Here is a 57,212-nt window from a genome sequence, read left to right on the forward strand (position 1 = left end):
ACCATGGTCCGCCGACTGACACGCGGCCGACCCACCACCCGAACCGGACCACGGCCCCTGGAATACGAATGAGATCAACTTCTCAAACACTCACTGAGGGACGCCTAGTCGGCGAGGCGCGCCAGCGGCCTCGGCTGACCTGGGTTGCCCGGCCGGTATCGGCGAGGATACGGAGCCTCGCGTAGATCCACGGGCGGCTCTTGCCTGTCGCGGTCATCAGGTGGGGTACGGAGATGCCCTCAGCGGGAGCGCCGCTGAGAAGTTCCCAGAGACGCGCTTGAGGGCCGTCTTCGAGCTCCTCTGCTTGAAAAGGCGCTGGCCGACCAGGGGTTCAAGATCACCGTCGTCGCCCACGGCGCCGATCTGGGGATCACAGAACGCCCTCTCAGATGCACATCGGGCTTGCCGGTCATGTGGGGCTCGACGGCTCAGAGGTTCTTGGTGCGCTCGTCGAGTGCTTCGATCTTCGCGCGTAGGTGCCCGATGGCGCTGCGCATCTCCTGAAGCTGACCGAAGATGATCTGAAACTCTTCGCTGCGCTCCTCGTGGTCGGCTTCCGCCTCGGCCGGTGCGTCCGGCCTGGCCACGACAACCGTTCGGCTCCCCTGCCTGGTCTGGATGAGTCCCTCATCCCGTAGCACAGCGATCGCGTTGCTAACGGTCATCTTCGCGACGCCATACCTCTCAGCGATCTCCCCGGCGGGAGGTAGCGCCTCACCGACCGGATACCGGCCGGACGCGATGCCCGCGCGCAAGTCGTCAGCAATGCGGACGTAAGGCTTGCGGCGATCGACCGAACCGGGATTTCCCATGTCAGAGAGTGTACAGCCGTCGCCTAGGCCCCTAGGTGCATAGGAAAATTCCGGCCAACGGCTTGACTTGTCCGCCTACCTAGGTACATTTGATCGAGACAGCTACCTAGGTAGCTAGGTAGACAGTTCTCTTCTCAGGAGTGTCATGCAGAACATCGGTATCCCGGTCGACACCCGCGCCCTGACCTTCGTATGCGTCGCGCCGCCGGCGCCGAAGCTGGTCAACCGCGAGACCGGAGAGGTCAAGGTGGACAACCAGGGCCGCACCGTCTTCCAGGTCGGCCTGTCAGTGGCAACCGAGGCCGGCCGGATCGACCTGGTGACGGTCAACGTCCCCGGTGACCCGGAGGTCCAGGTGGGCCAGATCGTCACTGTCCCCGACCTGATCGCCCGGCCGTGGAAGCAGGTCATCAACGGCGAGGAACGGCACGGGATCTCCTTCGGAGCCTCGGCCGTCGTTCCGGCGTCCGCCGCCTGGGCTGCCTGAGCAGGGGCCGTGATGTTCGACAAGGCAACGCTGTGTGCAGCGGTCGCGGGTCTTGTCGCCGTGGTCGCCGGGGGCCTGGCGTGGCGGCGGTTTCACCCGCTGTCGTTCTGGCTGTGCGTCGGGTTCCCGGCCCGCGCGGTGTGGCTGTACGCCACCTGGCAGCACGTCGCCTCGGCCTGCAAGCTCACGCACAAGCGGCGGCGCTGGCGCGTCACCCTCGACTCCGTCCCCGTCCTGGGGGCCGCCTCCCGTGAGGCCACGGCGATCGTGGAGCGTCGACACCTGCGGCGGGTGGAGATCGAAAAGGCTCCCCGCCTCGGGCTGATCCGCCCCTCCCGGCTGGGCTGGCGGCTGCGGATCACGCTGAACGACGGGCAGATCCCCGACGACTTCGCCAAGGTCGCCGAACGGCTGGCGCATGCCTGGCGGGCGCATGCGGTGCGGGTGCTGGAGTCCAAGCCGGGCAAGGTCGTGCTGATCGCCACCCGCAAAGACCCCCTCATCACGGTCCCGCCCCTGCCGCCTGAGCCGGGTGACCTGCTGAGGGTGCGGCCCGGGGTGTTGGAGAACGGGCGGCCGTGGGTGATCGACTTCAAGACCGTCCCGCACTGGCTGTTCGCCGGCGCGACTCAATCGGGCAAGTCGACGCTGCTGAACGCCATCATCGCCGGGCTGGCTCCGCAACCGGTCGCCCTGGTCGGGTTCGACCTGAAAGGCGGGGTCGAACTGACCCCGTACGCGGCCCGCATGTCCGCGCTGGCGACCACGCGGGTCGGGTGTGTGCGGCTGCTGGATGGGCTGGTCTCTGAGCTGACGCATCGGATGGCCGACTGCCGCGAGGCGGGCGTACGCAACGTCTGGCGGCTCCCGGACCACCTGCGGCCGACTCCGATCGTGGTCGTGGTCGACGAGGTCGCCGAACTGTTCCTGATCGCGGACAAGGCCGAGAAGGACGAGGTCGCTAAGACCTCGGTCGCGCTGTTGCGCATCGCCCAACTGGGGCGGGCGTTCGGGGTGTACCTGATCGTCTGCGGCCAGCGCATCGGCTCTGACCTCGGCCCCGGTGTCACCGCGCTGCGCTCGCAACTGTCCGGCCGTGTCTGCCACCGGGTCAACGATCCGGAGACGGCGACGATGACGCTCGGCGACATGGACCCGGCCGCGCTGGAAGCCGCCCGCGCGATCGCTGCCGAGACGCCCGGCGTGGCGATCGTGGCGGGCAGTGACGGGTCCTGGAATCGGGCTCGGTCCGCGCTGACGACCGAGGCTGAGGCCGAAGCCGCCGCCGACGCTCACCGCCACCTCGCCACCCCCTGGGCGCACCTCGTCCGCACCGGTCCCCGCGCCGTCTCCGACGACCAAGCCGCCTAACCCCCTCGACTTCTCGGAGGCTCCCCATGACCAACGTGATTCCCCTGCACCGTCCCGCCGCCGGTGTCCCGTCCGCCCGTCCTCGTCGCGGGGACGGCCGCTCGTCCTCGTCCCGCCGTACCGTCCTGGACTCCGTCCGGCTCGCCTTCGACGACACGCGTGGTGTCCACGTCGCCGTGTGCGCCCGGTGCGCGGGGACGGAGTCGGCCTACCCGGATGCGCTGGGCTGGCTGCTCGGCTGGGCCGACGCTCACCGCTGTGATCCCGAGTTGGCCGCACTGCTGGCCTTCTGCGAGCGGGGGGCGGCGTGATGCCCCGCCTCGGTGGGCTGCTGGCCGACTCCGGGCCGGTCGTCGTCCTGGCCGGAATCGCTGCCGCTGGGTCGTTCACCCACATCCGCGACACCGCCCGCCAGCACGGACAACACGGCTGGATGGCCTGGGCCATCGCGGTCTGCATCGACCTGACCTGTGTCATGGCCGCCCGCGAACGTCAGCGTGACCGCCGCACCGGACGCCGTACCGGGCCGATCTCCTGGCCGTCGCTGGTGCTGGCCGGCGGGGTGGTCCTGTCGCTGGCTGCCAACCTCGCCCAAGCCGAACCCACCCCGTGGGGCTGGCTGACCGCCGCGACTCCGGCGGGCGCGTTCCTGGTGGCGGTGTCCATGCTCGAACGACGCTCGACCGACCGGCGACCGGCTGACACTCCGGCGTCCTCGTCCTCTGCGGTCACGGTGGACTCGTCCCCGGTTCCGCCGTCGTTCGGACGGCCGTCCTCTGACCTCGTCCTCGTCCGGGACGACCAGGACGGCGCGGACGAGCAGGACACGACTCGGGACGAGTCCGCTTCGCCGGACGCTCCTGCGGCCGAACTGCTCTCCTTCGCCCGCCGTGTCGCCACCGAACACGAGGAACGGCACGGACGCCCGATCACCCGCGACACACTGCGCGCCCGGCTGGGCGTGTCCAACCAGCTCGCCTCTGACCTGCTCCGCCAGATCCGCACCGCCTGAAACGGAGAACACCCCCGATGACCGCACAGCCGACTGTCCCCGGTGACCTGCTCGCCCGTACCCAGACCATCACCGGACTCCGCGCGCTGGCCGACTTCTTGGAGGCCAACCCCGCCGTTCCGGTCGAGGAATACGGCTGGCAAGTCAGCTACCACACCCGTGGCACCGACGAGCAGCAGGCGACCGAGGTCGACCGGATCGCCGTCCTCCTCGACGCCGTCCCCGTCGACGATCGGAGCGACGGCGGCCACTACACCGTGGCCAAGACCTTCGGCCACATCACCTACAGGGCCGTACACATCCCCGCCCGGCGCATGGACGCCCACTACGCGCTGATGAGCTACGCCCCGGCCTTCCGCCCCGAGACGGACGAGGAAGCCGCCTGATGGACCTTCACGAATACGACTTCGAAACCGCGTGCACGCAGATGCACGAACACGACCCCGACACATGCGCCCCGGCCCACGCCGACCCCCCGGCGCTAATCCCGCCGGTTCAACGCTGGCGGTGCTGCCACTGCACCGGCGGCCTGACCTCCGACGGCCAGACCTGCAAGCACTGCGAGGGCCTCGGATTCTCCTGACGCCCTGCGCCCCCGGCGTGGCCGCACAACCGCCAAGTCATCCGCCACGTCGGGGGCCATCCCCAACCGTCTGTACGACAGGAGACCCCTTCATCTTGCCTGCTTCCGCTCCCTCCCCGCTGGTCCTCCGCGACATCGCCCGCCGGGCCTCCTCCCCGGACTACCAGCGGTGGGCCGCCCAGATCCGCCGGACCGGCGGCTGCGCCCAACCCATCCACCTGCGCGGGCGGGTCGACTACCGGGACCCCCTCACCGGCGCGCTTCTCCACCGCTACTCCACGGTCCACGAGCCGGACGGGGTGCTGCGGGTGGCGTGCAAGACCCGACGTGCCTCGCGGTGTCCCTCGTGTGCGGAGGTCTACCGGGCCGACACCTACCAACTCGTCCGGGCGGGCCTGGTCGGAGGCAAAGGCGTCCCCGATACCGTCACTGAGCATCCGGCCGCGTTCGTCACCTTGACCGCTCCCTCGTTCGGGCCGGTCCACGCCCGGCGCGAAAAGGCCGGCAAGCTTCGACCGTGCCACCCTCGCCGGGATCTGGGGGACTGCCCGCACGGACGCTCCCAGTCGTGCACCGAACGGCACGGGGCCGACGATCCGCGGTTGGGGGAGCCCCTGTGCCCGGACTGCTACGACTACACCGGCTCGGCCCTGTTCAACGCACTCGCCCCCGAACTATGGCGGCGCTTCACCCTCGCCCTACGGCGGCGCATCGCCAAGGCGGCGGGCCTGACCGTGGCCGAGCTGCGCGGCGCCCTCACCGTGTCGTTCGCCAAGGTCGCCGAATACCAACGCCGGGGCGTCGTCCACTTCCACGCCGTCATCCGCCTCGACGGACCCGACGGCCCCACCACCAACCCGCCCGCCTGGGCAACCGGAGACCTCCTCGACGACGCCGTACGCCACGCCGCCCGCGCCGTCACGGTCACCACCCCCGAGGCAGAGGACCTGCCCGCCCGAGCCTTGGCGTGGGGCTCGCAGGTCGACGTCCGGCCGATCACCACGACCGGCGAACTGAGCGACCAAGCCGTAGCCGGCTACATCGCCAAATACGCCACCAAAGCCGCCGAGTGCGTCGGCACCCTCGACCGGCCGATCCGCCCTACCGACGACCTCGCCCAGCTTGATATCCGCGACCACGCCCGCCGGTTGATCACCGAGTGTCGACGTCTCGGAGCGCTGGAAGAGATGGCCGATCTTCGGCTTGTCGACTGGGCGCACATGCTCGGCTTCCGGGGCCACTTCTCCACCAAGTCCCGCCGATACTCAACCACCCTCGGCGCGCTCCGCCACGCCCGCATGGCTCACAACCAGCGCGAACACGACATCACGACCGGCCGACTGCCCCTCTTCGACGAGGACCAGGTCCTCGTTGTCGCGCACTGGGACTACGTCGGCCAAGGCCACACGCCCGGCGAAGCGTTCCTGACCGCCGCACTGAGCGGCAAGCCTCTGCCCCCTCTCGACGCCACCGGAGCGGGCGGAAGCCTGCCGGAACTCATGGAGGTCATGTGAACCGACGAGATGAGTTGATGACGGTCCCCCAGATCCTCGCTGAGCTGGGCGGCGTCTCCCGCCGCACCTTCTATCGCTGGCGCGAAATCGGCTCGGCTCCGGCCGGTCTCCGACTGCCCAACGGCGAGATCCGCGTATGGCGGAGCGAGTTCACCACCTGGCTTGAGAACCTCCGGGAGGCAGCATGACCACCACGTATGACGTGAAGTTCTGGACGGTCTACCGGAACAAGTCGAGCAAGACGCCGTCGTACGTGGCGCGGTGGCAGGTCGGTGGGCGTCGGAAGACCAAGACCTACCGGACCAAGGCGCTCGCTGAGAGCTTCCTGTCTGACCTTCGGCAGGCAGCCAAGCGCGGGGAAGCCTTCGACATCGAGACCGGTCTTCCCGAGTCGATGCTGAAGGCGAAGAACGCCGCCACGTGGTTCGAGTTCGTTCAGGCGTATTCCGTCACGAAGTGGCCGCATCTCGCTGCCAAGAGCCGGGACAGCATGACAGACGCGCTCGCGACGGTGACCCCGGCGTTGACGAAGGATGATCCGGGCAAGCCGAGCATCGAGACGCTACGGGCCGCGCTGAGGCGTTATGCGCTCCTGCCGGAAGACCGGCGCATCGAGCCAGACAGCGAGGTGAGTGCGGCGCTGCGCTGGCTACAGCGTGCGTCGCTGCCGGTCCGGGCTGTGGAAGACAGCTCTACGGTCCACGCTGCGCTCAACGCCCTTTCTCTCACGATGGACGGCAAGCGGGCGGCGACCACGACCTACCGCCGTAAGCGGGCGGTCTTCTACAACGTCATCGAGTACGCCGTTGAGCTGGAGGAACTCGCAGACAATCCGCTCGACCGGATCAAGTCGAAGCGACGGAGCCTGAAGATCGCTCAAGCGGTCGACCGGCGCGCCGTGGTCAACCCCCAGCAGGCCAGGGAGCTGCTGACGGCCGTGACCTACTGCGGACGCACCAGAGGCGAGCACATGAGAGCGATGTTCGCCTGCATGTACTACGGCGGTCTGCGGCCCGCTGAGGCGCTCGGCCTGCGGGAAGCCGACTGCTTCCTACCTGGGGAGGGATGGGGAAGCCTGACACTTGAGAAGACGCGTCCGCAGGCGGGGAAGCAGTGGACCGACAGCGGTGAGACCCACGACGACCGTGGTCTCAAGCACCGGGCCAACAAGGAGACGCGCCTCGTACCGATCCCTCCGGAGCTGGTCACCATCCTGCGGGCGCACATCGACGCTCACGGCACGTCGGCGGACGGCCGGCTGTTCCGTACCTCGAAGGGCCGGCCATTCGCCTCCTCGGCGATCAACGGCGTGTGGACTCAGGCGCGGGCTCTGGCGTTCACTCCGGCTCAGGTGCTCTCTCCCCTGGCTCAGACTCCGTACGACCTTCGGCATGCGGCGGTCTCGCTCTGGCTGAATGCCGGGGTGTCAGCCCCCGACGTTGCCGAGCGGGCGGGGCACAGTGTCGACGTGCTGCTCAAGGTGTACGCCAAGTGCATCGACGGGCAGCGTGAGATCGCGAATCGGCGTATCGAGGCGGCGCTTGGCATCCACTAGCGTCCGCGTCTGAGAGAGGCCCTCGGCTCGTCCGGGGGCCTCTTCGTCTTTGCGGGGTGACCTCGGCAAACGTGCCGTGCGGCCATTGCACGCATATTGCACGACCACCTACAAGGGGCTGCATCGGGTGGCATACGGCTGCATATGTCCGGATTCGACCGGCGGAGCGTCCTCGCTGGTCGTGGCACGAATTGGCTGGTCAACGCGTGGGGCTGGCAAGCGGCCGAGAATCCAAGATCCGCTTTAGGAAACCGTTGCTCTATCCCCTGAGCTACGAGGGCTTGTCGCTGGTAGAGCCTAGCGGAGCCTGACCGCTGCGCGCGTCTCGATGGTGCCCGTTCCGCGCATGTTCCGGATCTTGGTATCCGCTTGCCTGCCTGCGGCGGGTCAAGCCTAGCCCGTACTCGGTTGCTCCGGCCTCGGCCAGGCTGGGAACTGGTGCGGTCTCCGAGGCTGGGCTTACCGCCTGACCGCATCCTTATCAGTTCGATCTTGGCCAAGGTGATCAAGCCTCCGCCCGACGTCGACCGTCCGCACGAAGCCGTGATCATCCGGTGGCGTCTGCCCGCGTTGCTGTCACCGTTGCTGTCACTTCTATGAAGACACCCGGTTCCGCCATCGCGCTGATGTTGGCTCGACCCGTGCAGTCTCGCCGATGGGATGACAGGCTGGACCAGAGATCGCGTGAAAGGATCGCTTGACCATGCGTGGTGCGCTCGATCGCCTGTTCCGCTGGTTCCTGGTGCGTCTGTGCCTCTACTTGGCCCTAGGACTGTTGGCTACCTGGACCCTGTCGATGGTGGAGGGCTATAGCTGGGTCTCCGAAATGAGGCACGGGATACTTCCGTGGGTCTCGATGGCGGTAATCAACGAGGTGATCTATCGGCTGTCGCCCAGGAAGCGAGCCGACACGCCAAATCCGTGACGGACGAGTGCGGATGTTCGCCATGCCGAACAGACGGTCCACCACCTGGTCATCCCGTTCGCCGTCGTCCCACCCCCCGGGGAGCGGGCCAGGCCCTAGGGGTGCAAGGTGGAGCGCCCCACGGACGAACGTCGGTGATGCTGGACCCGCTAGCGGTCAGGGCTTCGCGGAGGTTGAGGATGCATTGCTTCGCGGCCTGATGTCCCCGACCCCTACGGTCGCCCCGTCCTTATCCAGCGGGCATGCACCAGCGGCGTACACCAGCGAGTCAGGCGAAGCAACGGACGCGTACGCATACGGCGCATCGCAAAGACCGGCGACGCGGATAAGTTCAACACTCATGATCCGAGGATGGCGGGACCTCACGCATACCGTCGAACGGTTTTCAGCCCACGGCGCGCGTCAGTTGATCATGCAGATTAGCCGCGCCTGACGAGCACACCGGAACGGTACATCTGGCCCGCGTATGGCCCGCGAACGGTGGCACACGGCTGCATACGATGATCGTCCATGACACTCGACAGCACAGTGGCGGTAGAGAGCGCCGACGCAGGTCAGAACCGGTTTCAGCTGATCAACTACGGCAACGGCGGACGCCCGACGATCACGGCGTATGTTCCTTAGGAAACCGTTGCTCTATCCCCTGAGCTACGAGGGCTTGACGCTGGTCAGAGCCTAGCGGAGCCGCTGGGCCGTCCGCTGCACGCTGCGATCATTGCACAGATATTGCCCTGCCCTCGATCGCCCGCCTCCGACGTCGTCAACGTCGACGCCAAGGATACGTGGTGTCGTGCGGGCTGTGGGGCCTCCGTGCCCAGGCCGACGACGGCCAGGCACCGCAACCTGACTTCGCCGACCGCGACCGGCATCGACTCGGGCCACCGTGAAGATGCGCCGTCGAGCGGTCGGATTTGGGTGTCAACGCAGCGCCGCTGCGAAGACACGGCAGTTGGTGCTGGTGAAGGTGTGCTCGCGTTTGGACCACTCGATGCTGGAGGCGGCCTACTCGGAACCAGCCGCACTGGGGCCTGGATCGCTCAGGCGCTCGGTCCACCAGCGGGCGTTGCGGGACTGGCGGTCCAGGATCGCGTCCAAGACGTCAACGCGACGGGCAGCGGTGAGTCCGTAGGCGTCGATGAGGATCCGCACCTGGGCGGCCTGAGCGGCGACGGGCGGTGCGCCGGCCTTGGAAGAGATGCACCACGTCCAAGCCATGTATCCGAGGTCTTCGAGCGGTTCGCCGCCGGCGGCGGTGTCGAAGTCGATGAAGGCGACCGGTAGCCCAGCCTGGAAGACGGTGTTGTTGGGGCCGGGGTCGTGGTGGCAGACGACGGAGTGTTTCCCGGTGAGGCCGCTGTCGCGGGTCGCGTCGTGCAGCGAGCGAAGAAGTGCCCCGGCTGCGGTGATCTGGACGTCGTTCCAACGCTGGAACTTGGCCGGCACCCAGCCGGGCAAGTAGCTGAAGATGTCGCGGTCGGCTTCGTCCCGTCCGAGGTAGCGCGGCGCTCCGGCGAACTGGCGTTGGTGCAGGTGTGTGAGGAGTCGGGCGACGAAGGCCGATGAGTCCGTGGTAGGTCGTCGAACCGTATCCGCGACGCGGACGACGCCCGGCGTGATCCGTCCTCCGGTCAGCGGAACTTCAACGGGGATCGGTCGCATGGTGCGGACCTCCTGGTCAAAGCTCACATGGCGGTCGGCGGATGGACGGATCGGTGAAGACTGGCATGGCCCGGTGGGTCTCGTGCAACGCCATTTCACTCCTTCGTCGGTAATGCACAACGACTACCGACCACGCCAGGAAAGCAGCGTGACGCAGCTCGGCGACCGGCCGGAGAAAAACCCGGCCTACAGGCTGACCTCAACGGCGACGGATTTACAGAGGGTCGGCGATCTCCGCCATGCCCGTCCGCTGACGTGGGCTGACGTCGTGCAGAGTGTGGTCGAGATGCCTGCTCATCCCGCGCATATCCCGTGCCTAGGTAGAACGTGCGTGCGTCCGCGCCTCGTTACTCTGTCGGGGTGCGACGCGTGGAAGTCCCCGACATGATCAAGCGGGGAACCAAGCAAGATCTGGTGAGCTTGAGCAGGAAGGCGCGGGACCTGCACCTCACCGGCCGAGGCCGGAAAGCTGAGTGGCTTGCGGACACCTGCCTGACGGCGCACCCGGTGCCCTCCGGGCGGTGCTGTCAGAACCCCATCCGCAACCTTCCTACCGCTGCTTCGTGGTCATTCAGCGAACCCCCGAAACACTCGACCACTTCCCGCTCGACATCCTCCCCAGTGACTTCGGGCGCGGGCGGTGACACCAGGCGGAGCCAGCTCACCCAATGAAGATCCACCATCTTGAAGTGGCTGGTCAGCGTGCTGGTGTGTCAGGGTTCGTGGGTATTCGTACTGGTCGTGGGCGGGTGTCTGTGGTGTAGATCGTCCGTCAGGGCGGTTCGTGGTGGCTCCGGCCCCGACGCGCTCCCGCCGGACTACGAGCTCCTCGGCCGGTCACGGTCCGTCGGGTCGGCGAGATACCCGGCCTTCCTGTCGGCATCCGAGGCAAGCTGGAGCCGCTTCGCGCACAACCGACCAAGCTCGCCGACCGCGGCTGGCTGCGCAAACTCGCCGACGGCCGGTTCACGATCGGGGTTGAGAGGATCGGACAGTGGAATAGCGCTGGACGGGCCGGAGCGCGTGGATCTTCACGAACCGCGCGGCGCGTTTCTCAGGTCGGTTCGTTGAGACAGCGCGCGAACACGCCAGTGAAACAGCGATGAAGCACGTACAAGGCGCTGACCTTGCTGAAGGTTCTTCCTCGGTCCGATCCTCCTCGACCCCGGAAGCGGGCTACCACGCTCTCGACACCCGCACCGGTCCGTGACTTCCTGAACAACCTCGCCCCGGATCCCGCCGCGGCCGGGTGGGTGAGATGGCGCATCTGGCGAACGCGGCGAACTCGTGGTCGGCGATCGTTCTTCTCACCCTGCCCTACCGTCTATGCGGCACGAGTCCGTTCTCGTAGGCGATGATCGCCAGGTGGACGCGGTCCCGGGCCTCGAGTTTGGCGAACAGACGCGCGACATGGGTCTTCGCCGTCGCCGCGCTGATGACCAGCCGCTCGGCTATCTCAGCGTTCGACAGTCCCTGTCCGACCAGTGCCAGCACCTCGCGCTCCCGGTCGGTGATCTCTGCGATGAGACGTGAGTCCTGGGCGGGCTCGGTGTCCGGTTCGGGGGCCGCGGGGGTGGCGGAGGTTCCGGCGAAGTCGGCGATCAGCCGTCGGGTGACGCTCGGCGCGATCAACGCGTCGCCGGCGGCCACCACGCGGATCGCGTCCAGGATCGCGTCCAGGGCCATGCTCTTGAGCAGGAATCCGCTGGCGCCGGCGCGCAGTGCGCCGTAGACGTACTCGTCGTCGTCGAAGGTCGTCAGCACCAGCACCTTGGGCGGGTCCGGCTCGGCGGTCGCCTGCCGGGTCGCCTCGATCCCGTCCATGCCCGGCATCCGGATGTCCATCACCACGACGTCCGGCCGCAGCTCACGTACCAGGCGCACCGCCTCGCGGCCGTCGCCGGCCTCGCCGACCACCTCCAGGTCGGCGGTGCCGCCGATCAGGATCCCGAGCCCGACCAGCATCAGCGGCTGGTCGTCGGCCAGCAGCACCCGCACGCTCATGCCGGAAGCCTCGCCGTCACCCGGAATCCGCCCTCCGGACGCCGGCCGGCGCTGAACTGGCCGGACAGCAACGTCACCCGCTCGCGCATGCCGAGCAGGCCGAAGCCGCTCCCGCCGGGCGCCGCCGAGTGCCTGGGACGGCCGGGCCCGCCGGGACCGTCGTCCCCGTCGTCCACCACCTCGATCGTCACTCCTGTCGGCTCGTATCCGACCGCGACCCGGCACGTCCGCGCACCGGAATGCCGCACCACGTTCGTCACCGACTCCTGGATGATCCGGAACGCCGACAGTTCGATCTCCGGCGGCAGCGGACGCTGCTCGCCCCGCCAGGCCACGTGGACCCGCACCCCGGCGTCGGCCGTGCGCTCGGCGAGCTGCGGGACGTCGGCCAGGCTGCCGGCCGGCGCCAGCGGAGCGGCCCCCGGCATGGCGTCGTCGGGCTCGGCGCGGCGTAGCGCCCCGAGCATGCGCTGCAGCTCGAGCAGCGTCTGGCGGCTGGTGGTCTCGATGCCGGTCAGCGCCTGCCGCGTCTGCTCGGGCTTGGTGTCCACGACCCGCGCCGCCGCTCCCGACAGCACCGTGATGATCCCGATGCTGTGCGCGACGCTGTCGTGCAGTTCGCGGGCGATCCGCAGCCGCTCGGTCACGACGGCGCGGGCCGCCCTCTGCTCGCGCAGGGCTCCGAGGTATTCACGGCGTTTGCGGTTCACCCTTCCGAAGACCCACGCGACCGCGACCCACAACGGGTACTGCCCGGCCCACTGGACCGCGTCGCCGACGGACTGCCCGGGGACGTGCATGTCGTTGACGAACGCGGCCGCGACGGCCGCGACGGAGCCGACGGCGGCGGCCTTCGGACGCCGGACGGCGAGGTACCCGCCCAAGGCGATGATCAGGAAGAACACGATCGAGGGCCGTGCGCCGAAGATGTCGCCGAGGACCGATTCGCCCAGGATCGTCGCGAAGACCGCCGTCGGCAGACGGCGCACCAGCAGAACCGGAAGTGCGAGCACGACGCACAACCCCATCGTCTGGAAGACCCCGAGGCCGGAAAACTGGTACCCGTCGTTGTAGTGCGCAACCATCGACTTGTAGAGCGCCAGCGCGTAGAGGCAGGTGGTGGCCAGCACCACGGCCTGTGACATCAGCCAGATCACGCGCTTCGATGTCGAGAGACGCTGGAGAAGCCCTTCCATACGGAGATCGTATTCAGCGGCGTCGGCTCCGCGCGTCGCCCCGGGGATGTACGCGGGTACGCCCCCGGGCCGATGGCCTGGGGAACGGTGACATCCCCCGGCCGACGCGACGGACAGCGTTCCGTTCTTAGGTTCAGGGCCATGACGAATGCACCAGTGATCGATCTTGTCGACACGACAAAGAAATACGACGACGGCCCACCCGCGCTAGCCGGTGTGACCTTGTCCGTGGTGCCCGGTGAATGCGTGGCGATCCTCGGCCATTCCGGCAGCGGCAAGTCCACCCTGCTGAACCTGATCGCCGGTCTGGACAAGCCCTCCAGCGGCACCGTGACGGTCAACGGCACGCGCGTCGACCAGCTCGGTGAGGCCGGCTCGGCGAAGTACCGCCGGGCCTCGATCGGCATGATCTTCCAGTTCTTCAACCTCCTCGACGACCTGACCGTCTTGGACAACGTCATGGTCCCGGCGCAGCTGGCTGGGATGGGCAAGGGCGAAGCGAAGCGCCGGGCCATCGAGCTGCTCGGCTCGCTGGGCATCGACCGGCATGCCAACGCCTACCCGCAGCGGCTGTCCGGCGGGCAACGGCAGCGGGTGGCGGTGGCCAGGGCCCTGATGAACAAGCCGGCGCTGCTGCTGGCCGACGAGCCCACCGGCGCGCTCGACTCGAGCTCGGCCGCCGACGTGCGCCAACTGCTACTGGACCTGAACAGCGAGGGTCAGACCATCCTGCTGGTGACCCACGACGTGCAGCTGGCCGCGAGCACCGCGCGTCGCACGATCGAGTTGGTGGACGGAGCGGTCGAGCGGGACGTCGTCAACAGCGGCAGGGGTGCCGGCCTGGCCGCCTACTCGTCGCTGACCCGTCCGGCGGGAGCGGTCGAATGACGCTGCGCAAGCCTCCGCTGCCCCGGCGCCTCTTCGAGGTCGGATTCCACGCCATGGCCCGCCTGCTGCCGGCGGTGAGCCGGTGAGTGCCCTTGGCAAGGTCGTACGCTCCGGCGTGGGACGGCGTCGGGTCCAGTCCCTCGTCATGGCCCTGACAACGTTCGCCGCGGTGACGTCGTCAGTACTCTCACTCGGTCTGCTGACCGTCGTGCAGGCCCCGTTCGAGCACGCTTTCAGTGCTCGGAACGGGGCGCACCTGGCGGTCCAGTTCGACGGCTCGAAGGTCACGGACGCGCGGGCCGCCGCCACCGCGCACGCCGCCGGCGTCACCGAGGCGGGCGGTCCGTACCCGATCGCCGCCGCCCTGGACACGACCATCGGAACCGACTGCCCCAAGAAGGCTTGGGCCGGTCACGACAACGGTCCGATCACCGTCACCACCCGGCCCGACCTGGGGAGCACCTCCGGGATGGACCAGTTGGCGCTGACCCGGGGGCGCTGGCCGACCGGCCCAGGCGAGATCGCCCTACCGTGGCAGCACTATGCCATCGACTGCTTCGGCGGTTCGGTGGTGTTCTCCTCCCTGCCGGGCAAGCCGTCGTTCAAGGTCGTCGGCTTCGCCGACTCGGTGACCAACAGCGCGACCGCCTTCGCCACCGCCGACGGCTTCGCGCGGCTCACCGCCGCCGGGGCCAAATCCGACAAGCAGATGCTTTACCGGTTCGCCAAGGCCGGGACCGACGCCGACATCGCCACCGACAAACGGGCGGTGGCCGCCGCCGCGCCACCCGGCACGGTCGAGGCCGGACAGTCGTACCTGACCGCGGAGTGGCAGGTGACCGGCAACGCCAAGGCCTACGTGCCGTTCCTGGTCGCCTTCGGGATCTTCGGGCTGATCCTGTCGGTGCTGATCATCTCGATCGTGGTCAGCGGGGCCGTGGCCGCGGGAATCCGGCGCATCGGGATTCTGAAGTCGTTGGGCTTCACCCCCTCGCAGGTGGTCCGCGCCTACACCGCCCAGGCCATGATCCCGGCGACACTCGGCGTGGTGCTCGGCACGGTCTTCGGCAACCTCCTGGCCGTGCCGATCCTGGACGAGGCCACCAAGCAGTTCGGCGCGGCCAGTGCCACGATTCCGTTGTGGGTCAGCGCCGTGGTGGCGCTGGGCACCCTGCTGGTCGTCGGCGTCACGGCTTCGATCCCGGCACTGCGGGCCGGCCGCATGCCGGCGGTCCAGGCCCTGCTGGTCGGCCGCGCCCCCAAGGCCGGGCGCGGTCGGACGGCGCAACGTCTGGCCTCGCGGCTGCCGCTGCCCCGGGCCATGTCGCTGGGACTGGCACAGCCCTTCGCTAAGCCGGCCCGGGCCGTACTGGTCGGTGCGGCGGTGCTGCTCGGCGCGGTGAGCCTCACCTTCGCGGTGGGGCTGGAGGCCGGGTTCAGCAAGTACCTGGAAGCCACCACCTCAGGCTTCAACCACGCGTCGGCGTACGTGATACCCACAGCCGACGTAGGCAAGCCCTGGGGTCTCTACGGCCCCAACGACCCGCGCCACCAGTACCTGGACGCCCCCAAGGTGGCCGCCGCGCTCGCCAGGACCCCGGGCACGAAGGCCGCGTTCGGCTGGGGCGACAGCGGCGCGACCATGGTCGGCGCGCCGACCGGCGGCGAAACGCCGAAGGTGTTCACGGTCAGCGGCGACTTCTCCTGGACGAACCTGGAGCTGCTGTCCGGCCGCTGGTACTCGGCGCCCGGCGAGGCCGTCGTCGGCGACAAGCTGGCCACGGCGGCGGGGATCCACGTCGGTGACGACGTCACCGTGATGCAGCGGAACAAGCGAACGTCACTGAAGGTCGTCGGCATCGAGTTCGACACCAATTTGGGCGACTATACGGTCATGACGGATGCGGCCACCTTCAGCGCCGCCGGTCTGACCCCGCGCATCGACCAGTTCAACGTCGAGCTGGCCTCGAACGTCAACGGATCGGACTGGTCCGCCTCGGCTGCCGCCGCGCTGACCCCGCTGAACGCCTCGGTCCAGCCGAGCTCGGGCGGGCTCAACAACCTCGTGGTGATCACCATGGGCGCCCTGGTGGCCACGCTCACGCTGATGCTGATCGCGGTCGCCGCGCTCGGGGTGCTGAACACCGTGGTGCAGGAAACCCGGGAGCGGGTCCATGATCTGGGGATCTTCAAGGCCCTCGGGATGACACCCAAGCAGACCATTGCGATGGTTCTGACCTCGGTGACATTCACCGGCCTGATCGCCGGGCTGATCGGGGTACCGATCGGGGTCGCGGTGGAGAAGGCGACACTGACCCCGATGGGGAAGGCGATCGGCCGCCACCTGCCGCCGAGCGTGACCCACACCTACACAGCCGGGCTGCTCCTCCCCCTGCTGGCCGGCGGGATCGTGATCGCCCTACTAGGGGCGCTGCTGCCGGCCAGCTGGGCGGCACGCTCCCGGACCGCCACCGCGCTGCGGACCGAGTAGGAGCCGCCGGTCGCCGCAGCAACAGCGGTGCTGGGCACTGCACGGCGGCAAGAACAGAATGCCGACCTCCCCCGGTTGATCCCCTCGGGAGGTCGGCATTCCGGCGTTTTTCCCTCAGCACAAAGGCGTGAGAGGCACCCAGCATGGCGGTCAGCGTTTTCGACCTGTTCTCGATCGGCATCGGCCCGTAGAGTTCACACACAGTCGGCCCGATACGCGCGGCCCGGATGTTCGTCAAGCGTCTGGACAACGAGGGCCCGCTGCCCCGGGTGACCAGGGTCGGCCAGAACTGCTCGGCTCCCTCGGCGGCACCGGCCACGGCCACGGCACCCCGAAGGCAGTGCTGCTGGGCACCGAGAAGGGCGCCGAGGCCGAGATCGCCTTCATCGAGGACCGCGACCTGGTACCGCACCGGCGCAAGCCGCTGCCGTACCACTCCAATGGCATGAAGTTTTTACTGAGACGCGATGCAGACGCTTACTACCGGACGCCCGCACGAGACAGTTGCCTTAAATACTTAAAGATAGTTACCGTGTTGCGTCACGTTGAGCACTGTCTAGTCCCAGCTGATGCTTGACAGTTGTGTCCCGGCTGATGCTTGACGGGTGGGCTAGTACGGCAGTCCGAGGTCGTGACCTGATCTTGGGGTGGATCGGGCGGCCTCGCTGCGACCTTGCGTCAAGTTGGGATCTTTTCGGCGTCTGGGAAGGCGCCTCGGAGTGCCTGGAGCACACGAGAGTCGGTCGCGTAAACATCCCAGGAAGTACTGTCTACCGCCTGAATGACGATCACATCGGATCGCTCCTCAGCTTGGCGCCCGATGACCCGGCCGTCGATGATCTGGACCTCGGTAGTCACCTTGAGCAGTTGGTCCAGCGTCATCTCGACGTCGTCAACGAGCAGGTCAGCAGCTCTGTGCTCGGACGTCGACCATGCCTCCACGATGGCGAGGCGCCAGGTCAGGACTGGCAACACCGGCCGCAATAGATCGACAAGTTCAGCCAACTCGATGTACTTGGTGCTGTCGCGCCAGGCGTTGAAGGTGATGCCGTCCACCAGTGGATTAAAGCAGCCGATTGCATGACCCTGAGGCGAGAACGTTGCCGAATTTCGCTGTATTAGATCAAGGCGGCGGCGCAAGCGCCGCCGCGGGCCGCCCGCTCCAGCACGCCCTACGGGCGTGCGGCGTGGGCGCCGGTCCCTCCGGCCGTACCGATCGGGCGGCCCACCGGACGAAGAACCAAGCGCGGATTTCCTCCAGCCCACCGGCTCCGGACCGTTCTCGCGGGACTGGCGCAGGGCCGCCGGCAGACTCGCTGCGCTCGCCCTACGGGTGGCCTACGGCCATCAGTCGGCGCCCCGCTCCCCCAGATCAGGGGCAGCTGTTCTCGATGCCTTGCCCAGGGCACTGTGCGGTGCATCAGGTTGATTCGTCCGGGGAGACCGCAGGGTTCTTCGGGCCATGTTCGCTTGATGCCCGTTTATGCGTCAGGAGCATGTCCTCGAACTCGTCAACGCCGATCACAACGTTGTCGAACTGCCTATACCTATCTTGCAATTCGACCTCTTCATCACTGATTCTCTCGACTGCGCCGCCTTCCGTGCCCGTCCGGAAGCCGATCCCAAAGCGCTCGCAACCGTCCCGCCATACGTTCAGGAGTTCCTCTATCGACTCCGGGTCGTCAGCTACGGGGAGAAAAAACGTTTCGACCGCTCGCACCGTATTGGCATCCGCCTCCGGAGTCCGTCGTGCAATCCACCAAGGCTCCTCGTACGTGAACGTCCATCGACCGCTGCTCATGTCCAACCTCCGAGGGCAAGTATCCAGACACGCAGTTGGGTTGATCGAGCGCACCCCTGGGGGCTCCGCCGCCCCCAGACCCCCGCGAGCCGGAGCACCCGCCCGCGCGAATAGGTCTGTCACCGCATCCCGCCATTCGCGCGGACGAGCACTCCGGACCGGCGAACCTGGCCCGCGTATGGCCCGCGAACGGTGGCATGCGGCTGCATACGATGATCACCTGCGGCACTTGGCGGCGCAACCGGATTTGAGAGAGTCAGCCGAGGTCAGTAGCGCTTTTTGCTGATCAACTACGGCAACGACGGACGCCTGGGCTCCCATCCCGGAGCCGGAAGCTCCCCCGGCTCGGGGATGGAGTTGGGCCGTACGCGACGCAAGGTCTGTCAGTGGTTGAGGTGGAAGCCGGGTCAGGCATGCGCGACGCGCAGACCAAGGGACAATGCGGCCATGGCGCAACAGTCCGGCTCACCCACCCCAGAAGAAGTTGAGCGGCGAATCCGGTGGTTCGAGGAGTACACCGACGCGGCGATCAACAACAGCGTGCACCGTCCACCACGAGACGAACCATACGCCTGTCCATGTTGTGGATACCTAACCCTGAGCGAGCGCGGCAACTACGAGATCTGCGACGTCTGCTTCTGGGAAGACGACGGCCAGGACGAGCACGACGCGGATGCCGTTCGTGGCGGCCCCAACGGCAACCTGAGCCTCAGCCAGGCACGCCGTAATTTCGCCGCTTTCGGCGCAAACCGCGAAGGCGATCTGCCCCACGTACGAGATCCCCACCCAACCGAGCACCCTCCCAACGAAGATCATTAAGGATGCCCGTTAGGCCGGACCACTGGCCCGCATATGGCCCGCGAACAGTGACACACGGCTGCATACGGCGATCATCTACGGCACTCGACAGCACAACGGTGCTGGAGGAAGGCAACGCGGGCGACAGCCGGTTTTCGCTGATCAACTACGGCAACGGCAGACGCCGGATGACGGGCACGGGGACAGGCGCTCGGCCCCGGTGTCAGGCAGACCGGTGCATCTCATCGAGCGTGTGATACCCGCAGCATGGGCACGGATATGGCCGGCCTCGCGGCGGACGTCTGATGTTGATAAACACCGCTCAATTGTCTTAGCGATGCTGCCGGCTTGGGAAGTCGGTGCCGCTGATTTGATCACCTGCGACGCTGCTGACCTGTGCCTTCCCGGCGCTCTCCCCGTGAGCGACCGTAGGCGACCGTGATCGTCGGCTCTAACGGGCACGCAACGGGCACGCCTCGGCGACACCCGCCGCAGTTCACCCGGTTTCCACCCCAGCCACTGACCACCGTGCGCATCGTGCGGGCCAACTCCATCCCCGAGCCTGAGTCCCCCGCCGGAGGCTTTGTCGAACGGTTTAGCTGACGCGTGGACCGGATGTCTGCCGCCTAATGTGGCACTTGACGTGCCCTTCACAGCCGAGGAGCCCTGTGATCGCTACGCCGCGCCTGTTCGCCGTCACCATTGACTGCCCGGACCCGGCTGGACTCGTACGGTTCTACCAGGCGTTCTTGGGCGGTGAGTTGTCCTTCTCGTCCAACGAGGACTTCGCCGCGCTCGTCATCGACGGCAGTGTTCGCCTCGATTTCCAGCGGGTCTCGAACCCTGCGCCGGCCCGGTGGCCTGATCCCGACGCCGCGCGACGGCTCCATCTGGATTTCGCGGTCGACGACCTCGACCAGGCCGAGAAGCAACTCCTCGGCATTGGCGCTATGTTGGCCGACTTCCAACCTGGGGGCGAGAGGTTCCGGGTGCTGCTCGATCCGGCTGGGCATCCGTTCTGTATCGCGACGAGATCCGCTGCGTCGATCAGCGAGCACGCGTAGGAGGCGGTGGCGATCGAAGGCTGTGTTGGGCCGCCCGATCGGCACGGCCGGAGGGACCGGCGCCCACGCCGCACGCCCGTAGGGCGTGCCGGAGCGGCGGCCTGCGGCGGCGCTTGCGCCGCCGCCTTGATCATTGATGGGAAGGCTCGTCAGTGGTCAGAGGCGGCGAGTGATCGTTGGTGGGTGCTCCGGTTTGCCAGTTGTGCCAGATGGCGGCGTTGAGGGCCAGGATGCGCTGGCTGATGCGGGCCCAGAGCCCGTCGGTGGTGCGGACGTTGTGGCGTTCCAGGCCCAGTTGGTTCGTCAACGTCCAGATGATCGCTTCGATGCGCTGACGCACGCCACTTGGTGAGGCGGCGGGCGCTGTGAGCTGGTGGGGATCTGCTGTTGGGGCGGGCGGTGTGGTTCACATGATTCCGATGACGAGGCCCTGGACCGCAGTCGATCGTTTAACTCGTGGGCTTAAACGATCGCACCCCCCTTGGCTGCTGCGCATAATGGCTACACGTATCGGTCGAGAAAAACTGCGGGCGATAAAGTCACTATCAGACAAGAAGAAGCACACAACAACTGGCGGCCAGGCAAGGACCCTCCGCTACATTGCGCGATGGCTCACACCACTGGCCGGCTGTCGGCGGAACTCGTCCCCTGCCACTGGCTCCTTCCTCAAGGAAAGGAGTGGAGCCGATGGTGCGCGGTATCCCACCGATCCGATCCCGGCGCGGCCCACGCCGCCGCAGGCCCGCCAAGCTGCACGCCGACAAGGGCTACGACTTCAACCACCTGCGGCGCCGGCCGGGCAGCCGCGGCATCACCCACCGCATCGCCCGACGTGGCATCGAATCCTCCCAGCCATGAGCAGTGCTTCATCCAGCAAGGCCCGCATCTACCAGGAGGTTTGCATGAAGACCATGATGAGGCGCGCCCTCGCGACGACCGCCCTGGCGACCGTCGCCTTCGCGGGCGCGGCCACCGCTGCGTCCGCCGGCACCGTCCGGTCGAACGGCGTCGCTCAGCCGAACTGCGGCGGACCGAGCGGCTGCAGCTACACGTACTTCAACCACTACCTGTCCTTCGCCGACTGCAATGCGGCGGGTCAGGCGCTCGTCGCTTCGGGCCGGTGGAGTGACTACTACTGCACGCGAGACACCAGCGACCCGAGCCACGGGCCCTGGTACGACCTGTTCGTGGACTAAGTGGGTGTTGAAGAACCGCTGATCAGGGTCGATGGCGGGTCTTATCGAGAATTGCCGGCCGGATAGTCCAAGCGGGGCCCCGGGGGATGCTCTCCTCTGCGGTGGCGTTCACCCTTGCGCCCCAAGCCTATGGCACGAGCAGCGACGACGTCGGACGTCTTCAACGCGATCGCCAAGCCGCAGCGCCGGGAGATCCTGGTGCCGCGGCGGGCGGGTGAGAGGCCAGTGACCGAGCTGGCCCAGGAACTGTTGATCGGTGCGGAGACGTGGCGTTGCCGATCTTCATCAGACGGAGGTAGATAAATGAGGAGCAAGCCCAGACTGACAGGACGGCGGATCGTGGCCATCGCAGCATTCGCACTCGCTGTGACCGGCACCGGATCTGCGTCCGCATCGGCATCGCCAACTCCAACACATGGCGCTGGCGCTCACGTGGCCACAGCCACAAACCCCTCGCACGTCGTACCGGACTACTACCCCAGCCAACCCTGCAACGGTTTCAACGACGGGCAGCGGATTGCGGGAGTCGACGGATATATTTGGGAGTGCACTTACGGTGGAGGCCGGTGGTACTGGTACAACACCGGCGAATTGGTGCCATGACCGCCGGAGGCATCGGTGCGGGTCGGACCGGCTATGCGTGCCTGGCCGATCGTGATCACCCCAAGAAGGTGGAGATCCTTCGGGACCACCCGATGCCCTGAGCGCCAGTCGACGGCGTTTCCACACCACAGCATCAGCTCAGGGCACGCAAGAGTGCCCTGAGCTCCAGACATCACCATCAGGATTGCCTTAGGTGAGTTTGAGGTTGAGTAGCTGTAGCCCGGTGACGGATTCGAATCCAGCGGACGCGTACAGCCGAAGCGCTGCAGTATTCGCAGTCTCGGTCTGCAGCGACAAGCGATGTGCGCCGTCGGCACGAGCCGCCTCGATGACGTGCTGGAGTAGAGCCCGGGCGACGCCGCTTCGTCGGTGTTCCGGGCTGACGTAGAGGTCTCGGATCAGCCAGAAGGTACGTAGTGTCTGGGACGCCGGCACCACCGTCGTGGTGATGAAGCCCGCCCCACGGCCGCCGACCACGGCAACGGCGAGTTGCAGTCGTCGCTCGGTGAGTTGGTCACGCAGCCATCGGCGCGTGGCCTCGCTCGAACCAGGATGGCCGTAGTGCGCCCGATAGTCGTTGAACAGGTCGCCGATCTCATCGAGCGCCGAGTCTTGGGCCGTCGCCGAACGCACGATCACCTTCATGTTCATGCCACCAGTGTCGTCCACACGTTCCGTTCAGTTTAAATTACTCTCTGTGCATGGATTGAGTATGGCGCGGGTAGAGGTTGGCTGAACGTCAGGGCCCCTGACCAGGAAGGACGTCATGCGTCGACTAACCGCCGCCCTCGGAACCACCATGTTCCTCGGGATCTTCGCCGTCTCCGCTCACGCCGGCACCTTCACCGCCACGACGAGCCGGCACGGCATCGGCACAGCCGCCGAGGCGTACAAGGCTCAACTCGGGCCGTCCGGCATCGCCTACCTGCCGGTCGGACTCAACCTCCAGCCGACCCCGTCCGGCACCTGGGCGAACTCCAGCCTGCAGGTCACGCTTCCCACGGCCGGCATATACGCACTCGACCTGGACGTCCGCGGTCGGCTCAGCGGTACGCCTCCGGTCAACGCGTACATCGTCGCCCGGCTCTTCAACGTCACCACTCCCGCCGTCCTGCCGAACAGCGAACGGCTCATCACTCAGATCATCGACGGTAACCCCGGCGCGGCCCCGTACGGGGTGAACACGACCGCGCCGATCAGTGAGCGCATCAGGGTCGGCGGGCCGACGACCATCAGGTTGCAGGCGACCCGCGTCAACGCCGCCGGTGCGACCTCCGCCGCCGACATCCTCTCCGACTCGAACGGCCGCACGTCGTTCCGCTTCGAGCGGATCTTCCCCTGATTCACCAGGCTCCTACTCCGCAATGGGGTTCCGCCTTGCGCGGAGCCCCTTCCGCCTTACTCGACCTGGGTTAACCGGCGAAGACGCGCCGACGCGGAGCCGACCTGGCCGCCTACACGGCACTGCCGACATTGCCGAATGTCGCCTACGGTGTGCCCGTGACGGGTTCGGAGCAGATGGCGCAGGCGTTCGATGAGCTGGCCGACGGCTATGACAACGATCATCACGATGAGGTCGCCCGGGCTCTGCTCGCTCTCTTGGGACCTGTCGAGGAAGACAGGGTCTCCGATGTGGCGTGTGGGAGCGGGGCGGTGGCGCTGGCGGTCGCACGGGCGCGATCCCGTACGGGGACGCCGATCCTTGCCGTCGACCTTTCGGCGGGGATGATCCGGGCGGGCCGGGTCCGTGCCGAGCGGCTCGGTCTGGAGCGGGCGATCGATTGGCATGTCGGGGCGGCGGTGCCGTTGCCCGTGGCGGACGGCGGGCTCGACTTGATCCTGTGCGCCTCGTCGCTCCACTTTCTCGGTATGCGGGCGTTGGCGGACTGGCGGCGCGCGCTTCGGTCCGGTGGACGGGTGGGCTTCACGCTGCCGTTGGCGTCACAGTTCCGGCCCTCCGGGCGGTTCGCCGATCTCGTCGCCGCGGACCTGCCGCTGCCCCGGACAGCCGGGGACGCGGCGTCGCTCGCCTCGGACGCCGGTTTCGTCAACGTCAGCACGCACGTCATCACCGTAGGACCACGGTCAACGGCCCTGGCTGTCGCCACGAACCCCAACCGTGCACCTTGTAACCGTCGTTGACTCGTTGCCGCCGGTGTGGACGGTGCAGCGGGTGCTTTGCCCGAGATGGCAGGGCAAGAACGGCGGCAAGGCCGCTGTGGGCGAACATCAGCCGGCGGACTGCGGGCGGGGCCTGTCTCTCCGACTTGGGGCATATGGTGCGATATGTGCCCGTGCGGCTGTATTTTTCTCGTTCAGTGATCACCTGCGGCATGCGGCGGTGGTGACCCTACGGTCACCGTAGGTTCGTCCGCCATGTGATCTTCACCCATCGCATGGCGAGGAGAGTGTGCATGACAGTCGGCGACGTGGACCGTGAGCGGGCGAAGCCCGGCCTGACGGACACTCCCGAGCGTGTGGAGCCCGCCCCGGGGGACACTCCCGAGCGGATGGCGATGTTCACCGACGCCATCTTCGCGATCGCCATGACGCTTCTCGTGATCGAGATCAAGCGGCCCGAGGGCGATGCCTTGAAGAGTTCCGCCAGTCTGTGGCGGTTCCTGACGCACGAGTGGGAGTCGTTCTTCGCCTTCTTCCTGGCCTTCGCCCTGCTCTGGACCGTATGGCGCAGGCATCACGTGCTCATGGACCAGGTCGACCGGCTGGATCGGGCGTTCACGGCGTGGCATGCGCCCTTGCTGCTCTTCGTGGCCCTCCTTCCGTTCCCGACCGCGTTGCTCGGGCACGCCATCGACAATCCCCTCGCACTGTGCGTGTTCGCGGGATCGGAGGCGGCGCTGCTGTTCTCTGAGGCGGCGTTGAAGGAGGTCGCCCACCGCAGCCGGTCCATCCTGTCTCCAGGCGCCGACATGGCGGAGGTACGACGGGGGGCGAGCAGTTCCTGGGCGGTCGCGGGGTTCTTCGCGGTGACCGCCGCACTCCCCTGGGCCGTACCCGCCATTCCCTTCGCGTGGCTGCTCGCGCCCGCGGCCGCGACCTATGGTGGCCGGCTCATCGACCGCTTCCGGAGAGACGCCGGACCGGTCGCCGCCTGAGCGCCCCCTCGACCCGGCCGACCCACCCGGCCGACCCACCCGGCCGACCCAGCCAGCCAGCCAGCCGACCGCTACAGCCCCACCGGCCCGACCCCACCACGCCGGGCCGGCCTCTCCAACCCGACCGCCCCAACCCGATCGCCCCGGCCGACCACGGCGACCCGGCCTCTCCAAACCCGGTCAGGAGCGGCAAAGGCGGACGGCTCGGGGAGAGGTCATGCGGGCGGTGACGGTGAAGCCGGGGTGGGCGTCCCGTTTCAGGATGGCGCGGTCGCGGGTGACCAGCGCGCAGGTTGCGCCGTAGCGCTCCGCGATGGCCAGGCGGTCGCGAGGGTCGGTGTCCGGTGCGAAGAAGGCCGTCGTGTCGCGGTTGCGGGCGGCCTCGTCCACGAACGGGTACGGCCAGCCGGGTGCGACGGTGTAGGCGCCTCGGGCGTTGACGAGGCGGGCGAGGGCCCAGTCGTCCGTGATCACCACCTCGCCGGGCTCGATACCGTCGAGGACCTGGTCGTACGAGGGGGCGGGTGGTGGGGCTTTCCAGGCGCGGAGGGTGGCCGGGGAGACGTTGCCCCAGTAGGCGCGGATCAGGCCGGCCGACTCGCCGTACAGGCCGACGCAGCAGGCGATGAGGGCGACCGCCGCGTACGGCCGCCAGCCCTTGGCCCGCTCGGCGAGGTAGGACGCGAGTGCCAGGTGGAGGGGCAGCATGGCGACCGGTATCGCGCGCGCCAGGCCGTACGAGCCGGTGGCCGCGCCCGCGGAGATCACCGCGACGGCGAGCAGGAAGAGGATCTGCAGTTCGCGGCCGAGTGGACGGCGGCCGCCCGTGGCGAGTGCGGGCAGGCCGACGAGGGCAAGGCCGTACGCGGCGAATCCGCCGTCCTTGACGACGTCCGTGATGAGGACCTTGTGGACGGTGTTGAAGCTGCCCGCCGCCCCGAACAGGGTGGAGACGTCCGACCAGGGCCACACCATGACGAGGAGGAAGGCCACCACCGCGCCCAGGGCGAGAGCCACCGGCCGCGCGCGGAGTGCGGCCTTCGGGTCGGCCAGGACGAAGGCGACGAGGCCGATCGTCATGTTCACGGCGGTGAACGGGTGGATCAGGACGACCAGGGCGCCGAGCAGCGCGACGGTGGCCAGTGCGCCCATGCCCTCGGGCCGTGAACGGTGGCGCAGGAACGCGTCCCAGACCAGGAGCATGAGCGCCGTGCCGATGACGCTGGGGTAGCACATGATCCAGGAGAGGGAGTACATCCCGAGGAAGCCGCTCCACGCGATGGGGGCGACGCCCCACAGGAGGAGGGTGAAGACCAGGGCCAGTGCCGCCACGAGGCGTCCGCCGCCCAGGTGGCGGCAGAAGCGGCGCAGGGCGAAGATCAGCAGTGCGACGTTGACCATCCCGGCGGATTCGAGCACCGTCCGGGCGGACAGTCCCGTCGCCGCCTTGATCACGCCCAGCAGGAGAGCGTACGGGGAGTAGTACGGGCTGCCGGAGGCCTGGCCGACCAGCGGGTCGACCGGGTCCCAGAGGTCGCGTGCCAGGGAGTCGACGGTCGCCAGGTGCAGCAGGAAGTCGCTGGTCCAGGTGTGCCGGAGTGTGACGAGGATCGCCCAAAGTCCGACGGGGATCGCGACGACCAGGTACGGGTCGCGCCACCACCGGTCCCGGACCTGGGTTCGATCGCCGGACGACCGAGGGGGTTCGAGGGTTGGTCTCTCGCTTACCTGGTCGGATCCGGGCAGGGGTAGGCCGTGGTGCACGTGTGTTTTCTCATGCGGGGGAGGAAGCGCCCAAATCGCGCATACCAATATTACGCCACACATGCGGATGCATTTACCCAAAGCCGGAATGGCCAGAAATGACCACAGCGCCGCTAAATCCGCGTCACGGCGCCCGCCGCACGCCCGACCGGAGGCGTCCCGGCACGCCGCGTCACGTACGGCGGGTCAGGCGGGCCAGTCGGTACTGCACGCCCCACTCGGTGACGCGCCGGAAGGCCTCGACGATGATGTCGCGGCTCATCTTCGAGTCGCCGCGCTCCCGCTCGACGAAGGTGATCGGCACCTCCGCCACCTGGAGGCCGTGGCGGACGGTGCGCAAGGTCAGGTCGACCTGGAAGCAGTAGCCCTGGGAGACGACGTCGTCGATGCCGATCTTGCGCAGCGTGCTGGCGCGGTAGGCGCGGAACCCGCCGGTCGAGTCGTGCACGCGGATGCCCAGCAGCAGCCGCGCGTAGGTGTTCGCGCCGCGCGAGAGGACCTCGCGGTTCTTCGGCCAGTTCTCGACCTTGCCGCCGCGCACCCACCGGGATCCGATGGCCAGGTCGCTGTCTTCCAGGGCGTTCAGGAGCCTCGGGAGTTCCTCGGGCCGGTGGGAGCCGTCCGCGTCCATCTCCACGAGCACGTCGTAGTCCCGCTCCAGGCCCCAGCCGAACCCGGCGATGTACGCCGCACCGAGGCCCTCCTTGACCGCGCGGTGCAGGACGTGGACCTGCTCGTCGCGGGCGGCGATCTCGTCGGCGATCCTCCCGGTGCCGTCCGGACTGGCGTCGTCGGCGATCAGGACGTCGGCCGCCGGGGCGGCGGCGCGGACCCGGCCGACGATGATCTCCAGGTTCTCCCGCTCGTTGTACGTCGGGATGACCACCAGAACCCGTTGGAGGTCGCCCACGCTGTCCACCCTTCGCATTCAATGACGTCCGTTCCGCGGCTCGGCGGTCGCCTCCGCGACCTGCCCGCACGTGCTCGGAAGCGTACGCGACATGTAGGGCATAAGCGTCGTCGCGGGCGGCCCCGCGACGACGTCCGGGCAGGCGGAGAAATCCGACGCGAATACCCGCCCGGGTGCTCTTCGGAATCAAAGACGTGGTCGGGCTATGGCGCGTACGGTCCATAGGAAAGCGTGGACCAACGATCGAGGAGCGTCCTTGGACAGCGTTCAGCGATTGCGCGATGTTTCCGACACCGACGTCGCCGCGTGGCACGAGGTCGTCGCGGCGTCGGTCGCAGACGATTTTCCCGGCGAGCCCGCGCCGGGACTCGACCAGGTGCACGGACAGCTCACCACGCCCGGGGTGGGCAGCCGTCACCTGATGTGGGTCGCCACCGCCGACGGCGCGGTGACGGGAGTGGCGCGGCTCCGGCTGTTCGAGGGGCAGGGCCGGCGTCACCTCGGGGAGTTCACCCTGCAGGTCCATCCCGAGCACCGCCGGCGGGGCGTCGGGACGCGCCTGCTGCGGACGGTCGCGCGGGCGGCGCGGGACGAGAAGCGCCGGAGCCTGGTCGTGGAGGCGTCCGCCCAGACCTCCGGTGCGGCCTTCCTCGAGGCGAACGGCTTCACCTGCGCGCTGTCCCTCAGCCTCCTGCTGCTGAACGTCCCCGAGGCGCGCGGCGTCGAGGAGCTCGTACGGACCGAGCACCCGGGGTACCACCTGACCCGATGGCTCGGGGTGGTGCCGGACGACTTGGCGGAGGCGTTCGCCGCGGCCAAGAGCGCGATGGGCGATATGCCGACGGGGAAGATGGACTACGGCACGACCACCTGGGACATCGACCGCGTACGGGACATGGCCGAGGTCGTCGAGAAGCGCGGGGACACGCTGCTGACGGTGGCCACCCTGCACGACGACACGATCGCGGGCTTCACGGAGCTGGTGCTCCCGGTCGGGGACTGCACGCGGGCGATCCAGTACGACACGGCGGTCGTGTCCGCGCACCGCGGGAAGGGGCTCGGGCTGTGGGTCAAGGCGGCGATGCTGGAATGGCTGCGCGCCGAGTGGCCCGCCGTGCTGGAGATCGAGACCGACAACGCCGAGGACAACACCCACATGCTCGCGGTGAACGAGCGACTGGGGTTCCGTCCCCTGCGTCAGACCAGGCAGTACCAGTGCGACCCGACGATGATCCACTAGCTTCGGGTGTGAGCCTCCCGGTCTCGCCGGGTCTACAGTGACGGAGAGTCGTAGGAGGCACAGTTGCTGTACTGGTTCATGTACCGGGTGGTCCGCCCGCTGCTCCGGATCGTGTTCCGGCCGGTCGTGGTGGGGCTGGAGAACGTCCCCGAGGACGGCGCGGTCGTCCTCGCCAGCAACCACCTGTCGTTCGTGGACAGCGTCCTGATCCCGCTCGTGGTGCCGCGCCGGGTGACGTTCATCGCCAAGGCGGAGTACTTCGAGGGCAAGGGCGCGGCGCGGATCCTCGGGGCGTTCCTGGACGCGATGGGCCACATCCCCGTCCCGCGGTCGGAGCAGCGCGCCGCGGTCGCCGCGCTGGACATCGCGCTGGGCGTACTGAACAACGGCAACGCCTTCGCGATCTACCCGGAGGGCACCCGCTCGGAGGACGGCCGTCTCTACCGCGGCCACACGGGCGTGGGGTGGCTGGCGCTGAACGCCCAGGCCAGCGTCGTCCCGGTCGCGGTGAAGGGCACCGAGAAGATCATGCCGGTCGGCTCGAGGGTCCCGATCCCCCGCCTGCACCGGCCGGGTGTGAAGTTCGGCAAGCCGATCGACTACACGGCGTTCGCGGACATGCCGCCGGCGAAGGCGCGGCGCGCGATGGTGGACGAGATCATGAAGGAGATCCAGAAGCTGTCGCGCCAGGAGTACACCGGCGTCTACAACGAGCGGTCCAAGAACGAGTCCTGACCGTCACGCCGCCGTACCCCTGTCGACCGCCACGCCGACGCATCCCCGCATCGACCGCCACGCCGACGCATCCGCCGCCACGCCGACGCATCCGGCGCCACGCCGACGCATCCCCGCGCACATCCCTACAGGGAGTGTTCGAACCAGACGACCTTGCCGGTCGGGGTCCGCTGGGTGCCCCAGTGCTCGGCGAGCGCACTGACGAGTTGCAGGCCGCGGCCGTTCTCGTCGGTGGCCTCGGCGCGGCACAGGTGCGGCAGGTCGTGCCCGTCGTCGCGGACCTCGCACAGCAGGGAGTCCGCCCGGATGAGGCGAAGCCCGACGTCGCCCGCGCCGTGCACGACGGCGTTGGTGACCAGCTCGCTGACCAGAAGCTCGACGTTGGGCGCCAGGGCCGTCAGGCCCCAGGTCTCCAGGGCCTGGTGGGCGAGGCGCCGGGTCTCGCGTACGACGCTCGGCGTCGCCGTGAGGGACCAGGAGAAGACGTCCTCCTTGGGAATGCCCTCGAGGCGTACGGCCAGCAGGGCGATGTCGTCGTCGTGCCGGCCGGCCGTGCAGAAGTTCTCGATGAGGGTCTCGCAGATGGTCTCGAGCGGACGGAGCGGGCCGCTGAGGAACTCCCGCATCGCGGTGAGCCCGGCGTCGAGGGGCCGGCCGCGGCGTTCGACGAGGCCGTCGGTGCAGAGGACGAACTGGCTGCCGTCCTCCACGTCGAAGCCGACCGTCTCGAAGGCGACGCCGCCGACGCCGATCGGCGCGCCGGGCGGGACCTCCAGCAGCCAGGACTCGCCGGACGGGGAGACCAGGACCGGCGGCAGGTGCCCGGCGTTGGCGATCTCGCAGCGCCGCGCCACCGGGTCGTACACGGCGTAGATGCAGGTGGCGAGGCAGTCGTCGCCGAGTCGCCGGGCGAGGTCGTCGAGCTGGCGGAGCAGCTGGTCGGGCGGCAGGTCTTGGGGGGCGAGCGTGCGCACGGCGGTGCGGAGCTGACCCATGATCGCGGCGGAGGTGAGTCCGTGGCCCATGACGTCGCCGACGACGAGCGCGAGCCTGCTGCCGGGCAGGGGGATCGCGTCGAACCAGTCGCCGCCGACCCGGACGGCCTCGTCGGCCGGGACGTAGCGGTAGCAGATCTGGGCGCCGGCGACGACGGGCGGGGCGTCGGGCAGCATGCTGTGCTGCAGTTGGGCCGCGACGCGCGCCTCCCGGCGGTAGAGGCGTCCGTTGTCGACGCAGACCGCGGCCCGGCGGCCCATCTCCTCGACCAGCGCCACGTCGGCCTCGCCGAACGGCGGCCGGTCACCTCGGCGCATCAGGACGATCGTGCCTAAGACCTTGCCGCGGGCGATGAGCGGCGTGATCAGCAGTGCCCGGCCGCGCAGCAGGGCCCGCAGGTCGCGGCCGCCGAGGTAGGCGGAGATGCGACGGCTGATGCGGTCGCTGATCCGGGAGTAGCTGAGGCTGTGCCCCGTCGTGAGGTCACGGATGAGCGGCAGGCCCGACGGCAGCCGGATCACCTCACCCAGCGGGACCAGGTCGTCCCAGCGGCCGTCCTCCTCGTCGTACCGCATGGCCACGCGAACGATGTTGGGGGACGCGTCCGCCTCCGCGGGCGGCAGCTCCTGGTCCGAGACGATCGACTCGAGCAGCTGGACACCGGCGAAGTCGGCGAACGAGGGCACGAGCGCGTCGCACAGGGCCCCGGCGGTCTGCACCGGGTCGAGAGTGTCGGCGAGCCGGGCGCCGACGTGGTTGAGGAAGTCGAGGCGTTCCTGGGCCGCCGCCTGCTCCATCGAGTCGACGACCGTCGGCTCGTGCGGGGGCGGGACGGTGGGCCGGACGCGCTTCATCCGCGGTGCCACGGCCCGGTGGTCCGCGAACGGCAGGCGTACGGTGACGCTGATGTTGACGGCCGGGTAGCCACGGGCCAGGACATGATCGGCGATCCCCTCCGGGTCGGCGTCGGGCGGCAGCATCTCCGTGAGCCGTCGCCGGAACAGCGGGGCGTCGGTGGACGACTGGACGAGCGTGGGCTCGACGCGCAGGAAGCGGACGCCGCCGTTGCCGCTGAGCGGAGTGCGCGGCGGGGGTGCCATGAGGACGTCGCCGAGCGCCAGTCCGGGGCCGTTCTCCCGGATCCGCTGGGCGTCGGCGGCCACGGCGAGCCCCCGGGCACCGTCCGGGCCGGGCAGCGGGTAGACCCACCAGGCGATCTCCCGCAACCGGCCGTCGTCGAGGCGGGGAACCAGGAACACGCCGGTCCAGACGTGCCGCACGTGGCGGCCGCCGGACTCGAACGCCGACCGGTGCTCCTGCGGCAGTCGCAGCAGCGAGCGCAGCGGGCGTCCGGCCACCGCGTCGTACGGGGCGCCGAACAGGTCCTCGGCGACAGGGTTCCAGTGGGTGACCCGGCCGAGCTCGTCGAGGAGGATCACGGCGAGCGGGGTGATCCCGAGCAGGTGCTGATCGAGCAGCCGGGGCGACGCACCGGCCGCGGTGAGCCGGGCGGCGGGGCGTTGTCGAGTGACCACCGAGGATCCCCCTCTCAGGCGAGCATCCAACGCACGGCCCCCCGACCCGCGATGTGACCGACGTTACATCCGCGCAGGCCAACTCGCTGCGTTTCGATGCGATTACGTAACCGGACGGTCGGATCTGCACGCCACGGTGACCACATGAGGCCGTCCGGCTTCGGCTAGGCGTCTTTTACCGCTCTTGGCCCTGAGGGAACATTGCGCCACCCCACATGGGACCTCCAGACAACATGGAGTCGCCGTGAAGCGCGTGTTCCTTTCCGTCCTGGCCGCATCGGCCTTGATCGTCGGCCTGCAATCCACGCCGACGAGCGCGTCGCCACCGAAACCCGGTGCCGTCAGCGACCATGTCGACCTGTACACAGGCGACATCCCCCTCGCCCAGACCCGGGCCCTGCACGGCGCCGGGCTCGACGACGAGGACATCCACATCGGCAAGGTCACCGGTGGCAAGGTGCACGTGGAGGTCCTCATGGGCGGCCGGCAGGCCCAGCGCCTGCGCGCCCAGGGCCTCGACCTGAAGCTCAACGTCGTGAACGGCAGGACCGCCGCCCAGCGCGCCACCCTGGCCGGCAAGGGCGACCACGTCTTCCGCCCGTACACCGGGCCCGGCAACATCCGCGAGGAGATCCTGAACGCGGCGGCGGCGCACGCCGACATCGCCCAGGCCGTCGACATCGGCACCACCGTGCAGGGCAAGCCGATCACCGCGATCAAGGTGACGAGGAACGCCCGCTCGCTGCGGCCGGGCGGCCGCCCGGCAGTCGTCTACCAGGGCACCCAGCACGCCCGGGAGTGGATCGCGACGGAGACCGTCCGCCGGCTGCTCCACTACGTCCTGGACAACTACGGCAAGAACCCCCAGGTGACCAAGGCCGTCAACACCGACGAGCTGTGGTTCATCCCCGTCGTGAACGTCGACGGGTACGACTACACGTTCACGCCGGGCAACCGGTTCTGGCGCAAGAACCTCCGGGACAACGACGGCGACGGCAAGATCACCTCGAACGACGGCGTCGACCCGAACCGCAACTTCCCCTACAAGTGGGGTTACGACAACGAGGGGTCGTCGGCGGCCCCGGCCGACGAGACCTACCGCGGCAGCGGGCCGGCTTCGGAGCCGGAGACCAAGGCGCAGATCGCCCTCTATAAGAGGATCCGCCCGAAGTTCCTGCTGAACTGGCACTCAGCGGCGCAACTGCTGCTGCACGGCGTCGGCTGGCAGTCGCTCACCCGCAGCCCGGACGACGTGATCCACGACGCGGTCCTCGGCGACATCGACCACTCGGCCGTCCCCGGCTACACGCCGGAGCTGGGCGCCCAGCTGTACACCACCAACGGCGAGACCGACGGGTACACCGAGTCGGTGCTCGGCACGCTGACCTACACCCCCGAGCAGAGCACCTGCCTCACGGCGGTGAACAGCGACCCGACCGACGACTGGACGCCCGCCGACTGCGGCGGCAGCACCGCCCAGGTCTTCCAGTTCCCCGACAGCGAGAAGCTGATCCAAAAGGAGTTCGAGAAGAATCTCTCGCTCTCCCTCGATCTCTCCGCCTCCGCCCACGACCCGGCCCACCCGATCTCCCCGGTCGGCCGTACGGTGCCGGACTTCGCGGTCGACGCGTTCGGCACGTCGTACGGCTCCACGCAGACGGTGGCGTCCGTGATCCGGCGGTCCCTGCCCGGCAAGCGGCTGCGCTACAAGATCAACGGCGGCGCCGCGCGTACGGCATCGGTCCACGAGTGGCAGGGCGGCGAGCGGTACGGCCAGGACAGCAGGAACTACTTCGCCGAATACCGGGGCACGATCCACGGCCTGCGGCCCGGTGACAAGGTCCAGGCCTGGTTCATCGCGGGCGGGAAGGTCAGCACCCCGTTCACCTTCGCCGTGCGGGACCAGCAGGGCGCCTCGGTGCTGGTGCTCGCCGACGAGGACTACACGGGCGTCAACCCGACCTACCCGCCGGGCACGAACAAGCCGAAGTACGCCCAGGCGTACGTCGACGCGCTCAAGGCCAACAAGATCAAGGCCGTGGTGTGGGACATCGACCGGGACGGCGTCCCGCACGACCTCGGCGTGCTCGGCCACTTCAAGGGCGTCGTCTGGTACCTCGGCGACAACCGCCTCACGCAGGACGCCGCCGACGAGTACGTCCCGGTCGGGAGCCAGAAGTTCCCCGACTCGGAGATCGCCGACCGCGAGGTCCACACGACCCTGTTCGTGCGCGACTACCTCAACGAGGGCGGCAAGCTGCTCTACACAGGTGAGACGGCCGGCTACTTCGGCCCGCTCGCCGGGGCGAACGGCGGCGGCATCTACTACGGCCTCAAGGGACACCCGGAGAAGCCGTGCGTCGTCACCGCCGACCTGCGCGACGACTGCGAGCTGCTGGCCGACGACTTCGTGCAGTACTACCTCGGCGCGTACAGCCGGGTGACCCGGCAGAACCCGACCGGCTTCCGCGGCACCGGCGCCCCGCTCACCGGGCTCGCCGCCGGGCTCGGCGGCACGGACAACCCGCTGAACGAGGCGGGGAACTTCGACGTGACCAGCGACAACCTGCCGGTCAAGCAGTTCCCGCAGTTCAAGAGCTGGGCGGCCGGGGAGTACAGCAGCAGGGGCGGCCCGTTCGACCCGGTCGAGGGGTCCTGGTACGCCGCCGGGCCGCACGCGGACAGTTCGTACATGCGCCTGACCCGCACCGTCGACCTGACCGGAGTCACGGCGAGCCGGCAACCGAAGCTGGCGGCCAAATTCTCCTACGACACCGAGAACGGCTACGACCACGTGATCGTCGAGGCGCACACCGCGGGCGCGGACGACTGGACGACACTGCCCGACCTGGGCGGGCACACGAAGACCACGGTGCCGTCCGACTGCGACCAGGGCTTCCTGCTCGCCCTGCACCCCTGGCTGAAGCACTACCTGACGCTCGGCAGCCCGTGCACGGCGACGGGTACCAGCGGCGCCTGGAACTCCTTCACCGGCAGCTCGGACGGCTGGCAGCCGGTGTCGTTCGACCTGTCCGCGTACGCCGGCAAAAAGGTCGAGATCTCGATCAGCTACGTGACGGACCCGGCCACCGGCGGGACCGGCGCGTTCGTCGACGACACCAAGGTCACGACCACGACCGGCACCCTCGACGCCGAAGGCTTCGAGAGCGGCCTCGGCCCCTGGTCCGCCCCCGGAGCGCCGGCGGGCAGCCCGCCGAACGTGAAGGACTTCCACCGGGCCCAGGGCTTCGGCGTCGCGGCCGTCGCCACCCCCGACACCCTGCTCTTCGGGTTCGGGCTGGAGCAGGTGCCGTCCACCGCCGAGCGCAACAAGATCATCGGTGCGGCGATGAAGCAGCTGATCGGCTGATCGGCTGATCGGCAAGGCGGCTACCGAGGGCGTGGTCACACGGCGTGATGATCGCGTGACCACGCCTCCCGCGTTCTCGCCGACAGGGAGCGGGAGTAACGGACCACCGTCCTCAACTGCCAGTCGCGGCAAACGCGCATCATTCACGTTGCCTCTTCCCAAAACCGGGTAACCGCCCTCTTCGCCTTGACCCGACGGAGACAGAGTGGAGGAGACGGCGATGGGAACACGGAGTGTGACGAAGCTCATTTCCCGGTGCGCCGAGCTTGCGTTAGAATGACGCTTCCGGTAGGCGCCCCGCGTGAGAGGCGTCCAGCCTCCTCGCCGGTCAGCCGACGCAGTCGTCGGCAGCCTATCGGCGATGCGATTTCACGGCCCCTGGCGGGCACACCATAGCCGATAGCTGCACGGAGACCCTCCGTGTCCGGCGTCTCGACCCGGCCCCGCACAGCGGGGAGCGCCCCCGACCGCGGGCGGAGGATCCGTCCAGGTCAACACCCCTACGGAGAGCAGCAAAATGACGACTGTGGCGAGCGATGCACGCCGCCAGGACGTCGAGCGATACCAGCGCGACGTCACGCCGCTCATCGACCCGCTGTACGCCAGCGCGGTGCGGATGACGCGTAACTCCGCCGACGCCGAGGACCTCCTCCAGGAGACCCTCGCCAAGGCCTACGTCAACTTCCACCAGTTCGAAGAGGGCACGAACCTCAAGGCCTGGATGCACCGCATCCTGACCAACAACTTCATCAACACCTACCGCAAGAAGCAGCGCGAGCCTCAGCGCGCCGCCACCGACGAGATCGAGGACTGGCAGCTCGCCCGCGCCGAGTCGCACTCCTCCACCGGCCTGCGCTCGGCCGAGCACGAGGCGCTGGACCGCATGCCCGACTCCGACGTGATCAAGGCGCTGCGCGGCCTCCCCGTGGAGTTCCGCACCGCGGTATACCTCGCCGACGTCGAGGGCTACCCCTACAAGGAGATCGCCGAGATGATGGGCACTCCCATCGGCACGGTGATGTCCCGGCTGCACCGCGGCCGCCGTCAGCTGCGCGAGCAGCTCAAGGAGTACGCTCCGCGCGTCGCCGTCGTCCGCGCCGCCTAGGGCGTAGACCGGCTTCGGGCGATCAGGAGAATCCCCCTTGTAGGTGCCGGGTCAGTTGCTCGTAGCGCTGCCAGCCCTCCTGCTGCCGCCCGTCGCCGAGCACGTACCAGACCGCCGGTGACTGGGCGTCCCCGATCCGCTGCGCGGGAATGCCCGGCGGCCCCGGCGCCGAACCGCCCACGGCCATGCCGATCGGAGCGGGTGGCCCCAGCCAGCGCGGGACGGTCGTCAGATCGGCGCGGCCGTTGCTGAGCTGGGCGAACAGCGAGATCAGATGCCGCCCGGCGGCGATCCCGCCGAGCTGCGCCGACAGCGTGCCGACCGGCACCTCCCGCGGGTCGGCGTACCCGACGACGAGCGTCACCGCCTCCTCGACGGCCTCGCCCGCCTTCGACACGAGCAGCGTGCCGACGGCGGGCCGACTCCCGGCGCCCACGATCGTCAGCCACGTGGCACCGGCCCCCCGCGACCAGAACAGCTCGCTCAGCTGCTCCCGCCGCCACACGTCGGTGGCGGGTTCGGCGATCCCCCAGCCTCCGGGCGGCTCGCCCGTCAGCGCCGTGCAGACCTGCTCGGCCGCCGCGCCGATCTCCGTGTCCGACGTGTGGCGCACCCGGAACGTCACCGTCAGCTGCGCCCCCACCGGCTCGGTCGGAGGCGCCGTGTAGGCGGGCGCGTACGTCCGGGCATTCGGGTCGGTGACGAACGCGCTGCCGTCCCACACGAGCGGGACGCCGGACAGCCCGTCGTAGTAGCCGCCGTCCGCGCGGACCACCCAATGAGTGTTCGGGCCGGTGAGGACCAGCCGCAGCGGCACCGTGATCCGCGCGTCCGGCCCTGTGACGATCTGGAGCCCGCGCCGCGTCTCACTGCACAAGCGCAGCCCGTCCGCGAGCCACTTCGTGAACGCCACGACCGGCCGGTCCTGCAGGACCACCATGGCGTTCGGCGTCAGCGCGTCCGCCGACGGCCCGCTCACGGGCTGTCCTCGACGCCCGGGGGTCCGGCCCAGATCGTGCCGCCCTGCCAGTGCACCATGTCGTCCGCGAACCGGCGGGCGATCCGGGCGGCGTCCGGCACGCCCGCGGCCGCGCGCACCTCGACCCACCAGATCGGCACCCGTACGCGGTCGGCCAGTTCCGGGCCCAGCAGCCGCTCCACCTCACCGCGCACCTGCACGAGCTGCGGCGTCTCGATGGCGACGGCCAGCCGTCCCCCGCTGTCGTAGAGGTGGACGGCCCCGTCCCCCGCGTCGCACGGCTCCAGCGACTCGCCGAAGGCGATCATGCCTTCTATGACGGTCGAGATCTCGGGCTGGTGCCGCACCAACGCGACGATGTCGCTGGTCAAGAGCCTCACCTCCTATCGGGGGTCGTCCTCACGGAACCCGTCGAGAGTCGTTCTCACACGACCTGTCGGCCTTGTTCTCACATGGCCCGTCGGGGTCTTTCTCACGCGGCGACCGCCCGGGCGAACGCCTCGACCGCGATGCGGATGACCGCCGCCCGGGTCTCATGGCCGATCCGCGCGGACTCTACCGCCGTTCCCGCGGCCAGGTGCCGGTCGTACGGGATGTGCACCACCGGCAGCCCGCCCGAGCTGAGCATCTGCGCCGCACGCCCCAGATCCGCGTCGACGTGCGGCGTGTGCGTCACGAACGCGATCACCGTACGGGGCAGGAGGTGGTCGTAGCCGTTCCGCGCCTGCCACTCCAGGGCCCCGTGCGCGCTCAGCGCCCCGTCGACCGTGCCCGGCGTCACCATGACCTGGGCGTGGGAGTCGGAGAGGATGCCGCGCTGCAACTCCGGCAGCAGCCCGGCCCCGCAGTCGACGACCGTCGCGGCGAAGTAGCGGCTCATCGCGCCCGCGGCGGCACGGAACGTGGCCAGGTCCAGCTCGCCGGTGATCCGCCCTCCGGCCGTACCGGACAGCACCCACAGCCCGTCGGTCGTCTGGGCGAGGTACCGGGACGCCTCCTCGAAGGACCGCGGGTGCGCCGACGTCAGGTCGTGCAGCGAACGCTGGTTGCCCACGCCCATCCGCAGCGGGAGCGAGCCGAGCCCCGAGTCGGCGTCCACGGCCAGGACGCGGTCCTGCCGGTACTGGGCGATCACCGTCGCGGTCAGCCCCGCGACCGTGGTCTTGCCGGCGCCGCCCCGGATGCTGGTGACCGCGATCTGCCGGCTGGACGGCACCGGCCGGCTCAGCACGGCCTCCACGTCGGCGGCCTTGCGCACATCGTTGGCGGCGGCCGCCCCCACGGCGCGGAGCATCCCCCGGGACATCCGGCGCATGAGAGGGTCGCCGTACGCGGACCGGCGCACGAGATCGCGGGCGGCGATCGGCCCGCCAGTGACCGGCGGCCCGGTCTGCGGCGGCCCGCCCTGCTGCGGGCCTCCCTGCTGCGGGCCTCCCTGCTGCGGGCCGGACGCGCGCGGATTCCGCGGAGGCTGCGATGCCGGGTCTTCGGGCTCCAGCCGCCACGCCTCGGAGCCCGACTGGTCCCAGGCCTCGCGCGCGGGCCCGGTGGGGGCACCCTGCTGTTCCGCCGCCTCGGCACCCCACGCCGGCTGGGCGGCCTGGTCCCACTGCACCTGGGACGCCTCCCACGACGCTGGGGACGGCTCCTGCTCCCCCTGCGGAGGGACACTCAGCTCCCACTGGGGAGGAGGCGGCACCTGCTCCGCTTGCGGCGAAGCGCTCTGCTCCCACGCGGGAGGCGGGGCCTCCTCGGGACGGGGCGGCGGTCCCTGGTCCCACTCGGGAGGCGGCGCCTGCTCGGGACGGGGCGGGGCGCCCTGGTCCCACGACACCGGCGGACCCGCGTCCATCGGCGACGGCGACGCGTGTTCCGCCTGCTGCGGAACACTCTGCTCCCAGGCGGGAGGCGGCGCCTGCTCCGGGCGGGGCGGCGCCCCCTGATCCCACTGCCCCGAGCCCTGATCCCATGACGTCGGCTGCCCCTGCTCCACCTGCGGCGGGGGCACCCGGCCCGCCTGCGGCGGAGCGCTCTGCTCCCACGCGGCAGGTGGGCCCTGCTCCGCCTGCGGCGGGACGTTCTGCTCCCACACGGCGGGCGTGGCCTGCTCCGCCTGCGGCGGCATCGGGTCCGCCTGCGGCGAGACATTCTGGTCCCACGCGGCGGCCGGGGCCTGCTCCGCCTGCGGCGGGACGTTCTGCTCCCACGCGGCGGCCAGGGGCTGCTGCGAACGGGGCGGTGCCTCCTGGTCCGGCTGCGCCGGCACGCTCTGCTGCGGGCTCTGGTCCCAGGACGGCGAGGGCCGCACCGCCGCGTCGGCGGGTTCGACCGTGGTCCGCTCCGCCGGCGGCGGCTGCTCCGTCCACGCGGAAGCCGGGTCCGGCGCGATCGGCGGCTCGACGGCGGGAGCCGACCATGCGGAAGGCGGCTCCTGCGCCGCCGTCACGTCCTGGGGCGGGTGGGCCGCCTGACCGGCCGGCCCACCGGGGACGCCGCCGAACGGGGTGGCCCGGTCGTCGTCGGATGCGCCGGTGACGGGCCGGTCGGCGAACGCGTCGGCCGCGGTGCGCTCGGCGGGCTCGGCGGGCTCGGCGGCCGGTCCCCCGATCACGGACACGTCCTCGGCCGGGCGTGGCTCCTCCGGCCCGTCTGTCGGCGACGGAATCTCGGGAATGCCGCCGGTCGGCTCGTGGCTCGGCGCAGCCGGGCCCGCAGACGAGGGCATGGGACGACGACTCGGGTCGGCGGTGACGAGCCCGGATAGCGGGGTACCGAGCTCGGTGAGCACGGCGACCTGCCAGTCCTGCTCGGACACCGGTCTCCTCTCGGCGCACACCGGGCGTATGGGGGCGGAAACGCTCCTGATCCTATCTGCGTGTGCCTGTCCCCGGCGTCCCGTACCACCATCGGAGCCGATTACCCAGAGAGAGTGGTGCGCTACAGTGAGCGATTGAGTTCCGCTGATCAGGCGGGACCTTCCGGGGGGAAATCACATGCGACGTTTCCTGGCGTTTTCCATCGCCGCAGCCATCCCAGCGACGTTTTCCGCGGCTCCGGCCGGAGCCCAGAGCAGACCCGCGCCACCGGCGACGGGCGCCCACGGCAGGGCGGCCGCCTCCCAGCGCCTCCTGCGGCATGTCCGGCCGGTGCCGCGGGGCACCGTCGTCCACGACATGTCGGCCGCCTCCATCGCGCCGGGCGCCGGGACGGCGCCGGGAGCCTCACCGGGCGCGCCGTCGCTTCCGGGCGACGTCGCCGCCACGCCGACCGCCGCGTCGCCGCAGGCGAGCGTCGCCGCCTCACCGGCGCAGTCGATCGCCGCAGGCGGCGGCCAGGCCGCGCACGGGCCGACCCAGCTCACGCTCACGACGGTCGTGGGCTCGGCCACGCCGAAGACCGTGACACTGCAGTGCGACCCGGTCGGCGGCACCCACCCGAAGGCCGAGCAGGCCTGCGCCGACGTCGCCAAGACGCACGGCGACTTCAAGCTCGCCTCGGACGAGAAGAATCCACGCGCGTGCTTCATGATCTATTCACCGGTCACGACCAGCGCGGAAGGGCAGTTGCGCGGCGAGGCGGTCAAGTACACCGCGCGGTTCCCGAACACCTGCATGATGCGCACCCAGACCGGTTCGATCTTCGATTTCTGAAGAGCGAACGTCGGCGGACGTCCCGGTCCCGGCCGGGCTCCGAACGCCCGCGCGGCCGGAATAAGACCCGCCTTCGGGGGTAGTCGGCGCATGACGGGCGAAGGGAGTGTTCGCAATGGCGCAGAAAATACGCGACGTGATGACGCCCGAGCCGGTCGCCCTCCCTCTCGACGCACCGCTCACCGAGGCGGCTCGATTGATGCGTGACCAAGGAGTCGGCGGGGTGCTCGTCACTCAGGCCGGCCGGCTGTGCGGAGTGCTCACCGACCGCGACATCGTCGTCCGCGCCGTAGCGGAAGGGCGCGACCTGCGCGGCACACGGCTCGACCAGGTCTGCAGCGCCGGCGTGGTGACGATCGGGCCCGACGACGAGACCGACGCCGCCGTGCGTCTCATGCGCGAACGAGGCGTACGGCGGCTACCGGTCGTGGAGAACGGCCACGCGGTGGGCATCGTCTCGCTCCGGGACGTGGTCCCCGAGGACGACGACACGTCCGCCTGCGCCACCGGCGACTGAAGACGGTTACCGTGGACGGCGTGGGTTACGGACCGCACATCAGCAGCGAGCTGGCCGTTGAGATCGCCCGGTTGAGCCTGATCCACGAGGCGTCGGAGACCGCGGCGCTCCGGCGTGTGACGGAGCTGGCGGTCCGTACGGTGGGGGGCTGCGCGGGCGCGACCGGGATCCGGTGGACCGCCGGGGACGATCCCGAGCCGCTGGACGAAGCCGGCACCCATCCGGACCTGTCGTACCTGAGCGAGATCCAGTGCGCCCGCCGGGACGGCCCGATCTTCGAGGTGGCGCGCAGCGAGACCCCGGTGTTCTGCGGCGACACGCTGGTCGAGACCCGGTGGCCCGGGTTCACCGCCATCGCGCTGCAGCGGGGAGTGCGTTGCTTCGCGACGACCGTGCACCGCACCGGCCCGATCATCATGACGCTCACGATGTACGGCGTGGTGCCCGGCGCGCTCGACCAGCAGGGGCTCGGGCTCGGGGCCCTGCTCGCCGCGCAGGGCGGCGCGGCCGTGTCGAACACCCGGCACTATGAGGACGCCCACCGTACGGCGGTGCAGTTGCGACAGGCCGTGGAGGCGCGGGCCATCGTCGACCAGGCGAAGGGCGTGCTCATGCACGCGATGGGCTGTGACGCCGACACCGCGTTCGACGAGCTCAAGCGCATCTCACAGAACCGCCACGTCAAGCTGACGGCGCTGGCCCGGCGGATCGTCGAGGGCAGCGGGCCGGGCGGCGGCGGCCCCGGACGGTCTGGTCTCGCCGGGTCAGCGGGCGGCCGTTAGAGTTACGAACAGCCGTTGGTCGCGGACCGCGATCACACCACGCTGGGAGGCGCCATGTCCGACCAGCAGGAGACGGAGTCGCTCCTTCAGGAGACGGCCAAGCTCCGGACCCGCGTGAGCGAGCTGCGCAGTGCCGCCGCCCTGCCCGAGGCCGACTCCGGCCCGCTCCTGGAGGCGGCCTTCGTCGAGCTGGAGCTGGCCGCCGCGGCGCTCGGCGCCACGGGCGAGGACCGCGCCTCCTCGGAGGCCAGATCGGAGGCCTCGGAGAGCGAGCGCCGGATGCTGCGCACGGTCTTCCAGGACGCGCCTGTGCCGCTGTTCCTGCTGGAGCGCGATGGCACGGTCCGCCGGGTGAACCGCCAGGCCGGTGCGCTGCTGGGCTCGTCGGCGGGCTATCTCACCGGCAAACCGTTCCCGGTGTTCTGCGACATGGCGACGCGGGCGGCGGTCGGCTCGCACATCGCCGGGGTGTTCCACTCGGGGCAGCGATGCCGCACGCGGGTGCGCTTCCTGTCCAAGCATGGCCCGGTGAACGCCGATGTGACCCTCGCCCGGATCTGGGTCAGCGGAGAGCCCGACCCGCTCGTGATCGCGGCGACCGCCCCGGCGACGCGCGAGCCGGCGGCGGAGGAGGCGCCGCACGAGATGACGGCCCCGGACGCCGTGGCCACGGTCGTGCACCGGATGGACGTCCTCGCCACCGCGACCGGGATGCTGCTGGAGGACGACTCCCTGACCGAGTCGATCGCGGTGCGCAGGTCGGCCCGGCTGCTCGCCGCAGAGCTCGCCGACTGGGTCATCGTCGACCTCGAGCAGAACGGCACGCTGCGGCGGCAGGTCGTGATGGGACCGGAGGACGAGCGGTCCACGGAGATCGCCCGGATGCTGGAGAACGTCCATCCGGGCCCCGGCTCGCTGCCCGTCTGCGTGTGCGACAACGGCCAGGAGGTGCTGCAGGCCCACATCGACGACCTGAGGACGCTCGGCACCACCGAGGGCGATCTGCCGGTGTGCGGGCTGATCGAGGCGTCGTCGCTGATCTGTGTGCCGCTGGACGACGGCGAGCACCGGCTGGGCACGCTGACGCTGACCGTCTCGGGCGAGCAGGGACCGTTCGACCTGATGGATCTGGGGCTGGTCGAGCGCCTGGCCCGCAACCTCGCGCTGGTGATCCGCACCGGGCGGCGGTACCGCCGCCGCATGGAGGTCACCGAGCGGCTTCGCGCCGGCCTGCTGCCCAGCGAGCTGCCGGCCATCCCGGGCGCCGAGATCTCCGCGCGGTACGTCGTGGCCACGCGGGACAGCGGATTCGGCGCCGACTTCTACGACGTCTTCCCCACCGCGTCGGGCTGGGGTCTCGCCCTGGGCGACGTGTGCGGTAAGGGCGACGACGCGACGGCCGTTAACGCCGGCGCCCGGCACGGCATCCGGATCCTCGCCCGGTGGAACGCCAAGCCCGACGAGGTCCTGTCGATGGTCAACGAGACGCTGCTCGGCCAGGAGCGTTTCGTCACGGCCGTGATGGCCTGCGTCGAGCCGCGCGACGAGGGCCTGGCCGTCATGATCGGCAGTGCCGGGCACCCGCCCGCCGTGCTGATCCGGCGCGACGGGCTGATCCGCACCCTGAGCGGCGGCGGCATCCCGCTCGGCCTGTTCGCGGACGACTTCGAGGTCGGCGTCGAGTCGCTCGAACTCGAGCCCGGCGACACCCTGTTCCTCTACTCCGACGGCGTCGTGGAGAGCTCCGACGCGCTGCGGAACCGCTTCGGCCACGAGCGTCTCGTCGAGATCCTCGCCGCCCACGCCGATCGCCCGGTCGCCGACATGCCGCTGGCGGTCGAGCACGCGCTCGCCGAGTTCTGCGGCGGCGAGCTGCGCGACGACGTATCGATGCTGGCCCTGCGTGTCACCGGGGAGGCCGGCGGCGTCCCCGGCCGGGTCGCGGTGTCCGGGTCGGCCGTCTGAGCTCGCACTGGCGGGCGGCTGTTTAAGCACCGGGGCATCAGGTAATAATTGGGTCCAGGAACTCGTGCCTAAGACGCAGGCACACCACGGGAGGGCGGCATATCCGCCCTCGATCTCCGGAGGGTGTGCATGCGTATATCCAATTCAGGCTTGGTCAACGGCCTGACGTCCGCGGTTCCCTCACTTTCCCCCGCGCAGCCGGACCCCTGCTCCGGCCGTGAGCGCGCGCGTGCCTTCCCCATCCCCGATCACCCCCGCCGTTCCCGTTCCGTCGTTACGGGAGCCGGACGGGCCGAGATCGTCGCGGACACCGACGCGCCCGGCCGCCTGAACTTCCTGGAGGTTGCTCGATGATGAACATCGCCATGGTCTCGGTCCAGGAAAGCCCCCTCGGAACCGCCGATGAACTCGGCGACGGCCTCGGGCCGCATATGGCCGAACTCGCCCGAGAACTCGGCCGGCAAGGACACCGGGTCACCGTCTACACCCGGCAGGACGGGCGCGACCCACGGGAGCGGGTGCGGTTCGCTCCCGGAGTCACCGTGGAACAGCTGACGGTCGGCCCCGCCCGCCCGCTCGCCGATGACGAACTGCTGCCGTACCTCGCCGACTTCGGCGCGAAGCTCGCGCGGCGCTGGCACGGCCGGCGCCCCGAGGTGGTCCACGCCCACCACTGGGTGAGCGGCCTGGCCGCGATCGCCGGGGCGAACGGCCTCGACATTCCCGTCGTGCAGTCCTTCCACACCCTGGGGACGACTCTGGCCCGGACCGGGCAGCCGGTCTCGCCGACCCGGGTCCGCCTGGAGAAGGCCATCGGCCGCAGCGTGCGCGCGGTCGTCGCCACGACCGAGAGCGAGGGGACCGAACTCGTACGGCTGGGCGTTCAGCGCCGCCAGGTCACACTCGTGCCCTCCGGCGTCGACGTGGAGAAGTTCTCCCCGAACGGCCCGTCCCTGCCCCGCGGCGAGGCGGCGCGTCTGGTCACGCTCATGCGGCTCGGCCGGCACCAGGGCGTGACCTCGGTCATCCAGGCACTGGCCCGGATACCGGGTGCCGAACTCGTCGTGGCCGGCGGCCCGGACCGGGAGGATCTCGAGACCGACGAGACCGTCCACCGGCTGCGGATCAAGGCCAAGGAGGCCGGCGTCGCCGACCGGGTGACCTTCATCGGCCGGGTGTCGGCCAACGACGCCCCGAAGCTCCTGCGCTCCGCCGACCTGACGATCAGCGTTCCGGAGTACGAGACGGTCGGCCGGGTGCCGCTGGAGTCGATGGCCTGCGGGACGCCCGTCGTCGCCTCCCCTGTGGGCGGCCACCTCGACTCGGTCATCGAGAACGTCACGGGCATCCACGTCCCGGCCGACCGCCCCATGGAGATCGCCCACCGTGTCCGGGCCCTGCTCGCCGACCAGACACAGCGGACCGCCCTCAGCATCGGCGGCGTGGACCGGATCCGGTCCCGGTTCGCCTGGGAACGGGTCGCGTACGAGACCGTCAAGGTCTACCAGTCCCTGCAGCCCGTGCCGCAGCCCGTCCTCGCGGGCGTCACGGCCGGCGCCGGGGATGAGGACGAGCAACTCTGACAGAGGTTCGATGGGCTCCACACCGGCATCCGGATCTTCGGCACGGGACGAGACGCCCCGGAAACGCATCGACCGCGAACTCATCGAGATGCTCCAAGAGCTGCGCGTCATCGTGGCCGGGGTGCAGTTCCTGTTCGCGTTCCTGCTGACGCTGCCGTTCTCCAGCGGGTTCAAGCGGGTCGGCCACGCCGGGCAGTGGGTGTTCTACCTGTCGCTGATCACGGCGGCGTGCGCGTCGATCTGCCTGATGGCCCCCGCCGCCCAGCACCGGATGCTGTTCCGCTCCGGCCGGAAGGACCTGCTGATCACCCGGTCGAACCGGTACGGCATCGCGGGCACGCTGGCCCTCACCGTGTCGATGTCCAGTGCCGTGGCCGTCGCCGCAAGGGGGTTCTTCTCCTCCACGCTGGCGGCCGTGACGGCCGCGGCGATCGTGGCGGTCGCCGCGTGGGCGTGGTTCGTCCAGCCGCTGCTCACCCGGCACCGCGTCCCCACCCGGATCGAGGAGGAGGCCGACCGCGGGGAGGAGGAGGACGCGCCGGACAACGGCCCGACCCGGCCGCCCGTGATCGACTGACGCAACGACGAAACCGCCCTCGTGCGCGGCAGGAGGGCGGTTTCGCGGCTGGTCGAGGTCGGTACGCGGCTGATCAAGGTCGATACGAGCAGCCGGTCGAGGTCAGTCCGCGGCTGGTCGAGGTCGGGCGGCCGGTCGAGATCAGTACGAGCGGCCGAAGATGACCCGCTTGCCGTACGCGGACGGCTGCCCGCAGCGGAAGCAGGACCCGGTCTCCTCGGGCGCCTCGAGCGGGACCACGCGCGGCGTGGCCGCCGTGTCGGCCTTGATCTCGTCCTCGCACTCCGTACGGCCGCAGTGCAGGACGCGCGCCCAGCCCTCGGCGACCTGGGTGCGGAAGGAGTCCCAGTCGTCGACGTCGGCGGTGTGCTCGTCGCGGTACTGCTCGGCTCGGGTGTACAGGAATGCCTGGAAGTCCTCGAGGATGCCGGGCAGCACCTCCGGGACCCGGTCGAGCGGGATCTGCTCCTTGCCCTGGTCGCCGAGGCGGCGGGCCAGCGTCACGACGCCTGCGTCGAGGTCGCGGGCGCCGATCTCCAGCCGGATCGGGACGCCGCGCATCTCCCAGTCGTTGTACTTGAACCCGGGGCGGAGCTGGGTGCGCTCGTCGACGTGCACGCGGATGCCGGCCTTCTTCAGCCGGTCCGCCAGCTCGCGCGCCGCGGCGACCGTGCGCTCGGCGACTTCGTCACGGCCGATCGGCACGATCACGACCTGGTACGTCGCGATGCGCGGCGGGAGCACGAGGCCCTTGTCGTCGCCGTGCGTCATGATCACGCCGCCGATCATGCGGGTGCTCATGCCCCAGGACGTGGTGTGGGCGTACACCAGCTCGCCCTGGTCGTCCTGGTACTGGATGTCGAAGACCTTGGCGAAGTTGGTGCCGAGGTAGTGCGAGGTGCCGGCCTGCAGGGCCCGGCCGTCGCGCATCATGCCCTCGATCGAGTAGGTGCGCACCGCCCCGGCGAACCGCTCGCTCGGCGTCTTCTCACCCTCGATCACCGGCATCGCGGCCAGCTCGCGGGCGACGCCCGCGTACGCGTCCAGCGCCCACATCGTCTCGCGCATCGCGTCGTCCTCGTCCGCGTGCGCCGTGTGCCCCTCCTGCCAGAGGAACTCGGTGGTGCGCAGGAACATGCGGGGCCGCAGCTCCCAGCGCACGACGTTGGCCCACTGGTTGAGCAGCAGCGGCAGGTCGCGGTGCGAGTCGATCCACTTGGCCATGTACTCGCCGATGACGGTCTCGGAGGTGGGCCGCACGACCAGCGGCTCCTCCAGCTCCTTGCCGCCGGCGACCGTCACGACGGCCAGCTCGGGCGAGAATCCCTCGACGTGCTCGGCCTCGCGCTTGAAGTACGACTCCGGGATGAACATCGGGAAGCAGGCGTTGCCGTGCCCGGCCTCCTTGATGCGGCCGTCGAGGTCGGCCTGCAGCAGCTCCCACATGCGGTAGCCGTACGGCCGGATGACCATCGTGCCCCGCACCGGGCCGCGATCGACCAGCTCGGCCTGGACGACGACCTCGTTGTACCAGGCGGAGAAGTCTTCAGACTGAGGAGTGACACCTTCCCGACTCACGCAGCCGAGGGTACCGGCCCTGGGACGGTCACGTGGACAACCCGGGAGGACAGCCCCGTGATGACGGACCCTTTACACCGATCACATCCTCACTCGGTCTACCGTACAACTCGTGTCAGACGAGTCCCCAGGCGAGGCAGAGCAGAAAAAGCCCGCCAAAAAGCGGTCATTTTGGCGCGAACTTCCGATTCTTCTCGGAATCGCCCTCGTGCTGTCTCTGCTCATCAAGACCTTCCTGGTTCAGGCGTTCTTCATCCCGTCGGAGTCGATGGAGCGGACCCTGCACGGCTGCGCCGGCTGCACCGGGGACCGGATCCTCGTCTACAAGGCCGGCTACCGGTTCCACGACCCGAACCCCGGGGACATCGTGGTGTTCCGCGCCCCCGGGTCGTGGGAGCCGGAGACGCGGATCGCCCAGTCGAGCAACCCGCTGCGGCGCGCGGCCGGCTGGGTCGGCGGGCTGTTCGGCCTGCCGCAGGCCAACGAGAAGGACCTCGTGAAGCGCGTGATCGCGGTGGGCGGCCAGACCGTCCAGTGCTGCGACTCGCAGGGCCGGGTGCTCGTCGACGGTAAGCCGCTCAACGAGCCGTACATCTTCGAGGACGACCACAAGCCGTTCGGCCCGGTGAAGGTCCCGGCCGGCCGCCTCTGGGTGATGGGAGATCACCGGGGCGACTCCGCCGACTCGCGGTTCCACATGCAGGACGGCTATCAGGGCACGATCCCGGTGAAGAGTGTGATCGGCCGGGCCTTCGTGATCGTCTGGCCGCCGTCCCGCTGGAACACGCTGGGCAAGGACTGACCGTACGGCCGCAGCGCCCGTACGGCGTGGCAGCCGTGAGGGCCGTACGGGCGTCGCGGCCGGAAAATCCGTTGGCGTCCCCGGTGCGATGCCGGAGACTGGGCGACCGTGGGCCACGTCGAAGTCGCGCATCTGAGCCATGTCCTTCCCGACGGCCGGGTGCTGCTGGCCGACGCCTCTTTCCGGGTGGCCGACGGAGCGGTGGCCGCCCTCGTCGGGCCGAACGGCGCGGGCAAGACCACGCTTCTCCGGCTCGTAGCCGGCGACCTCGAGCCACAGGGCGGCACGATCTCCCGCAGCGGCGGCCTGGGCGTGATGCGGCAGTTCATCGGCAGCATCCGCGACGAGACGACCGTCCACGACCTGCTCGTGTCCACCGCTCCGCCGCGTGTGCGCGAGGCCGCCGTGGCTCTGGAGCAGGCCGAGCTGGCCATGATGGAGCGCGACGACGAGCCCACCCAGATGCGCTACGCCCGGGCGCTCACCGAGTGGGGCGACGCGGGCGGCTACGACGCCGAGGTGCTCTGGGACGCCTGCTGCGTCGCCGCGCTCGGCACGCCGTACGACCGGGCCCGGTGGCGCGACGTGAAGACGCTCTCCGGCGGGGAGCAGAAACGCCTCGTCCTGGAGGCGCTCTTCCGCGGTCCCGACGAGGTGCTGCTGCTCGACGAGCCCGACAACTACCTGGACGTGCCCGGCAAGCGCTGGCTGGAGGAACGGCTGCGCGAGACGCCGAAGACCGTGCTTCTCGTCTCCCACGACCGCGAGCTGCTGGCCCGCGCCGCCCGGCAGATCGTCACCGTGGAGGCCGGGATCGTCTGGGTGCACGGCGGCGGCTTCGCGACCTACGCGAAGGCGCGGCGCGACCGCAACGAGCGGCTGGAGGAGCTGCGCCGACGCTGGGACGAGGAGCACGCCAAGCTGAAGGCGCTCGTCCGGATGTTCAAGCAGAAGGCGGCGAACAACTCCGACATGGCGTCGCGCTACCAGGCCGCGCAGACGCGGCTACGGCGGTTCGAGGAGGCCGGGCCGCCGGAGATCCCGCCGCGCGACCAGAACATCAAGGTCCGCCTGCGCGGCGGCCGGACCGGCAAGCGCGCCGTCGGCTGCGAAGGGCTGGAGCTCACCGGCCTGATGCACCCGTTCGACCTCGAGGTCTGGTACGGCGAGCGCGTGGCGGTCCTCGGCTCCAACGGCTCCGGCAAGAGCCACTTTTTGCGCCTGCTGGCCGGGGAGGACGTCGCGCACACGGGCACCGCCCGGCTCGGCGCGCGGGTCGTCCCAGGGCTCTTCGCGCAGACCCACACCCGCCCGGACCTGCAGGGCCGTACCCCGGCCGAGATCCTCATGACCGAGCACGCCCGGCTGCGCGACGAGGCGATGGCCGCGCTGGCCCGATACGAGCTCCAGTACTGCGGCGATCAGCCGTTCGAGACGCTGTCCGGGGGCCAGCAGGCCCGCTTGCAGATCCTGCTGCTGGAGCTGAGCGGCTGTACGCTGCTGCTGCTCGACGAGCCCACCGACAACCTCGACCTGGCCAGTGCCGAGGCGCTGCAGGAGGGTCTGGAGGCGTACGAGGGCACCGTGCTGGCCGTCACGCACGACCGGTGGTTCGCCCGATCGTTCGACCGCTTCGCGGTCTTCGGCTCGGACGGGACGGTCTACGAGTCGGCCGAGCCGGTGTGGGACGAGGCCAGAGTGGCGCGCCCCCGCTGAGCCGGGTGGGCGCGCCGTGGCCGGGAATGCCTGCCGAGCCTGAGGAGACGCGCCCTTGTCCGTGACACTGGCGGCGATCATCATCGCCACCGTGGTGGCCGCCTTGGCGCTGTCGCGGCGCGGCCGTGACGCGCACTCCCCAGAGCGGCGCAGCGGTGACACGCACTCGCCGGAGCCGCCCGTGCGGCGTTCGGAGGATCGGCTCGCGGGCGCGGGTCCGGAGGATCCGGCAGGGCGGCGTTCGGGAGATCGGCACGCAGGCGCGCGCCCAGAGGGTCCGACGGTGCGCCCCGGGCCCTGGCATCGGCGGCTCCCGTGGTCCGCCCGGCCGGCGTGGGGCGGATGGAAGGGGCATCCGCTCGTCTCCCTGGCCGCCGTCACCGCGCTGATCTTCCTGAACCAGGTCCTGTTCACCGTCTATGTCATCCGGGTCCATCACGGCAGCCCCTCCTTCATCGCGCGGTACCTCCCGACGGGCTGGTTCGCAATCGCCGACGCGCCGTGGGTCGAGGCGGCGGCCCGGTGGTTCCCCGCCCCCACGGTGCTCGCGCCCAGTGTGCTGAGGGTGCAGGCATTCTTCGAGCTCCCCTTCGTCGTCCTCGCGTACCTGACGGTGTGCCGGTGGTTCTCCGGGTCCGTGTACCGGCGCGCGCTCCGGCTCGTGCCCTGGGCGGCGGCGTCGTACACGGTGACGTTCGGCCTGATCGAGTGGTCGCTGCGCAACCCGTACACCTGGGACGACCTCGCCATCCGGGCCGCCGCCGGGCTGATCGTGCCGCTGTGGACCGCCCGCCTGTCCCGTGACGCCGCCGATGACGCGTGGGGGCTGCCCGGACTCCTCGTCTTCGCCGCCTCCACCCTGGGACTGGGCCTGCTCATCCTCGTCGTGTACGACACCGCGCTGCTCTACAACCTCGGACACCTGGTGGCGCGGCTGCCGATCGCCGTGGCCGCCGGGACGGTGGTGGCCGCGGCCCGCGCCGCGGCGCGCGTCGTGCCGAAGCGCCCGCCGGGCCGTGGCGTCGGCTCCATCGCCAGGTCCTTCGGGTGGTTTCTCGTGCTGTTCTTCGTGCCCGCCCTCCCGGTGCGGTACGGCCTGAACTTCGGCACCGCCTACCTGTCGGCCGGCGCCGGGGTGCTCATCGTCGTGGCGGCCACCTGGTACGGCGTGCGCGACGCTTTCGCCGCGACGCCCGGCGAAGTCGGGGCGTGGGTCCGGCAGATGGCGGTGGCCGTCGCCGCCGGCCTGTGCGGCGGAGCCGCAGGCCTGCTCCTGCCCGGCGGTCACACCGAGACGCGCGTGCTGCAGGGCGGCGCGGCGTTCTTCGTCTGCGCGGTCGCCGCGTGCGCCCTCCTCGACCGGCGATACGCGCGTGCCGGACGCCCGGTGAACGCGGAACGGCCGGCACAGGCGGATACGGATTCCCGGTGACGCCAGAGAGCCGGGAGGTCAGCCGGCGGCGGGGAGGGTCAGGTCGAACTCCACGTCGACCTCGTCGGCGAGCTTGAGCGCGCCGAGCAGGGCGGAGTACGGCTTGATGCCCCACTGCGTCTGGACGACGGCCACTCCGCCGTGGACCCGGTCATCGTCCACGGCTCCGCGGATCGCGATCGGGTGCGTCCGTCCCATGATCATCAGCTCGCCGGTGAGCGTGAACGCCTCGGGGGCACCCCCCACACCGGTCGACCGGAAGCTGATCTCCGGGTGCTCGGCGGCCCGGAGGATCTTCTCGCGCGCGGTCTTCTCGATCTCGGCGCGGTCGGAGTCGGTCAGCGGCTTCACGCCACCGGTGCCCTCACGCACCTTGAGCGAGTCGACCTCCGCCGACACGGTCACCGACAGGCTCGCGGGATCCGCCGGGTCGACGACGGCCTCACCGGACCAGCGGGTGACCTCGATCGTCAGGTCGTGGCCCACCTTGCGGCCGACTCCGCTACGCGAGGTGCGGAGCAGGAGCCGTCCGGTCTGCGGCCCGAGCGTGTAGGTCCCCGCGGTCAGCGCCATGACACCAGGGTACGTCCGGGACCCGCCGGGTCCGCGGTCACGCGGAGGCGCCCGGACGGGCGCCTCCGGTTCGAGATTCTCAGCTTCACAGGTCCACGTCTCAGTGCGGGGCGGTCAGGCCGATCTCACGGACGATCTCGCCGATGGTCCGGAACTCCTTACCCTCGGGCAGCCTGGAGATCGCCTCGACCACCGAGCCGGGCGCTCCCTTGCTCCGCAGATGAGCGAGCAGCCGCCGTCGATCGGCGGGGAACTCGCTCGGCGGCAGGTGCCGGCTGAGCTCCGCCCTGCGGGCTACCTCGGCGGGCGACGGCCTCGGCGGACGTGCCGCGGCGTCCGCGCCCGTGCCGCCGTGCTCCGCCTGCGCCGATCCGCTTCCCTTGATCAGGTTCTTCGCCTCCTTCCGGAGGCGCTCGTCTTGGGCCGTACCCTGCTTGTCGCTCTCGCGCTGCATGGATGACCTCACCTTTCGCCATAGCCCCCTCTCAGGCGCTCCCCCGGCACGCTGACGTTCCGGTCCGACCCCCCGGATGGGGAACGCCCGAGATCATCGACTTGAAGCCGGGCAGTCGCTCTGCGTGACCACCCCCTCAAGCCGCCCTACCCGACCAGGGCAGTCACGAATCCTGGCCGGCACCAGCGTGATCACCAGCCGTCGGCCGTCCTGGAGGGTACGAAGACGGCAAGTGCGGCGGCCTGCTTGGTGATGATCACGGTTCCCTCGGCGGCGCCGACCTCTCCGTCCCGGGTCAGCCGCAGGGAGCCGTGGGCGCCGGCGAGCTCGACCTTGCCCGCCGACCACGCGCTGTAGTCCGGCACCAGCCGCAGGTGCCCGAGGAACAGTGCCACGACCGCGCGGATCCGGCTGATGTGGCGGCGCGCGCCGATCAGCCGGATGTCGAGCACCCCGTCGTCGAGGCGCTCGCGCCAGGTCGGCGCGACGCCGTGTGCGCCGTAGCGGCCGTTGCCGATGAACGCGAACCACACGCGCCTGCGGCGGCCGTCGACGTACACGTCCGCCGGTTCGGTGTCGCGGAGCACGCGGACGGCGGCCACGACGAGCGCCGGCCACTTGCCGAGCCGGCCCTCCAGCCGCTCGCGCCGCTGAACGAGCTCGGTGTAGGCGCCGAAGCTCGCGGTGTTGAGGAAGATCTCGCCGCCGGCCCGGCCGACGTCCACGCGCACAACGCACCCGGAGCGGTAGGCCGCGACCGCGTCGGCGACGGTGTGGACGCCCAGCGCCCGCGCGAAGTGGTTGAGCGTCCCTCCGGGGATGACCAGCAGGGGCAGGTCGTGGTCGAGGGCCACTCCGGCGGCGGCCCGGATCGTGCCGTCGCCGCCGCAGGCGCCGAGCACCGCGGCGCGTCCGGCGGCGTCCTTCAGCATGGCGGCCAGGTCGGCCCCAGACTCGACGATCTCCGCGGCCGGAAGCCGCTCCTTGAGGACCCGGGTCACGTCACCGTTGCCCGCGTCCGGATTCACGACCACGACGAGGCCCTCGCCGTCCTCCGAGACGCCGGGGACCGCCTCGGCCGGCACCGCCCACCGCGCGCTCGCCGATCGGGGCATGGTGGGCCACAGCAGCCGGGTGCCGAGGCCGGCGGCGGTGCCCAGCGCGACCCCGGCCAGCACGTCGCCCGGGTAGTGCGCACCGGTGTGGATACGGGAGAAGGCCACCGCCGCGGCCGTGATCCCCACCGGCACGGCCACGGCCGCCGGCGCCTCCAGCGAGATCCCCGTGGCGAACGCCGCCGCCGACGCCGAATGGCCCGACGGGAACGACGGGGACGTCGGCAGCCGCCACGGCGAGCGGATCGAGGGGATGAGGGTGACCCCGACCCGAGTGACGACCGGGCGCGCCGACGGGGTGAACAGCTCGATCAGCGGGCGGGGGCGGCGGAACGCCTGCTTGCCCACCAGATTCGCGAGCGGGCTGGCCAGGCCGATCGCGATGACCCCGCGCAGCGCCGCCCGGCGCAGCCGCGGCTGCCGGGTGAGCGCGAGACCCCCGGCGACGCCGCCCCACAGCACCGAATGGTTCGCGATCCTGGAGAGCCGAGGGAGGATGTACTCGAGCCCGGGCAGTTCGGCCGCCGCGACCGCGCCGAAAGCGCGCTTGTCCAGCTCTCTCGCTCGATTCAACAGGGACATGAACCGGTGTATCCCCGTTGCTCACCGGATCACGCCAAAGATCACATTCTTGGCACTGCATCTGCCGGTTGGTCGTTCCCGCGCCCCGGACTGCAATAGGCTGCTCCGCATGAGTCACCCGGAACGGCTCGGAGCCTCGGGTGGCGGGCAGGTCAGCGCGATCGCGGAGCCCCCTCACATGAATGGGAACCCCTCGCTGGCCGAGTTCGCCACGCGTAATGGGCTCAAGCAGAGCGCCGCGCGTCCCCCCATCGGTCCGTACATCCGCCAACTCTGGCAGCGACGTCACTTCATTTGGGCGTTCGCCTCCGCCAAGAGCGTGGCGATGTACACCGAGTCGCGTCTCGGCCAGCTGTGGCAGGTGCTCACCCCCCTGCTCAACGCCCTGGTCTACTACCTGATCTTCGGCCTCCTGCTCGGCCGCAAGAGTGACGTGACGCACTACATCCCGTTCCTGGTGATCGGGATCTTCTTCTTCCACTTCACTCAGCGGTCGGTGACCTCGGGCGCCAAGTCGGTTCAGACCAGTATGTCGCTGATCCGTGCCCTGCACTTCCCGCGGGCGACGCTGCCGTTCTCGTACACGATCGTCGAGTTGCAGCAGCTGTTCGCGGCCATGCTCGTGCTGGTCGCCATCATGTTCGGCTTCCAGGAGTGGCCCACGTGGGAGTGGGTTCTGATCATTCCGGTGCTGCTGCTGCAGCTGATGTTCAACATCGGCGTCAGCCTGGTGGTCGCCCGCATCGGCGCCTTCGTTCCCGACCTCAGCCAGCTGCTGCCGTTCATCCTGCGCACCTGGCTCTACTTCTCCGGGATCATGTTCTCGATGTACGCCCTGGCGGGGAAGGTCCCCGGCTGGGTCCTCAAGCTCATGGCGGCCAATCCCGGATCGGTCTACGTCGAGCTGGCCCGCCGCGCACTGATGGGCTCCTATCGCAAGGACCTGCACAAAATGCAGGGCACCTTCGAGAAACAGTGCCACGCCCAGGCGTTCACGACGAAGCAGATCGCCAAGGCCACCAGTGCCTGTAAGGAACACGCCTCGCTCGCCACGACGAACCACATGATCTGGTACTACGCCGTGGGCTGGGCCGTGGTCGCGTTCGTGGTGGGCTTCTGGTTCTTCCACCGCGCCGAGGAGAGGTACGGCCGTGGCTGACGCCGTCAAGGAGAAGATCAAGGTGTCCGGAGCACCCGACGGGTCGGCTCCCCCTGTGGTGATCGACCCGAACCGCGATCCCATCGTGGTCGTCGACGACCTGCACATCATCTACCGCGTGTACGGTGCGGGCGGGAAGGGCAACGCCAACAGCGCGCTCAGGCGCATGCTGCGCCGGGAGCACCGCCCGTCGATGAAGGAGGTCCACGCGATCCGCGGGATGTCCTTCATCGCGTACAAGGGCGACGCGATCGGCGTCATCGGCACCAACGGCTCGGGCAAGTCGACGCTTCTGAAGGCCATCGCCGGGCTCCTGCCGCCGCAGCGCGGCGGTGTCTACACCGAGGGCCAGCCGTCGCTGCTCGGCGTCAACGCCGCCCTGATGAACGACCTGACCGGTGAGCGCAACATCGTGCTCGGCTGCCTCGCGATGGGCATGCGGCCGGACGAGGTCAAGCAGAAGTACGACGAGATCGTGAAGTTCGCCGGTCTCAAGGAGGGCTTCATCCAGCTGCCGATGAACGCCTACTCCTCCGGCATGGGCTCGCGGCTGCGGTTCGCGATCGCCGCGTCCAAGTCGCACGACGTGCTGCTGATCGACGAGGCCCTGGCCACGGGTGACGCGAAGTTCCGGCGCAAGAGCGCGGCCAAGATCGACGAGCTGCGTGAGGAGGCCGGTGCGGTCTTCCTCGTCGCCCACCAGCTCGACTCGATCAAGGAGATGTGCAACCGGGTCCTCTGGGTCGACGAAGGCCGGTTGGTCATGGACGGTGACACCGACACGGTCGTCGACGCCTACATCGAGGCCACCGGCAAGTAGGGCCTGCCGCGAGAAGCCGGGAAGTTCCGGGGAACGGCTTCTCGAGCAGGCTCACGCCGAGTCATCCACACGCCGACGGGGTCGGCCCAGTAATGGGCCGACCCCGTCGGCGTCTCAGTCGTCGGTGGACGCCGTCGGATCGTCGGGGTCCGGCACGCTGCCGTTCAGCTGGTAGTGGGTCTGGGCGGCCTGCCAGAG

General features: G+C 69.7%; 52 protein-coding genes and 2 pseudogenes (1 of these 54 running past the window's edge). 35 read left to right on the top strand and 19 right to left on the bottom strand.

Annotated features, from left to right (window positions below; translation table 11 throughout):
* Nucleotides 1-428: 428 nt before the first annotated feature.
* A complete protein-coding gene (locus tag AB0I04_RS27040; RefSeq protein WP_360889975.1) occupies nucleotides 429-812 on the bottom strand; it encodes a GntR family transcriptional regulator in 384 nt (127 codons plus the stop codon).
* A 145-nt stretch (nucleotides 813-957) separates the two neighbouring features.
* On the opposite strand from AB0I04_RS27040, the gene AB0I04_RS27045 reads away from it, so the two are divergent.
* The 10 genes from AB0I04_RS27045 (at nucleotide 958) to AB0I04_RS27090 (ending at nucleotide 8,259) form a co-directional block, all read left to right on the top strand.
* Entirely contained in the window at nucleotides 958-1,299 is a 342-nt protein-coding gene (locus tag AB0I04_RS27045) for a hypothetical protein (RefSeq protein WP_360889978.1), read from the top strand.
* 12 nt (nucleotides 1,300-1,311) lie between these two features.
* Nucleotides 1,312-2,670: an FtsK/SpoIIIE domain-containing protein gene (locus AB0I04_RS27050; RefSeq protein WP_360889981.1), complete on the top strand. Its 1,359-nt coding sequence runs from the start codon at nucleotides 1,312-1,314 to the stop codon at nucleotides 2,668-2,670.
* Nucleotides 2,671-2,696: 26 nt separating this feature from the next.
* Entirely contained in the window at nucleotides 2,697-2,981 is a 285-nt protein-coding gene (locus AB0I04_RS27055) for a hypothetical protein (RefSeq protein ID WP_360889984.1), read from the top strand.
* Complete coding sequence (locus AB0I04_RS27060) at nucleotides 2,981-3,682, top strand: DUF2637 domain-containing protein (protein WP_360889987.1); 702 nt, start codon at nucleotides 2,981-2,983, stop codon at nucleotides 3,680-3,682. Before AB0I04_RS27055 ends, AB0I04_RS27060 begins: the two co-directional genes overlap by 1 nt.
* 17 nt (nucleotides 3,683-3,699) lie before the next feature.
* The gene (locus AB0I04_RS27065; RefSeq protein ID WP_360889989.1) at nucleotides 3,700-4,068 is read left to right on the top strand and encodes a hypothetical protein; all 369 of its coding nucleotides are present in this window, start codon (nucleotides 3,700-3,702) and stop codon (nucleotides 4,066-4,068) included.
* The gene (locus tag AB0I04_RS27070) at nucleotides 4,068-4,265 is read left to right on the top strand and encodes a hypothetical protein (protein ID WP_360889992.1); all 198 of its coding nucleotides are present in this window, start codon (nucleotides 4,068-4,070) and stop codon (nucleotides 4,263-4,265) included. The genes AB0I04_RS27065 and AB0I04_RS27070 overlap by 1 nt, the downstream gene beginning before the upstream one ends.
* Nucleotides 4,266-4,360: 95 nt before the next feature.
* Entirely contained in the window at nucleotides 4,361-5,779 is a 1,419-nt protein-coding gene (locus tag AB0I04_RS27075) for a replication initiator (RefSeq protein ID WP_360889995.1), read from the top strand.
* Complete coding sequence (locus tag AB0I04_RS27080; RefSeq protein WP_360889998.1) at nucleotides 5,776-5,967, top strand: helix-turn-helix domain-containing protein; 192 nt, start codon at nucleotides 5,776-5,778, stop codon at nucleotides 5,965-5,967. Before AB0I04_RS27075 ends, AB0I04_RS27080 begins: the two co-directional genes overlap by 4 nt.
* Nucleotides 5,968-6,032: 65 nt before the next feature.
* Nucleotides 6,033-7,334 carry a tyrosine-type recombinase/integrase gene (locus tag AB0I04_RS27085; protein WP_360890001.1) on the top strand — a complete coding sequence of 434 codons (1,302 nt, stop codon included), beginning with the start codon at nucleotides 6,033-6,035 and terminating at the stop codon, nucleotides 7,332-7,334.
* Between the two features lie 703 nt (nucleotides 7,335-8,037).
* Nucleotides 8,038-8,259 (top strand): hypothetical protein, encoded by a 222-nt coding sequence (locus tag AB0I04_RS27090; protein WP_360890003.1) that lies wholly within the window; start codon nucleotides 8,038-8,040, stop codon nucleotides 8,257-8,259.
* A gap of 1,002 nt (nucleotides 8,260-9,261) precedes the next feature.
* On the opposite strand, the gene AB0I04_RS27095 is transcribed toward AB0I04_RS27090, so the two are convergent.
* The 3 genes from AB0I04_RS27095 to AB0I04_RS27105 form a co-directional block, all read right to left on the bottom strand.
* Complete coding sequence (locus tag AB0I04_RS27095; RefSeq protein ID WP_360890006.1) at nucleotides 9,262-9,918, bottom strand: aminoglycoside phosphotransferase family protein; 657 nt, start codon at nucleotides 9,916-9,918, stop codon at nucleotides 9,262-9,264.
* 1,317 nt (nucleotides 9,919-11,235) lie between these two features.
* Nucleotides 11,236-11,922 carry a response regulator transcription factor gene (locus AB0I04_RS27100; protein WP_360890008.1) on the bottom strand — a complete coding sequence of 229 codons (687 nt, stop codon included), beginning with the start codon at nucleotides 11,920-11,922 and terminating at the stop codon, nucleotides 11,236-11,238.
* Entirely contained in the window at nucleotides 11,919-13,118 is a 1,200-nt protein-coding gene (locus AB0I04_RS27105) for a histidine kinase (protein ID WP_360890011.1), read from the bottom strand. The genes AB0I04_RS27100 and AB0I04_RS27105 overlap by 4 nt, the downstream gene beginning before the upstream one ends.
* Before the next feature lie 141 nt (nucleotides 13,119-13,259).
* Between AB0I04_RS27105 and AB0I04_RS27110 the strand changes: the two genes are divergently transcribed.
* From AB0I04_RS27110 to AB0I04_RS27120, 3 genes and pseudogenes are all read left to right on the top strand, one after another.
* On the top strand, nucleotides 13,260-14,006 hold the full coding sequence (locus AB0I04_RS27110) for an ABC transporter ATP-binding protein (RefSeq protein WP_360890014.1): 747 nt from the start codon (nucleotides 13,260-13,262) through the stop codon (nucleotides 14,004-14,006).
* A gap of 82 nt (nucleotides 14,007-14,088) precedes the next feature.
* Nucleotides 14,089-16,497 (top strand): FtsX-like permease family protein, encoded by a 2,409-nt coding sequence (locus tag AB0I04_RS27115; RefSeq protein WP_360890017.1) that lies wholly within the window; start codon nucleotides 14,089-14,091, stop codon nucleotides 16,495-16,497.
* Between the two features lie 143 nt (nucleotides 16,498-16,640).
* Nucleotides 16,641-16,951, top strand: a pseudogene (locus AB0I04_RS27120) (serine dehydratase beta chain); the annotation flags it as partial.
* Between the two features lie 224 nt (nucleotides 16,952-17,175).
* Here the strand turns inward: AB0I04_RS27120 and AB0I04_RS27125 are convergent.
* A complete protein-coding gene (locus tag AB0I04_RS27125; RefSeq protein ID WP_360890020.1) occupies nucleotides 17,176-17,553 on the bottom strand; it encodes a hypothetical protein in 378 nt (125 codons plus the stop codon).
* A 364-nt stretch (nucleotides 17,554-17,917) separates the two neighbouring features.
* Nucleotides 17,918-18,298, bottom strand: coding sequence for a hypothetical protein (locus AB0I04_RS27130; RefSeq protein ID WP_360890022.1), 381 nt, complete (start codon nucleotides 18,296-18,298; stop codon nucleotides 17,918-17,920).
* Between the two features lie 447 nt (nucleotides 18,299-18,745).
* On the opposite strand from AB0I04_RS27130, the gene AB0I04_RS27135 reads away from it, so the two are divergent.
* Complete coding sequence (locus AB0I04_RS27135) at nucleotides 18,746-19,117, top strand: CPCC family cysteine-rich protein (RefSeq protein WP_360890025.1); 372 nt, start codon at nucleotides 18,746-18,748, stop codon at nucleotides 19,115-19,117.
* A 647-nt stretch (nucleotides 19,118-19,764) separates the two neighbouring features.
* Entirely contained in the window at nucleotides 19,765-20,160 is a 396-nt protein-coding gene (locus AB0I04_RS27140; protein WP_360890028.1) for a VOC family protein, read from the top strand.
* A 130-nt stretch (nucleotides 20,161-20,290) separates the two neighbouring features.
* Here AB0I04_RS27140 and AB0I04_RS27145 read toward each other — a convergent pair whose 3' ends face one another.
* Nucleotides 20,291-20,500 carry a hypothetical protein gene (locus AB0I04_RS27145; protein WP_360890031.1) on the bottom strand — a complete coding sequence of 70 codons (210 nt, stop codon included), beginning with the start codon at nucleotides 20,498-20,500 and terminating at the stop codon, nucleotides 20,291-20,293.
* Between the two features lie 359 nt (nucleotides 20,501-20,859).
* Here AB0I04_RS27145 and AB0I04_RS27150 point away from each other — a divergent pair.
* A pseudogene (locus tag AB0I04_RS27150) lies at nucleotides 20,860-21,012 on the top strand (IS5/IS1182 family transposase); the annotation flags it as partial.
* A gap of 2 nt (nucleotides 21,013-21,014) precedes the next feature.
* Nucleotides 21,015-21,356: a hypothetical protein gene (locus AB0I04_RS27155; RefSeq protein WP_360890033.1), complete on the top strand. Its 342-nt coding sequence runs from the start codon at nucleotides 21,015-21,017 to the stop codon at nucleotides 21,354-21,356.
* A 792-nt stretch (nucleotides 21,357-22,148) separates the two neighbouring features.
* Here the strand turns inward: AB0I04_RS27155 and AB0I04_RS27160 are convergent.
* Nucleotides 22,149-22,628, bottom strand: coding sequence for a GNAT family N-acetyltransferase (locus AB0I04_RS27160; protein WP_360890036.1), 480 nt, complete (start codon nucleotides 22,626-22,628; stop codon nucleotides 22,149-22,151).
* Nucleotides 22,629-22,725: 97 nt separating this feature from the next.
* Here AB0I04_RS27160 and AB0I04_RS27165 point away from each other — a divergent pair, with 97 nt between their 5' ends.
* From AB0I04_RS27165 to AB0I04_RS27175, 3 genes are all read left to right on the top strand, one after another.
* Entirely contained in the window at nucleotides 22,726-23,301 is a 576-nt protein-coding gene (locus tag AB0I04_RS27165; protein WP_360890039.1) for a hypothetical protein, read from the top strand.
* 158 nt (nucleotides 23,302-23,459) lie between these two features.
* On the top strand, nucleotides 23,460-24,101 hold the full coding sequence (locus tag AB0I04_RS27170; protein WP_360890042.1) for a methyltransferase domain-containing protein: 642 nt from the start codon (nucleotides 23,460-23,462) through the stop codon (nucleotides 24,099-24,101).
* 272 nt (nucleotides 24,102-24,373) lie between these two features.
* Entirely contained in the window at nucleotides 24,374-25,075 is a 702-nt protein-coding gene (locus tag AB0I04_RS27175) for a TMEM175 family protein (RefSeq protein WP_360890045.1), read from the top strand.
* 180 nt (nucleotides 25,076-25,255) lie between these two features.
* Here the strand turns inward: AB0I04_RS27175 and AB0I04_RS27180 are convergent, their stop codons facing one another.
* Nucleotides 25,256-26,839, bottom strand: coding sequence for a hypothetical protein (locus AB0I04_RS27180; protein WP_360890048.1), 1,584 nt, complete (start codon nucleotides 26,837-26,839; stop codon nucleotides 25,256-25,258).
* A gap of 172 nt (nucleotides 26,840-27,011) precedes the next feature.
* Entirely contained in the window at nucleotides 27,012-27,749 is a 738-nt protein-coding gene (locus AB0I04_RS27185) for a polyprenol monophosphomannose synthase (protein ID WP_360890051.1), read from the bottom strand.
* A 256-nt stretch (nucleotides 27,750-28,005) separates the two neighbouring features.
* On the opposite strand from AB0I04_RS27185, the gene AB0I04_RS27190 reads away from it, so the two are divergent.
* Both AB0I04_RS27190 and AB0I04_RS27195 read left to right on the top strand, forming a co-directional pair.
* Nucleotides 28,006-28,989, top strand: coding sequence for a GNAT family N-acetyltransferase (locus tag AB0I04_RS27190; protein WP_360890054.1), 984 nt, complete (start codon nucleotides 28,006-28,008; stop codon nucleotides 28,987-28,989).
* A 63-nt stretch (nucleotides 28,990-29,052) separates the two neighbouring features.
* Nucleotides 29,053-29,724, top strand: coding sequence for a lysophospholipid acyltransferase family protein (locus AB0I04_RS27195; RefSeq protein ID WP_360890057.1), 672 nt, complete (start codon nucleotides 29,053-29,055; stop codon nucleotides 29,722-29,724).
* 125 nt (nucleotides 29,725-29,849) lie between these two features.
* On the opposite strand, the gene AB0I04_RS27200 is transcribed toward AB0I04_RS27195, so the two are convergent.
* Entirely contained in the window at nucleotides 29,850-32,255 is a 2,406-nt protein-coding gene (locus AB0I04_RS27200) for a SpoIIE family protein phosphatase (protein ID WP_360890059.1), read from the bottom strand.
* 244 nt (nucleotides 32,256-32,499) lie between these two features.
* Between AB0I04_RS27200 and AB0I04_RS27205 the strand changes: the two genes are divergently transcribed.
* The gene (locus AB0I04_RS27205; RefSeq protein ID WP_360890062.1) at nucleotides 32,500-35,625 is read left to right on the top strand and encodes a M14 family zinc carboxypeptidase; all 3,126 of its coding nucleotides are present in this window, start codon (nucleotides 32,500-32,502) and stop codon (nucleotides 35,623-35,625) included.
* 517 nt (nucleotides 35,626-36,142) lie between these two features.
* On the top strand, nucleotides 36,143-36,730 hold the full coding sequence (locus AB0I04_RS27210; protein ID WP_360890064.1) for a sigma-70 family RNA polymerase sigma factor: 588 nt from the start codon (nucleotides 36,143-36,145) through the stop codon (nucleotides 36,728-36,730).
* A 22-nt stretch (nucleotides 36,731-36,752) separates the two neighbouring features.
* Here AB0I04_RS27210 and AB0I04_RS27215 read toward each other — a convergent pair whose 3' ends face one another.
* The 3 genes from AB0I04_RS27215 to AB0I04_RS27225 form a co-directional block, all read right to left on the bottom strand.
* Nucleotides 36,753-37,709, bottom strand: a complete 957-nt coding sequence (locus AB0I04_RS27215) for a DUF6177 family protein (RefSeq protein WP_360890067.1) — start codon at nucleotides 37,707-37,709, stop codon at nucleotides 36,753-36,755.
* On the bottom strand, nucleotides 37,706-38,080 hold the full coding sequence (locus AB0I04_RS27220; protein WP_360890070.1) for a hypothetical protein: 375 nt from the start codon (nucleotides 38,078-38,080) through the stop codon (nucleotides 37,706-37,708). The genes AB0I04_RS27215 and AB0I04_RS27220 overlap by 4 nt, the downstream gene beginning before the upstream one ends.
* Nucleotides 38,081-38,181: 101 nt before the next feature.
* Nucleotides 38,182-40,524 carry a hypothetical protein gene (locus AB0I04_RS27225; protein WP_360890073.1) on the bottom strand — a complete coding sequence of 781 codons (2,343 nt, stop codon included), beginning with the start codon at nucleotides 40,522-40,524 and terminating at the stop codon, nucleotides 38,182-38,184.
* 178 nt (nucleotides 40,525-40,702) lie between these two features.
* On the opposite strand from AB0I04_RS27225, the gene AB0I04_RS27230 reads away from it, so the two are divergent.
* The 6 genes from AB0I04_RS27230 to AB0I04_RS27255 all read left to right on the top strand — a co-directional run bounded on the left by AB0I04_RS27230 (nucleotide 40,703) and on the right by AB0I04_RS27255 (nucleotide 46,783).
* Entirely contained in the window at nucleotides 40,703-41,359 is a 657-nt protein-coding gene (locus tag AB0I04_RS27230) for an SSI family serine proteinase inhibitor (protein ID WP_360890076.1), read from the top strand.
* A gap of 115 nt (nucleotides 41,360-41,474) precedes the next feature.
* Entirely contained in the window at nucleotides 41,475-41,876 is a 402-nt protein-coding gene (locus AB0I04_RS27235) for a CBS domain-containing protein (protein ID WP_360890079.1), read from the top strand.
* 20 nt (nucleotides 41,877-41,896) lie between these two features.
* A complete protein-coding gene (locus tag AB0I04_RS27240) occupies nucleotides 41,897-42,658 on the top strand; it encodes a GAF and ANTAR domain-containing protein (RefSeq protein WP_360890082.1) in 762 nt (253 codons plus the stop codon).
* Between the two features lie 54 nt (nucleotides 42,659-42,712).
* Entirely contained in the window at nucleotides 42,713-44,623 is a 1,911-nt protein-coding gene (locus AB0I04_RS27245) for a SpoIIE family protein phosphatase (RefSeq protein WP_360890085.1), read from the top strand.
* A gap of 350 nt (nucleotides 44,624-44,973) precedes the next feature.
* Nucleotides 44,974-46,206 carry a glycosyltransferase gene (locus tag AB0I04_RS27250; protein ID WP_360890088.1) on the top strand — a complete coding sequence of 411 codons (1,233 nt, stop codon included), beginning with the start codon at nucleotides 44,974-44,976 and terminating at the stop codon, nucleotides 46,204-46,206.
* Between the two features lie 10 nt (nucleotides 46,207-46,216).
* Complete coding sequence (locus AB0I04_RS27255) at nucleotides 46,217-46,783, top strand: DUF6328 family protein (protein ID WP_360890091.1); 567 nt, start codon at nucleotides 46,217-46,219, stop codon at nucleotides 46,781-46,783.
* A gap of 141 nt (nucleotides 46,784-46,924) precedes the next feature.
* Here the strand turns inward: AB0I04_RS27255 and proS are convergent, their stop codons facing one another.
* Entirely contained in the window at nucleotides 46,925-48,361 is a 1,437-nt protein-coding gene (proS, locus tag AB0I04_RS27260; RefSeq protein ID WP_360890094.1) for a proline--tRNA ligase, read from the bottom strand.
* Between the two features lie 112 nt (nucleotides 48,362-48,473).
* Here proS and lepB point away from each other — a divergent pair, with 112 nt between their 5' ends.
* From lepB to AB0I04_RS27275, 3 genes are all read left to right on the top strand, one after another.
* On the top strand, nucleotides 48,474-49,163 hold the full coding sequence (gene lepB, locus AB0I04_RS27265; protein ID WP_360890096.1) for a signal peptidase I: 690 nt from the start codon (nucleotides 48,474-48,476) through the stop codon (nucleotides 49,161-49,163).
* 108 nt (nucleotides 49,164-49,271) lie between these two features.
* The gene (locus tag AB0I04_RS27270; protein ID WP_360890099.1) at nucleotides 49,272-50,879 is read left to right on the top strand and encodes an ATP-binding cassette domain-containing protein; all 1,608 of its coding nucleotides are present in this window, start codon (nucleotides 49,272-49,274) and stop codon (nucleotides 50,877-50,879) included.
* Nucleotides 50,880-50,934: 55 nt separating this feature from the next.
* Nucleotides 50,935-52,311, top strand: coding sequence for a hypothetical protein (locus tag AB0I04_RS27275; protein WP_360890102.1), 1,377 nt, complete (start codon nucleotides 50,935-50,937; stop codon nucleotides 52,309-52,311).
* Nucleotides 52,312-52,329: 18 nt separating this feature from the next.
* On the opposite strand, the gene AB0I04_RS27280 is transcribed toward AB0I04_RS27275, so the two are convergent.
* From AB0I04_RS27280 to AB0I04_RS27290, 3 genes are all read right to left on the bottom strand, one after another.
* Nucleotides 52,330-52,884: a YceI family protein gene (locus AB0I04_RS27280; protein ID WP_360890105.1), complete on the bottom strand. Its 555-nt coding sequence runs from the start codon at nucleotides 52,882-52,884 to the stop codon at nucleotides 52,330-52,332.
* Nucleotides 52,885-52,984: 100 nt separating this feature from the next.
* Nucleotides 52,985-53,338 carry a DUF2795 domain-containing protein gene (locus tag AB0I04_RS27285; RefSeq protein ID WP_360890108.1) on the bottom strand — a complete coding sequence of 118 codons (354 nt, stop codon included), beginning with the start codon at nucleotides 53,336-53,338 and terminating at the stop codon, nucleotides 52,985-52,987.
* A gap of 191 nt (nucleotides 53,339-53,529) precedes the next feature.
* Complete coding sequence (locus AB0I04_RS27290) at nucleotides 53,530-55,035, bottom strand: diacylglycerol kinase family protein (RefSeq protein WP_360890111.1); 1,506 nt, start codon at nucleotides 55,033-55,035, stop codon at nucleotides 53,530-53,532.
* Nucleotides 55,036-55,144: 109 nt separating this feature from the next.
* Here AB0I04_RS27290 and AB0I04_RS27295 point away from each other — a divergent pair, with 109 nt between their 5' ends.
* Together AB0I04_RS27295 and AB0I04_RS27300 are read left to right on the top strand one after the other, a co-directional pair.
* On the top strand, nucleotides 55,145-56,194 hold the full coding sequence (locus AB0I04_RS27295) for an ABC transporter permease (RefSeq protein WP_360890114.1): 1,050 nt from the start codon (nucleotides 55,145-55,147) through the stop codon (nucleotides 56,192-56,194).
* A 55-nt stretch (nucleotides 56,195-56,249) separates the two neighbouring features.
* Nucleotides 56,250-57,014, top strand: coding sequence for an ABC transporter ATP-binding protein (locus AB0I04_RS27300; RefSeq protein ID WP_360890411.1), 765 nt, complete (start codon nucleotides 56,250-56,252; stop codon nucleotides 57,012-57,014).
* 114 nt (nucleotides 57,015-57,128) lie between these two features.
* Here AB0I04_RS27300 and AB0I04_RS27305 read toward each other — a convergent pair whose 3' ends face one another.
* Nucleotides 57,129-57,212, bottom strand: the 3' portion of a protein-coding gene (locus tag AB0I04_RS27305) for a phosphatidylserine/phosphatidylglycerophosphate/cardiolipin synthase family protein (RefSeq protein ID WP_360890117.1). Its footprint extends 1,170 nt past the window's final position; only the last 84 of its 1,254 coding nucleotides appear in the window; its start codon lies beyond the right edge, outside the window; the stop codon is at nucleotides 57,129-57,131.

The sequence above is a fragment of the Actinoallomurus sp. NPDC050550 genome (assembly GCF_040655075.1).
GTDB lineage: Bacteria > Actinomycetota > Actinomycetes > Streptosporangiales > Streptosporangiaceae > Actinoallomurus.

What these genes read in the sequence shown, in the direction of transcription:
- AB0I04_RS27050 (WP_360889981.1), top strand. Translation starts at nt 1,312, where the DNA reads ATGTTCGACAAGGCAACGCTGTGTGCAGCGGTCGCGGGTCTTGTCGCC.
- AB0I04_RS27245 (WP_360890085.1), top strand. Translation starts at nt 42,713, where the DNA reads ATGTCCGACCAGCAGGAGACGGAGTCGCTCCTTCAGGAGACGGCCAAG.
- AB0I04_RS27105 (WP_360890011.1), bottom strand. Translation starts at nt 13,118, where the DNA reads ATGGAAGGGCTTCTCCAGCGTCTCTCGACATCGAAGCGCGTGATCTGG.
- AB0I04_RS27100 (WP_360890008.1), bottom strand. Translation starts at nt 11,922, where the DNA reads ATGAGCGTGCGGGTGCTGCTGGCCGACGACCAGCCGCTGATGCTGGTC.
- AB0I04_RS27070 (WP_360889992.1), top strand. Translation starts at nt 4,068, where the DNA reads ATGGACCTTCACGAATACGACTTCGAAACCGCGTGCACGCAGATGCAC.
- AB0I04_RS27060 (WP_360889987.1), top strand. Translation starts at nt 2,981, where the DNA reads ATGCCCCGCCTCGGTGGGCTGCTGGCCGACTCCGGGCCGGTCGTCGTC.
- AB0I04_RS27040 (WP_360889975.1), bottom strand. Translation starts at nt 812, where the DNA reads ATGGGAAATCCCGGTTCGGTCGATCGCCGCAAGCCTTACGTCCGCATT.
- AB0I04_RS27235 (WP_360890079.1), top strand. Translation starts at nt 41,475, where the DNA reads ATGGCGCAGAAAATACGCGACGTGATGACGCCCGAGCCGGTCGCCCTC.
- AB0I04_RS27065 (WP_360889989.1), top strand. Translation starts at nt 3,700, where the DNA reads ATGACCGCACAGCCGACTGTCCCCGGTGACCTGCTCGCCCGTACCCAG.
- AB0I04_RS27175 (WP_360890045.1), top strand. Translation starts at nt 24,374, where the DNA reads ATGACAGTCGGCGACGTGGACCGTGAGCGGGCGAAGCCCGGCCTGACG.
- AB0I04_RS27210 (WP_360890064.1), top strand. Translation starts at nt 36,143, where the DNA reads ATGACGACTGTGGCGAGCGATGCACGCCGCCAGGACGTCGAGCGATAC.
- AB0I04_RS27135 (WP_360890025.1), top strand. Translation starts at nt 18,746, where the DNA reads ATGGCGCAACAGTCCGGCTCACCCACCCCAGAAGAAGTTGAGCGGCGA.
- AB0I04_RS27165 (WP_360890039.1), top strand. Translation starts at nt 22,726, where the DNA reads ATGCGTCGACTAACCGCCGCCCTCGGAACCACCATGTTCCTCGGGATC.
- AB0I04_RS27230 (WP_360890076.1), top strand. Translation starts at nt 40,703, where the DNA reads ATGCGACGTTTCCTGGCGTTTTCCATCGCCGCAGCCATCCCAGCGACG.
- AB0I04_RS27045 (WP_360889978.1), top strand. Translation starts at nt 958, where the DNA reads ATGCAGAACATCGGTATCCCGGTCGACACCCGCGCCCTGACCTTCGTA.
- AB0I04_RS27255 (WP_360890091.1), top strand. Translation starts at nt 46,217, where the DNA reads ATGGGCTCCACACCGGCATCCGGATCTTCGGCACGGGACGAGACGCCC.
- AB0I04_RS27290 (WP_360890111.1), bottom strand. Translation starts at nt 55,035, where the DNA reads ATGTCCCTGTTGAATCGAGCGAGAGAGCTGGACAAGCGCGCTTTCGGC.
- AB0I04_RS27295 (WP_360890114.1), top strand. Translation starts at nt 55,145, where the DNA reads ATGAGTCACCCGGAACGGCTCGGAGCCTCGGGTGGCGGGCAGGTCAGC.
- AB0I04_RS27280 (WP_360890105.1), bottom strand. Translation starts at nt 52,884, where the DNA reads ATGGCGCTGACCGCGGGGACCTACACGCTCGGGCCGCAGACCGGACGG.
- AB0I04_RS27130 (WP_360890022.1), bottom strand. Translation starts at nt 18,298, where the DNA reads ATGAGCAGCGGTCGATGGACGTTCACGTACGAGGAGCCTTGGTGGATT.
- AB0I04_RS27110 (WP_360890014.1), top strand. Translation starts at nt 13,260, where the DNA reads ATGACGAATGCACCAGTGATCGATCTTGTCGACACGACAAAGAAATAC.
- AB0I04_RS27155 (WP_360890033.1), top strand. Translation starts at nt 21,015, where the DNA reads ATGAGCAGTGCTTCATCCAGCAAGGCCCGCATCTACCAGGAGGTTTGC.
- AB0I04_RS27250 (WP_360890088.1), top strand. Translation starts at nt 44,974, where the DNA reads ATGATGAACATCGCCATGGTCTCGGTCCAGGAAAGCCCCCTCGGAACC.
- AB0I04_RS27055 (WP_360889984.1), top strand. Translation starts at nt 2,697, where the DNA reads ATGACCAACGTGATTCCCCTGCACCGTCCCGCCGCCGGTGTCCCGTCC.
- AB0I04_RS27285 (WP_360890108.1), bottom strand. Translation starts at nt 53,338, where the DNA reads ATGCAGCGCGAGAGCGACAAGCAGGGTACGGCCCAAGACGAGCGCCTC.
- AB0I04_RS27095 (WP_360890006.1), bottom strand. Translation starts at nt 9,918, where the DNA reads ATGCGACCGATCCCCGTTGAAGTTCCGCTGACCGGAGGACGGATCACG.
- AB0I04_RS27090 (WP_360890003.1), top strand. Translation starts at nt 8,038, where the DNA reads ATGCGTGGTGCGCTCGATCGCCTGTTCCGCTGGTTCCTGGTGCGTCTG.